The organism is Staphylococcus sp. HMSC070D05 (assembly GCF_001815595.1).
Classification (GTDB): Bacteria; Bacillota; Bacilli; order Staphylococcales; family Staphylococcaceae; genus Staphylococcus; species Staphylococcus hominis.
On the sequence record NZ_KV821149.1, the window covers coordinates 1 to 51,974 of the forward strand.

Annotated in this window: 49 protein-coding genes, 2 tRNA genes, 1 pseudogene and 1 riboswitch; of the genes and pseudogenes, 29 read left to right on the forward strand and 23 right to left on the reverse strand. The window is 31.4% G+C overall.

Annotated features, from left to right (window positions below):
- Positions 1-104: 104 nt before the first annotated feature.
- The 3 genes from HMPREF3046_RS08295 to HMPREF3046_RS08305 all read right to left on the reverse strand — a co-directional run bounded on the left by HMPREF3046_RS08295 (position 105) and on the right by HMPREF3046_RS08305 (position 1,000).
- Positions 105-193 (reverse strand) — tRNA-Ser (locus HMPREF3046_RS08295).
- A gap of 3 nt (positions 194-196) precedes the next feature.
- A tRNA-Asn gene (locus tag HMPREF3046_RS08300) sits at positions 197-271 on the reverse strand.
- 144 nt (positions 272-415) lie between these two features.
- The gene (locus HMPREF3046_RS08305) at positions 416-1,000 is read right to left on the reverse strand and encodes a competence protein ComK (RefSeq protein ID WP_070718556.1); all 585 of its coding nucleotides are present in this window, start codon (positions 998-1,000) and stop codon (positions 416-418) included.
- 207 nt (positions 1,001-1,207) lie between these two features.
- On the opposite strand from HMPREF3046_RS08305, the gene HMPREF3046_RS08310 reads away from it, so the two are divergent.
- Complete coding sequence (locus tag HMPREF3046_RS08310) at positions 1,208-1,426, forward strand: IDEAL domain-containing protein (protein ID WP_070718559.1); 219 nt, start codon at positions 1,208-1,210, stop codon at positions 1,424-1,426.
- Positions 1,427-1,493: 67 nt separating this feature from the next.
- Here HMPREF3046_RS08310 and HMPREF3046_RS11555 read toward each other — a convergent pair whose 3' ends face one another.
- Positions 1,494-1,592, reverse strand: a complete 99-nt coding sequence (locus HMPREF3046_RS11555; RefSeq protein WP_017175792.1) for an SAR1012 family small protein — start codon at positions 1,590-1,592, stop codon at positions 1,494-1,496.
- 89 nt (positions 1,593-1,681) lie between these two features.
- Complete coding sequence (locus tag HMPREF3046_RS08315; protein WP_070718562.1) at positions 1,682-1,894, reverse strand: TM2 domain-containing protein; 213 nt, start codon at positions 1,892-1,894, stop codon at positions 1,682-1,684.
- Positions 1,895-2,037: 143 nt separating this feature from the next.
- Between HMPREF3046_RS08315 and HMPREF3046_RS08320 the strand changes: the two genes are divergently transcribed.
- A complete protein-coding gene (locus HMPREF3046_RS08320) occupies positions 2,038-2,592 on the forward strand; it encodes a GNAT family N-acetyltransferase (RefSeq protein ID WP_070718565.1) in 555 nt (184 codons plus the stop codon).
- Positions 2,593-2,638: 46 nt separating this feature from the next.
- Here HMPREF3046_RS08320 and HMPREF3046_RS08325 read toward each other — a convergent pair whose 3' ends face one another.
- Positions 2,639-3,577: a 1,4-dihydroxy-2-naphthoate polyprenyltransferase gene (locus tag HMPREF3046_RS08325; protein WP_070718568.1), complete on the reverse strand. Its 939-nt coding sequence runs from the start codon at positions 3,575-3,577 to the stop codon at positions 2,639-2,641.
- A gap of 181 nt (positions 3,578-3,758) precedes the next feature.
- On the opposite strand from HMPREF3046_RS08325, the gene HMPREF3046_RS08330 reads away from it, so the two are divergent.
- From HMPREF3046_RS08330 to menB, 4 genes are read left to right on the forward strand one after another with little or no spacing between them, the layout of a single operon-like run.
- Entirely contained in the window at positions 3,759-5,126 is a 1,368-nt protein-coding gene (locus HMPREF3046_RS08330; RefSeq protein WP_070718570.1) for an isochorismate synthase, read from the forward strand.
- Entirely contained in the window at positions 5,116-6,786 is a 1,671-nt protein-coding gene (gene menD / locus HMPREF3046_RS08335; protein WP_070718573.1) for a 2-succinyl-5-enolpyruvyl-6-hydroxy-3-cyclohexene-1-carboxylic-acid synthase, read from the forward strand. The genes HMPREF3046_RS08330 and menD overlap by 11 nt, the downstream gene beginning before the upstream one ends.
- Entirely contained in the window at positions 6,773-7,576 is an 804-nt protein-coding gene (gene menH / locus HMPREF3046_RS08340) for a 2-succinyl-6-hydroxy-2,4-cyclohexadiene-1-carboxylate synthase (RefSeq protein ID WP_070718579.1), read from the forward strand. The genes menD and menH overlap by 14 nt, the downstream gene beginning before the upstream one ends.
- Positions 7,569-8,387, forward strand: coding sequence for a 1,4-dihydroxy-2-naphthoyl-CoA synthase (gene menB, locus HMPREF3046_RS08345; RefSeq protein ID WP_002448062.1), 819 nt, complete (start codon positions 7,569-7,571; stop codon positions 8,385-8,387). The genes menH and menB overlap by 8 nt, the downstream gene beginning before the upstream one ends.
- A 51-nt stretch (positions 8,388-8,438) precedes the next feature.
- Here the strand turns inward: menB and HMPREF3046_RS08350 are convergent, their stop codons facing one another.
- Positions 8,439-9,614 (reverse strand): aminotransferase class I/II-fold pyridoxal phosphate-dependent enzyme, encoded by a 1,176-nt coding sequence (locus tag HMPREF3046_RS08350; RefSeq protein WP_070718804.1) that lies wholly within the window; start codon positions 9,612-9,614, stop codon positions 8,439-8,441.
- Positions 9,615-9,882: 268 nt separating this feature from the next.
- Here HMPREF3046_RS08350 and HMPREF3046_RS08355 point away from each other — a divergent pair, with 268 nt between their 5' ends.
- The gene (locus tag HMPREF3046_RS08355; RefSeq protein ID WP_002448073.1) at positions 9,883-10,302 is read left to right on the forward strand and encodes a MarR family transcriptional regulator; all 420 of its coding nucleotides are present in this window, start codon (positions 9,883-9,885) and stop codon (positions 10,300-10,302) included.
- Positions 10,303-10,478: 176 nt separating this feature from the next.
- On the opposite strand, the gene HMPREF3046_RS08360 is transcribed toward HMPREF3046_RS08355, so the two are convergent.
- From HMPREF3046_RS08360 to HMPREF3046_RS08375, 4 genes are all read right to left on the reverse strand, one after another.
- Positions 10,479-14,510: a glucosaminidase domain-containing protein gene (locus tag HMPREF3046_RS08360; protein ID WP_070718582.1), complete on the reverse strand. Its 4,032-nt coding sequence runs from the start codon at positions 14,508-14,510 to the stop codon at positions 10,479-10,481.
- A gap of 150 nt (positions 14,511-14,660) precedes the next feature.
- Positions 14,661-15,080 (reverse strand): GNAT family N-acetyltransferase, encoded by a 420-nt coding sequence (locus HMPREF3046_RS08365; RefSeq protein WP_070718584.1) that lies wholly within the window; start codon positions 15,078-15,080, stop codon positions 14,661-14,663.
- 114 nt (positions 15,081-15,194) lie between these two features.
- On the reverse strand, positions 15,195-15,665 hold the full coding sequence (locus HMPREF3046_RS08370; protein ID WP_002448219.1) for a DUF2538 family protein: 471 nt from the start codon (positions 15,663-15,665) through the stop codon (positions 15,195-15,197).
- A 19-nt stretch (positions 15,666-15,684) separates the two neighbouring features.
- On the reverse strand, positions 15,685-16,923 hold the full coding sequence (locus HMPREF3046_RS08375; RefSeq protein WP_070718587.1) for an LCP family protein: 1,239 nt from the start codon (positions 16,921-16,923) through the stop codon (positions 15,685-15,687).
- A gap of 359 nt (positions 16,924-17,282) precedes the next feature.
- On the opposite strand from HMPREF3046_RS08375, the gene HMPREF3046_RS08380 reads away from it, so the two are divergent.
- A complete protein-coding gene (locus tag HMPREF3046_RS08380; protein WP_070718589.1) occupies positions 17,283-18,452 on the forward strand; it encodes a serine hydrolase domain-containing protein in 1,170 nt (389 codons plus the stop codon).
- A 46-nt stretch (positions 18,453-18,498) separates the two neighbouring features.
- On the opposite strand, the gene rihC is transcribed toward HMPREF3046_RS08380, so the two are convergent.
- From rihC to HMPREF3046_RS08410, 6 genes are all read right to left on the reverse strand, one after another.
- On the reverse strand, positions 18,499-19,401 hold the full coding sequence (gene rihC, locus HMPREF3046_RS08385) for a ribonucleoside hydrolase RihC (protein WP_070718594.1): 903 nt from the start codon (positions 19,399-19,401) through the stop codon (positions 18,499-18,501).
- Between the two features lie 132 nt (positions 19,402-19,533).
- The gene (gene qoxD / locus HMPREF3046_RS08390; protein WP_002448242.1) at positions 19,534-19,824 is read right to left on the reverse strand and encodes a cytochrome aa3 quinol oxidase subunit IV; all 291 of its coding nucleotides are present in this window, start codon (positions 19,822-19,824) and stop codon (positions 19,534-19,536) included.
- A complete protein-coding gene (gene qoxC, locus HMPREF3046_RS08395) occupies positions 19,821-20,426 on the reverse strand; it encodes a cytochrome aa3 quinol oxidase subunit III (RefSeq protein ID WP_070718597.1) in 606 nt (201 codons plus the stop codon). The genes qoxD and qoxC overlap by 4 nt, the downstream gene beginning before the upstream one ends.
- Positions 20,416-22,404: a cytochrome aa3 quinol oxidase subunit I gene (gene qoxB / locus HMPREF3046_RS08400; protein WP_070718599.1), complete on the reverse strand. Its 1,989-nt coding sequence runs from the start codon at positions 22,402-22,404 to the stop codon at positions 20,416-20,418. The genes qoxC and qoxB overlap by 11 nt, the downstream gene beginning before the upstream one ends.
- Positions 22,404-23,516 (reverse strand): cytochrome aa3 quinol oxidase subunit II, encoded by a 1,113-nt coding sequence (gene qoxA / locus HMPREF3046_RS08405; RefSeq protein ID WP_070718603.1) that lies wholly within the window; start codon positions 23,514-23,516, stop codon positions 22,404-22,406. Before qoxA ends, qoxB begins: the two co-directional genes overlap by 1 nt.
- A gap of 297 nt (positions 23,517-23,813) precedes the next feature.
- Positions 23,814-24,131 carry a DUF5011 domain-containing protein gene (locus tag HMPREF3046_RS08410; protein WP_070718606.1) on the reverse strand — a complete coding sequence of 106 codons (318 nt, stop codon included), beginning with the start codon at positions 24,129-24,131 and terminating at the stop codon, positions 23,814-23,816.
- A 268-nt stretch (positions 24,132-24,399) separates the two neighbouring features.
- Here HMPREF3046_RS08410 and HMPREF3046_RS08415 point away from each other — a divergent pair, with 268 nt between their 5' ends.
- Complete coding sequence (locus tag HMPREF3046_RS08415) at positions 24,400-25,545, forward strand: globin domain-containing protein (protein ID WP_070718609.1); 1,146 nt, start codon at positions 24,400-24,402, stop codon at positions 25,543-25,545.
- An 88-nt stretch (positions 25,546-25,633) separates the two neighbouring features.
- Here HMPREF3046_RS08415 and folD read toward each other — a convergent pair whose 3' ends face one another.
- Positions 25,634-26,491: a bifunctional methylenetetrahydrofolate dehydrogenase/methenyltetrahydrofolate cyclohydrolase FolD gene (gene folD / locus HMPREF3046_RS08420; RefSeq protein WP_070718613.1), complete on the reverse strand. Its 858-nt coding sequence runs from the start codon at positions 26,489-26,491 to the stop codon at positions 25,634-25,636.
- Positions 26,492-26,701: 210 nt separating this feature from the next.
- On the opposite strand from folD, the gene purE reads away from it, so the two are divergent.
- From purE to purD, 11 genes are read left to right on the forward strand one after another with little or no spacing between them, the layout of a single operon-like run.
- Positions 26,702-27,184: a 5-(carboxyamino)imidazole ribonucleotide mutase gene (purE, locus tag HMPREF3046_RS08425; RefSeq protein ID WP_070718616.1), complete on the forward strand. Its 483-nt coding sequence runs from the start codon at positions 26,702-26,704 to the stop codon at positions 27,182-27,184.
- Positions 27,171-28,295, forward strand: coding sequence for a 5-(carboxyamino)imidazole ribonucleotide synthase (gene purK, locus HMPREF3046_RS08430; protein WP_070718618.1), 1,125 nt, complete (start codon positions 27,171-27,173; stop codon positions 28,293-28,295). The genes purE and purK overlap by 14 nt, the downstream gene beginning before the upstream one ends.
- A 3-nt stretch (positions 28,296-28,298) precedes the next feature.
- Positions 28,299-29,003 carry a phosphoribosylaminoimidazolesuccinocarboxamide synthase gene (purC, locus tag HMPREF3046_RS08435; RefSeq protein WP_070718621.1) on the forward strand — a complete coding sequence of 235 codons (705 nt, stop codon included), beginning with the start codon at positions 28,299-28,301 and terminating at the stop codon, positions 29,001-29,003.
- A complete protein-coding gene (gene purS / locus HMPREF3046_RS08440) occupies positions 29,003-29,263 on the forward strand; it encodes a phosphoribosylformylglycinamidine synthase subunit PurS (protein ID WP_002448160.1) in 261 nt (86 codons plus the stop codon). The genes purC and purS overlap by 1 nt, the downstream gene beginning before the upstream one ends.
- A gap of 1 nt (position 29,264) precedes the next feature.
- On the forward strand, positions 29,265-29,936 hold the full coding sequence (gene purQ, locus HMPREF3046_RS08445) for a phosphoribosylformylglycinamidine synthase subunit PurQ (protein ID WP_070718625.1): 672 nt from the start codon (positions 29,265-29,267) through the stop codon (positions 29,934-29,936).
- Entirely contained in the window at positions 29,929-32,118 is a 2,190-nt protein-coding gene (gene purL / locus HMPREF3046_RS08450; protein WP_070718628.1) for a phosphoribosylformylglycinamidine synthase subunit PurL, read from the forward strand. Before purQ ends, purL begins: the two co-directional genes overlap by 8 nt.
- Positions 32,097-33,581 (forward strand): amidophosphoribosyltransferase, encoded by a 1,485-nt coding sequence (gene purF / locus HMPREF3046_RS08455; protein WP_070718806.1) that lies wholly within the window; start codon positions 32,097-32,099, stop codon positions 33,579-33,581. The genes purL and purF overlap by 22 nt, the downstream gene beginning before the upstream one ends.
- Complete coding sequence (gene purM / locus HMPREF3046_RS08460) at positions 33,574-34,602, forward strand: phosphoribosylformylglycinamidine cyclo-ligase (protein WP_070718634.1); 1,029 nt, start codon at positions 33,574-33,576, stop codon at positions 34,600-34,602. The genes purF and purM overlap by 8 nt, the downstream gene beginning before the upstream one ends.
- A 2-nt stretch (positions 34,603-34,604) precedes the next feature.
- Positions 34,605-35,171, forward strand: coding sequence for a phosphoribosylglycinamide formyltransferase (gene purN, locus HMPREF3046_RS08465; RefSeq protein ID WP_070718637.1), 567 nt, complete (start codon positions 34,605-34,607; stop codon positions 35,169-35,171).
- Between the two features lie 15 nt (positions 35,172-35,186).
- Positions 35,187-36,665 carry a bifunctional phosphoribosylaminoimidazolecarboxamide formyltransferase/IMP cyclohydrolase gene (gene purH, locus HMPREF3046_RS08470; RefSeq protein WP_070718642.1) on the forward strand — a complete coding sequence of 493 codons (1,479 nt, stop codon included), beginning with the start codon at positions 35,187-35,189 and terminating at the stop codon, positions 36,663-36,665.
- Between the two features lie 35 nt (positions 36,666-36,700).
- Entirely contained in the window at positions 36,701-37,939 is a 1,239-nt protein-coding gene (gene purD, locus HMPREF3046_RS08475) for a phosphoribosylamine--glycine ligase (protein WP_070718645.1), read from the forward strand.
- Positions 37,940-38,088: 149 nt separating this feature from the next.
- On the opposite strand, the gene HMPREF3046_RS08480 is transcribed toward purD, so the two are convergent.
- The 4 genes from HMPREF3046_RS08480 to graF form a co-directional block, all read right to left on the reverse strand.
- Positions 38,089-38,898, reverse strand: coding sequence for an energy-coupling factor transporter transmembrane component T family protein (locus HMPREF3046_RS08480; protein ID WP_049335398.1), 810 nt, complete (start codon positions 38,896-38,898; stop codon positions 38,089-38,091).
- A complete protein-coding gene (locus tag HMPREF3046_RS08485; RefSeq protein WP_070718648.1) occupies positions 38,891-40,294 on the reverse strand; it encodes an ABC transporter ATP-binding protein in 1,404 nt (467 codons plus the stop codon). Before HMPREF3046_RS08485 ends, HMPREF3046_RS08480 begins: the two co-directional genes overlap by 8 nt.
- A 12-nt stretch (positions 40,295-40,306) precedes the next feature.
- Positions 40,307-40,882 carry an ECF transporter S component gene (locus tag HMPREF3046_RS08490; RefSeq protein ID WP_002448226.1) on the reverse strand — a complete coding sequence of 192 codons (576 nt, stop codon included), beginning with the start codon at positions 40,880-40,882 and terminating at the stop codon, positions 40,307-40,309.
- Between the two features lie 91 nt (positions 40,883-40,973).
- Positions 40,974-41,075, reverse strand: a riboswitch (TPP riboswitch).
- Between the two features lie 265 nt (positions 41,076-41,340).
- Positions 41,341-41,460, reverse strand: a complete 120-nt coding sequence (graF, locus tag HMPREF3046_RS11425; RefSeq protein WP_141755531.1) for a glycopeptide resistance-associated protein GraF — start codon at positions 41,458-41,460, stop codon at positions 41,341-41,343.
- A 152-nt stretch (positions 41,461-41,612) separates the two neighbouring features.
- Here graF and auxA point away from each other — a divergent pair, with 152 nt between their 5' ends.
- The 5 genes from auxA to ptsP all read left to right on the forward strand — a co-directional run bounded on the left by auxA (position 41,613) and on the right by ptsP (position 47,098).
- Positions 41,613-42,908, forward strand: a complete 1,296-nt coding sequence (gene auxA, locus HMPREF3046_RS08495; RefSeq protein WP_070718650.1) for a lipoteichoic acid stability factor AuxA — start codon at positions 41,613-41,615, stop codon at positions 42,906-42,908.
- Positions 42,909-43,060: 152 nt separating this feature from the next.
- Positions 43,061-44,233 (forward strand): class I SAM-dependent rRNA methyltransferase, encoded by a 1,173-nt coding sequence (locus HMPREF3046_RS08500; RefSeq protein WP_070718652.1) that lies wholly within the window; start codon positions 43,061-43,063, stop codon positions 44,231-44,233.
- A 65-nt stretch (positions 44,234-44,298) separates the two neighbouring features.
- The gene (locus tag HMPREF3046_RS08505; protein ID WP_002448203.1) at positions 44,299-44,841 is read left to right on the forward strand and encodes a DUF697 domain-containing protein; all 543 of its coding nucleotides are present in this window, start codon (positions 44,299-44,301) and stop codon (positions 44,839-44,841) included.
- A gap of 272 nt (positions 44,842-45,113) precedes the next feature.
- Positions 45,114-45,380, forward strand: coding sequence for a phosphocarrier protein HPr (locus tag HMPREF3046_RS08510; RefSeq protein ID WP_002448249.1), 267 nt, complete (start codon positions 45,114-45,116; stop codon positions 45,378-45,380).
- Positions 45,381-45,382: 2 nt separating this feature from the next.
- Positions 45,383-47,098: a phosphoenolpyruvate--protein phosphotransferase gene (gene ptsP / locus HMPREF3046_RS08515; RefSeq protein WP_070718656.1), complete on the forward strand. Its 1,716-nt coding sequence runs from the start codon at positions 45,383-45,385 to the stop codon at positions 47,096-47,098.
- 53 nt (positions 47,099-47,151) lie between these two features.
- Here ptsP and HMPREF3046_RS08520 read toward each other — a convergent pair whose 3' ends face one another.
- Positions 47,152-47,385, reverse strand: coding sequence for a glutaredoxin family protein (locus HMPREF3046_RS08520; RefSeq protein WP_070718658.1), 234 nt, complete (start codon positions 47,383-47,385; stop codon positions 47,152-47,154).
- A gap of 194 nt (positions 47,386-47,579) precedes the next feature.
- Here HMPREF3046_RS08520 and HMPREF3046_RS08525 point away from each other — a divergent pair, with 194 nt between their 5' ends.
- The 4 genes and pseudogenes from HMPREF3046_RS08525 to HMPREF3046_RS11060 all read left to right on the forward strand — a co-directional run.
- Complete coding sequence (locus HMPREF3046_RS08525; protein WP_070718662.1) at positions 47,580-48,926, forward strand: cytochrome ubiquinol oxidase subunit I; 1,347 nt, start codon at positions 47,580-47,582, stop codon at positions 48,924-48,926.
- Positions 48,926-49,942, forward strand: a complete 1,017-nt coding sequence (locus tag HMPREF3046_RS08530) for a cytochrome d ubiquinol oxidase subunit II (protein ID WP_070718665.1) — start codon at positions 48,926-48,928, stop codon at positions 49,940-49,942. The genes HMPREF3046_RS08525 and HMPREF3046_RS08530 overlap by 1 nt, the downstream gene beginning before the upstream one ends.
- A 123-nt stretch (positions 49,943-50,065) precedes the next feature.
- Positions 50,066-50,725, forward strand: a complete 660-nt coding sequence (locus tag HMPREF3046_RS08535) for a potassium channel family protein (protein ID WP_002448135.1) — start codon at positions 50,066-50,068, stop codon at positions 50,723-50,725.
- Positions 50,726-50,982: 257 nt separating this feature from the next.
- Positions 50,983-51,974 (forward strand): annotated as a pseudogene (locus HMPREF3046_RS11060) (transposase); the annotation flags it as partial.

The window sequence follows — 51,974 nt, forward strand, 5'->3', positions numbered from 1 at the left end:
ATATCATTCCCACTAATTGGGGTCAGTCCATTGTAGAAACATTGGCTCTTTTTTTTTAAGTCAAATAAAAAAACTCTTTACTTAAAAAGTAAAGAGTCAAATGACGGAAACGGAGGGATTCGAACCCTCGCGCCGCTCTCGCGACCTACACCCTTAGCAGGGGCGCCTCTTCAGCCAACTTGAGTACGTTTCCATATGGCTCCGCAGGTAGGATTCGAACCTACGACCGATCGGTTAACAGCCGATAGCTCTACCACTGAGCTACTGCGGAATAATATAACGTGTTCTTTAATCAACACAAATATAATTATATCAATAATCTTAAAATTTGCAAGGGATAGTCTTTAAAAAATATACGGAACATTTACACTAAATTAATATAATCGTTCCGTATATTTTAAAAATAAACATACAGCTATTTATCTTCTAATAAAGAATAGTGTGAAAGTGCCTCAAAGATATTTAAAGATGTTTTTTCATAATCGATTGGCATATCTGGATTATTAGACTTCATTCTTGCTTGTTTATCAATCATATAGTAATAGAAAATAGAATTAGAATATTGATGCCATAAACTATGAAAAGATACATTTAATGTTAGTGATTCTTGATTAGCAAAGACAATTTTACTCTTTCTGTTTTTTAATGGCTTAATATCAGAAATATAATGCATATTAATCCATATATTTTCTTCTAAACGGTCTGAATGTGTTGGGAAAAAGTAAGTTGGAAACAATGGTGTGAGAAGGATGGGAGGTTTACTAGTTATTCCAGCAATGCGTTGAGTTTCAGCTTTCTTGCTTAAGTAGTTATTGTCATAAAATCTACAAGATCGTTCAATAATTTTTTGAGTTTTAAAAGGGCTTATTTCTCGTGAGGTATCGAATTTGAGGATTTCTGAGCCGTTCGGTTGTTGATGATCATCAAAGGTAGGTCTAATCACCATATCACCTTTACGTATGACATAAATCGTATTAGGAGATTTATTGAACTGAGTCATAAGATCAGCTCCTTATTTAATTATTTATTATTAAGCACGAAGAGTGATTAATAATATAAAGTTATTATATAAAAAAAGTATATATTGTCAAGTTATCATATAAAAATAAAATTACACTAATCTGTTTAGAAAAGTCTGAATATTCATTGATTTCAAAATAAAAAGCTTGTATACTATTTTTAAATTAATAGAAAGGTAGTGAATCTTATGTATTACAATACAAATGTTAAACATACCACACTAGAAGAATTTGTAACGACGGTGAATGATTTAGGTGTAGAACTTGTGATTGACGAAGCGTTACGTTTAGAAAGAAAGAAACAACTTATAACATTGATTGATGAAGCCTTGGTTAATAGAAATGAAGATGATTTTAATCAATATACTACTGAATTAAAACATTTGGAGGCATTTCTCAATGAGTAAATCCGGTTCCAATGAGTCATTATAAAAAGGTCTATTCTCTAAAATAAAGTGAATAGACCTTTTTAAATTATTTTCTTTTTGAATTTCCTTCTATTTTATTTTTAATCCATTTCAATACATAACCTGTAATAATTGTTCTCACAATACGTTTAATAAAGTTTTTCATAGTCACATTCTCCTTTTTAAAACTATTATTAATTTATACCCTATTTTCTTTAATTTAAAGAAGAAAGTTTAAATACTTTTGTTTGTTTTTTATCTAGGTATAAAAATATATCCATTATTATCAGCTTTAGTAGTAAAGATAATGATAATGCCATGAATGATCGAAATAATTGTTGGAATAAGTGTCCAAAAAAAGACCAAATGTAATACGCCTTGGCCAACTTTATCCGCATAGAACTTGTGAATCCCAACGCCACCTAAGAACAATGCACATAATACATATAATGCTTTGTTTACTCTCATATTATGGATGCCTCCTTATTTTCATATTGTAAGTAATTTATGATTAAAATCAAGAATGTCACTTATAAAAGAATTAGTTTATACTTACTATAATATTTAATTTCTTGTAAGAATATGAGTATGATGTAGATGGGGGTGATAATATGATTAGAAAAGCGACACCGAGTGATAATAAGCAAATCGCAAAACTTTATTATTTAATATGGAAAGATATGGAACTTGACATTGTAAAGGAAATTTCTGAAAAGCGTATAATCAATTTACTCGAACTTAGTATAGTCAATGTACATTATCGTACCTATTATAAAAATATATGGGTATATGAAAAAAATAATGAAGTAGCCGGTTGTATTATCGCTTATGATGGATCGAAAGAAATGGAGTTTGAAGAACAATGGAACCAACTGCCTCTTGAAGAAGATATCAGATTAGTTGGAACACCTTTACCTATAAAAGAAGCTAAACATGATGAGTGGTATATTGAAGCAGTGGTCACATCGCCTGATTATAGAGGACAAGGTATTGCAACACAATTATTTGAATACTTGATTACCACAGGTTCTAATAAAAAATGGAGTTTAAATTGTGACTACAATAATGAGAAAGCACTTAAACTTTATAAACAACTAGGTTTCAAATGGGTCGAAGATATTAATTTATATGGTCATGATTATCTACATATGATATATATATCATAATAAAAAACCAGCATTGTTAAAAAAGAACAATGCTGGTTAAAACAAATTAGATACCACCTAAAAGTGCGCTGATATAAATACCTAAAGCGTACAAAATACCAAAGATTGTATTCGTTTTACCAGTCGCTGCCATCGCTGGCATCATGCTTGGTGGTGTATCGTTTTTATTAAAACGGCGAATTGCTTTGATTGGCATTGGGAATGAGAATAATACTAACAAGTAGAATAATGAGCCACCTGATTTGAATAAAGCAGTAAATATTACGATTAAGTATGCTAAGATATACATCGCTGCCATAAACGTAATAGAAGCTTTTTTACCTAATAAAATAGGTAAGGTTTTACGACCACTTGCTCTATCTTTAACACGGTCACGAATGTTATTAGCCATATTAATTAACCCGATTGTAATGACAATAGGTAAGCTAAGCCAAACAACGAAACCATTGACATTACCTGTTTGAATAAAGAAGGTAAGTAAAATGATAATCATACCCATAAATAATCCGGAGAATAATTCACCAAATGGCGTCCATGAAATAGGAATAGGTCCACCAGTATATAAATAACCAATTGCCATACATACAATACCAACTGGAATAATCCAAAATGAACTATTAGCAGCTAGATATATACCAAGTAAAGCGGCAATAATATAAAAAGCAATTGCTAGATTCATGACAAGTTTTGGACTCATACCATTTCGAACAATCGCGCCACCGATACCTACAGATGTATGATCGTCTAATCCTTTTTTAAAATCATAATATTCATTAAACATATTAGTCGCTGCTTGAATTAAAAGACATGCGATTAACATTGCTAAAAATAGGCTGAATTTAATATGATCTTGACTGCCCAGTAAGAAAAGTTTAGCTGTCGCTGTTCCTACTAATACAGGGACAATAGACGCGGTTAAAGTATGAGGTCTCATTAAATGCCAATATTTTCTAACAGTTGAATATTGTTGATATTGATCTGCCATAATATAATCTACCTCTTATAATATAAAGTTTTAACATATGTATTTTAAAGGAATAGGTAAGAAAGGTCAATCAACGTGAAATATTTCTCTAAATTGATTAAGCAATTATAATACGATGAATAACGAAAAATGTTACAATATTTTAATGAGTAAAAAAAAGATAATGAAAGAAGTGAAATGAATGGCTGCTAACCTAATGGAAGACAAAATTTTGGAATCTATATATGAAAGCAATAAAAACTGGGTTTCTGTTGAAGTCGTGTTAAATAAATCTTTAACACCAAGTGAATTATTTAATTTAACTGAAAAACAAGCTGGAGATCGATTTTATTTGCGATTAAACGATAATATGTCTTCATTTTTCGGCTATCATGCAATTCAAAGATTTAAGAATAACTTTGAAAATAAACAATCTATCTTTCGGGAATGGGAAAAATTTAAAAATGATGTAGAACTAATTCATGTTAATACGCAAAAGCATCACCTTAAAATAGTAGGGGGATTCCAATTTTCAAATCATAAATCTGATGATGAGTGGCGTGAATTTGGGATTAATCATTTTGTGGTACCTGAAGTACTTATTTCTTCAGTTAACAATCAAACCATTTTGACATATACAGTTGAAAAAGCTCAATTTGAAATGGAAAAATTAAATCAAATGATTAATTATTTCGAAAATGCTCAAGTCGATACGACAGAACGAGAGACAGCTTTAGGCAATGTAACACGCATGGAAGACATTTATGTTGATGAATGGAAAGATCTTGTAAGTCAAACGATTGAACAACTTGATAAAGATAAAAAAGTAGTACTTGCGAGACGTCGCTTAATTAAGTTTGATAAGCCAATTAGTATTCCTTATGTACTTAATCGTGCGTTAAACAATGAGAAAAATAGTTACTTATTTATCCTAGAGTCTAACCAATCTGTATTCTTTTCTCAAACACCAGAACAATTATTAAAAGTTGAGAACGGTGTATTATCTACGAAGGCTGTAGCAGGAACCATTCCTCGAACACAAGATGCTGAAAAAGATGAAAAAAATGTTCAAGCATTTCTACAAGACAGTAAAAATCTAGGTGAACATCAATTTGTCGTTAGAAGCATTTTAAATGATATTAAGCCTTATGTAGAAAATGTAGAGTACAATCAAAAACCTAATATTTTAAAAAATGATCATATGTACCATTTGTATACTGAAATAAAAGGAACATTATTGAATCATTCGTATATTAGTTTAATTGATGAGTTACATCCTACACCTGCCTTAGGGGGTTATCCTAAGAAAGAAGCAGTTGATTATATTGAAAAAAATGAATTTGGTACACGAGGATTATATGGATCTCCAGTTGGATATATCGATGTAGATGATGATTGTGAATTTATTGTGGCTATTCGTTCAATGTTAATTAAACAAAATCAAACTACTTTATTTGCAGGTTGTGGCATCGTAAAAGATTCTAATGCTGAAAGTGAAGTTGAAGAAACATCGGTGAAATTTTCACCAATGATGAATGCTTTAGGAGTAGTGAATAAGAATGAATCATAAAGAAGCTTTAACTAAACAAGTTTATACATTTGCATCAGAGTTATATGCCTATGGTGTGCGAGAAGTCGTTATTAGTCCGGGCTCACGTTCGACGCCTTTAGCTATTGCATTTGAAGCGCATCCCAATATTAAAACTTGGATACATCCTGATGAACGTAGCGCAGCTTTTTTTGCTTTAGGATTAATTAAAGGAAGTGAACGCCCAGTTGCGATTTTATGTACTTCTGGAACAGCGGCTGCTAATTACACGCCAGCTATAGCTGAAAGTCAAATCAGTCGTATACCGCTTATAGTATTAACTAGCGATCGCCCACATGAACTTAGAAGTGTAGGCGCACCACAAGCGATTAACCAAGTCAATATGTTTGCAAATTATATTAACTTCCAATTTGATATGCCTGTAGCTGATGGCAGTCAAGAAATGCTCAATACTATCAATTATCAAATGCAAATTGCAAGTCAATATTTATATGGTCCACACCGTGGTCCAATACATTTTAATTTGCCATTTAGAGAACCGTTAACACCAGATCTTGAAATGACTGAGAATTTAAAATCTGAACATAAAATATTGCCTCATTATCAAAAAAATATAGATATACAAGATATAAAAAATGTATTAAAAGATAAGAAAGGCCTGATCATTGTAGGGGATATGCAACATCAAGCAGTCGATCAAATTTTAACTTATGCTACAATTCATGACTTACCAATTCTTGCAGATCCACTTAGTCAATTACGTAAGTTTAACCATCCTAATGTCATTACAACATATGATTTATTATACCGTTCTCATTTAAATATTGATGTTGATTTTATTATACGTGTAGGTAAACCAGTTATTTCTAAAAAATTAAATCAATGGCTTACACGCACAAATGCATTTCAAATATTAGTTCAAAATAATGATAAAATTGATGTATTTCCAACACCGCCACACATCTCATATGAAATATCAGCAAATGATTTCTTCAGAAGTTTAGTGAATGAACCAACAGTAAACCGTAAGGATTGGATTGAACGTTGGCAATCTATAGAAGCACAATCTCGTAAAGCAATCACTCAACATATGTCTCAAGCGACAGATGAATCAGCATTTGTAAGTACACTGATTCAAAAACTCACTAAAGATGATGCGTTATTTGTAAGTAATAGTATGCCTATTCGTGATGTAGATAATTTATTATTTGATAGTGAAGTAGAAGTGTATGCTAATCGAGGTGCAAATGGTATTGATGGTGTTATTTCTACTGCTTTAGGTATGGCAGTACATAAAAGAGTGACATTACTGATTGGAGATTTAGCTTTTTATCATGATATGAATGGATTATTAATGGCTAAATTAAACGATATTCATATTAATATTGTTATACTTAACAACGATGGTGGCGGTATATTTTCTTATTTGCCACAAAAAACAGCAGCAGAGCAATACTTTGAACGTCTATTTGGTACACCAACTGGACTAAATTTTGAGTACACTGCCATGTTATATGACTTTTCATTTAAACGTTTAAATAATATTACCGATTTTTCTCAAGTATCATTTTCAAATATGAATTCATATATATATGAAATTCTTACAAATCGTGAAGATAACTTAGAACAACATCAACTTTTATATAAAAAATTGAGTGAGATCTTAAATGTTACATTATAATTTTTATAAATCTGAGCATCCAAGCAATCAATTATTGATTTTACTTCATGGTTTTATTAGTGATAGTCAAACTTATATGAATCATATAGAGGCGTATCTTACTCAATGTAATGTTTTAACTATTGATTTACCTGGACATGGCAAAGATGACTCACCTACAGATCAAATATGGGACTTTCCGTATATAACGGAACAAATAAATCGAGTTTTATCTCAATTTGAGAAATATAAATTCAGTTTATTAGGTTATTCAATGGGTGGACGCGTAGCACTCTACTATGCAATACATGGTCAATATGAAATCAAACAATTAATATTAGAAAGTACATCACCAGGCATTGCTGACGAATCCTTACGTAAAGAAAGACAGGCTATTGATCAAGCACGTGGACGTGTATTAGAAATAGCTGGAATTGAAGTATTTGTAAATGATTGGGAAAAACTCCCTTTATTTCAAACACAATATCTATTAGATGATAATAAAAAACAGGCAATGCGTCGTATGCGACTTGCGCAAAATCCTTATAAGTTAGCGAAAGCTTTAAGAGATTATGGAACCGGACATATGCCTAATTTATGGGGAGATATTAAGCGTATAAAAAGTGATTGTCTTATTCTAGCAGGAGAATTAGATGAAAAATTCGTTAATACTGCTAAAAAAATGGCACAAGAAATTAAAAACTATCAAATCCATATTTTTAAAAATGTAGGTCACACAATTCATGTGGAAGATGAAGCGGAATTTGATACAATAGTATTAGGTTTTTTAAAGGAGGAGCAAAATGACTAGACAGTGGGAAACACTAAAAGAATATGATGAAATTAAATATGAATTCTTCGAAGGAATTGCAAAAGTAACAATTAACCGTCCAGAAGTACGTAATGCATTTACACCTAAAACAGTAGCTGAAATGATTGATGCATTTACTAGAGCACGTGATGATCAAAATGTTTCTGTTATTATCTTAACAGGTGAAGGCGATAAAGCGTTTTGTTCAGGCGGAGATCAAAAGAAACGTGGACATGGTGGTTATGTTGGTGAAGACCAAATTCCTCGTTTAAATGTATTGGATTTACAACGTTTAATTCGTGTTATTCCTAAACCAGTTATTGCAATGGTTAGAGGTTATGCAATTGGTGGAGGTAACGTATTAAATGTAGTATGTGACTTAACAATTGCTGCAGATAATGCAATCTTTGGTCAAACTGGACCTAAAGTAGGGTCATTTGATGCTGGTTATGGTTCAGGATACTTAGCTCGTATCGTAGGCCACAAAAAAGCACGTGAAATTTGGTACTTATGTCGTCAATACAATGCTCAAGAGGCATTAGAAATGGGCTTAGTTAATACTGTAGTACCTTTAGATAAAGTAGAAGATGAAACAGTTGCTTGGTGTAAAGATATTATGAAACATTCACCAACAGCATTACGTTTCTTAAAAGCTGCAATGAATGCAGATACAGATGGTTTAGCTGGTTTACAACAAATGGCTGGAGATGCTACATTACTGTATTACACTACTGATGAAGCAAAAGAAGGTCGTGACGCATTTAAAGAAAAACGCGATCCTGATTTTGATCAATTCCCTAAATTCCCATAAACAATAGTAATAAAAAAACGCAAAATTGACTTAGTCAATCTTGCGTTTTTTTTAATTATCTAACACATTAGGATAGTGTTCTTTTAAATATAATTCTAAACGGCGCATACCTTCTTTTAAGACGCTCATTTCATAAGCATAAGAAATACGAATATAGCCTTTTCCTATATCTGTAAAAGAAGATCCTGGCACCATCGCAACATGTGCCTCTTCCAGTACATTGACACAAAAGTCAAAATCATTATTAGTGAATCGTTTAATACTTGGGAAAATATAAAATGCACCTTCAGGTTGAGCTTCAAGTTCGAATCCTAGCGATAACAATTTAGCTTTTAAATAATCACGTCGTTCAATATAAGCTTCGTTCATATATTTTGGTGCTTCTAAGCCCTCATTTAATGCAGCGATACAAGCAATTTGAGCAGGAACATTAGCACAAATACAGTTATATGCATGCATGAAAGTTAATTTTTCAATTAAATATTCAGGACCGATTAAAAAACCGATACGGATGCCTGTAGCTGAATGTGATTTACTTAAGCCACCAATGAGTAATAGTTGATCACGTATCTCTTTATATTCTGCAAAAGAAGTATGTGTTCCTGTAAACGTATTTTCAGCGTAGATTTCATCACTGATAATAAATATTTCTTTAGTTTTTAAATAATGTACAAGGGCTTCAACTTCTGAGCGCTCTAATATAACACCAGTTGGATTAGTAGGATAATTTAATAAAATTGCTTTAGTTTGATTAGTAAAGTAAGCTTCAATTAGCTCAGGTGTTACCTTAAAGTCAGAATGTGTGGTATCAATATAAACAGGTTTACCACCTAAAGTTTCAACTAATGGGATATATCCAGCATAAATAGGGCCAGGGATTAAAATTTCATCTCCAGGTTCGATTATACTTCTTAGCGATGTATCTAACGCTTCACTTGCACCGTTTGTAACAATAATTTCTTCTTCACTATAAAAAAATCCATATCTATGCTTAAAATATTGACTAATCGCTTGACGTGTTTCAGTAAGACCTTTGTTATGTGAATAACTTGTTTTATCTTCGCTTATTGCATTAATATATGCTTGCTTAACCACATCAGGCATTGGAAAATCAGGTTGGCCAATAGTTAAATTAACGCAGTCGTCAATATTTTTTATTCGACTTGAAAACTGTCGGATACTTGGCGCTCTTAAAAACCTAGAATTTGAATTTAAAGTTAATTTCATATTTACACCTCTAAATGTAATCATTCAAAGTATTATGACCTCTTTACTTTGAAATAGAATATAATTATCATATCATATTTTTATTTATAATATTTAATTAATAAAATCTCACTTTCTCTCAATTTAAATAGAAAAATGAGAAATCGTGTATAATGAATGGATCATATCATATTATTAAAATGAATTTAGTCAATTTATTGAATAGTATTGTCTAATTATAAAATTAACTTTATAATATAAACAATTACTAGAGTGGAGTAGAACAGCTATGTATAATCAACTAGAAAAACTTATTACCCTAACAAATAATGATCTTAATTTAGTAAATAGACGCTTTGGCCAACGGACTGATATAACAAATGACCAACTGGAATTATTAAGAATTCTTTATAACTATGATCGATTATCACAATATGATTTAACAATGAAGATTAGTAGAGAACAATCTATTGTATCTCGTTGGATAAAGAAATTAGTTCATAAAGGTTATATTACAAGTCAACAGTCACATGAAGATTTACGTTGTAAGGATTTATGTTTAACAACTGAAGCTAGAGATTTAATTAAACAAATCAATATAGCAAGATGTGAATTAATCGAAGCTAGATGTCAATGTTTAACAGAAGAGGAAATCAATAATTTGAATCATCTTTTAAATAAGCTTAATAGTCGTCATCTTTATATCTAACATAGCACCCATTTTATTGTTCTTTATAACATAGCACAATAAGATGGGTGTTTGTATTAAATATAAAATTTAGAGCAGAAAAAAATCTGAGACAGAAATAAGTGTCTCAGATTCTTTTACGTATGGGTAGACGATAACTGAATTGAAACTGAATTCAGTCTCACTCCCAAGTATTATTATTGATTAAATACTGGTATTTCAAAATATTTACCAACTGAATTAATTTGATCGTATAAGTATTTTAAACTTTTAGCATTCAAATTTGCCCAATTAATATCAGTAGCATATTGATGTGTACCAGGTTGATCAGGATTCCAACGCATTTTATAAAGTGTATTTTGACCAGATTTAATATAATCTTGAGCAATAAATTTAGCTCCATCAATAATAGCTTTAGAAATACTATTCCAGCCAGATTGTTTTGCGTAATTAATTCCATTTACAAGTGGTGCATAGTCATAAGCTCCAATACCATATACATTATAGTATTTAATAGGGGAATTAGAAACGACTTGATTATTAACCAAATTTGCACCTTTAGCAAGTTTAGATTGGCCATTACCCGTTTCAAGTAAGGCATGAGCAATTAAGTAAATTTCATTAACACCTGTCAATTTTGCAGCATTAGCAAATGCTTGACCTTGGTTTTCTAACATTCCCTTACCTTTAAGTAGTCGATTTAAACGATCTACAGATAATGATTGTGGACGATCTAAACGTAAAAATTGATATTTTAAAGCTGAATTTTTTGCAAGTGTTTTCGCGTTCATAGCATTTTTAATTTCATTATACGTTGCATTTGACCAACCGCTATTATTACGTTGAACTTGTGGTGGCGCACCGTAAACATTTTGTTGAATTTTAGTGATATCATCAAGTGTTCTATAGTTTTTAGATAGTTTAACTAATTGTTGTTGTAAATCGCTTTTCTTAATCCATACTGATTTACCATTACTTAATTTACCATAATACCAAGTGATACCATTTACTACTTTTCGTTTTGTAACTTGAAAAATTTGTTCATTAAATGGCTTAAGTGAGTACGCTTTAGCTGAAGTAGGGTCGTCATAGTAAAAACTATTACCATTAGTTATAACTAAATCATCGTTATAGTCTTCTGCTGTATCGAAAGATGAAGCGTCTGTTAAATCTTTTAATGCAATCCAACCTGTTTGATTATTAACTGTACCGTATAAATACGTTTTACCATCAACAATTGTCGATTTAGAAGCTTTGAAATTTTGATTAGCAATGTTGTTTTTATCTAATCGTTGTTGATTAGTGCCCCAAGCAATCGTATACAAGCCATTATTATTTTGGTTGACAGTATAAGTACCTTTCACTTTTTGTTCTTCATCTAAATTTTTAATATTTAAGTCTTTAACATTATACCAACCTAATGGGGTATTTCCAGAAGTACTAGATAATAAAACATATGTATTATCATCTAATTTTTTTTCTTTAGTTACAACATATGTTTTGTTAGCATATTGCTTTGCGTGCTTACCACTTGCATCGTAAATACTTGAACGTATACCATCATTGGTTGAATTTACTTGAGCAATTTTTGAAACAGTTTGAACACTACTTGTTTTTTGACTCGCTTTTACAGTTTGAACATCGTCTGATAAAATCCAGCCCCAAACTTTATTGATAACACCGTGAAGATACGTATTTGAGCCTACTTTTAAAGCGTCTATCGATTTTAGAACATCACCTTTTGAAGGAACTATTGCTTTAATTTGAGACGAACCGCCCCAAGGTGTTTCATATATATTACTATTTCCTTTGATATTGTAATTTTTAATACCATCATTTATAGGTGTTGTAGTTTGAATATTAATTTCAGATGAAGGAATCCAACCGTGTGATTGATTACCATTAAAGTCAGAAATCAAATAAAAGTTTTTGTTATTTAATGTCGCTTTTTTAGTTACACGATAAGTATTACCGTTAATAGAAGGATTTATTTTTCCAGATGAGTCATATACTGTCGTGTAAGCACCATTATTTCTTTTAGCTACTTGTCCTAAAGTGTTATTTAATTGAGAAATATTAAGTACATTAGCTGTATCCGCTTTGTTTTGAATATTATTTAAATAATATTTACTTACCCAACCAGTTAAACCATTTACTGAACCATATACATATGTTGATTTACCTACTTGTTGTGATGCACTCGCTTTAAATGGAGATTGATTTGATTTAGACACTGTTCCAGCAATTTGATTATAATTACCCCATGGAACAGTGTATAGTGTCGTTCCAGGTTTAATAGTATAAGATTTATTTACTTTCGTTTTAGAAGTAGTAGTATTATAAATCGTTTCATTTTGTTTAACCCATCCATATAATTTTCCACTATTATAATCGGATACTAGGTAATATTTGTCTTTACCAAGCTGTGCAGATTTTGTAACTGCTAAAGTATTATGAACTTGATTCGTCGTTTTTCCCTTAGAATCATATACAGTAGTATAAAGACCGCTATTATCTGATTTAATTTGAGCTAAGCCATTATTAGATGTTACTGTTAATTTTTTATTATTTATACTTGGTTTAGTAGTAGGAGTTGAATTATTTGTAGATGTTGTACCCCATGGTGCAACTTTACCCATTTTAATTAAATATTTTTCGTTAATTAAATCATATAATTCATCATAACTATAATTATGATTACTCAAGTAGGCATGTGGATCAGCGTGATCTGTACCTCCAAGATAACGACTAATAGCATAATGAGTCCATACTGTTCCTTTAGCATCATATTCAGCACTATCTGGTTTTAACCCATAATATTGTAATTGTGTAGCAGCGTAATCTGCATAGTTATTCATTGAACGTGCAAATGAAGCATAATCATGTGTATGAACAATTTCAACATTAATAAAACGATTATTTCCATATGGTCCAGCTCCCCAAGATAAATAATCAGTAGGGGCAGTCTCAATAATACGATTTCCATCTACAAATGCATGTACAAACGCATTTGTATAATTATTTCTCATATAATTAATTTCGCCTTCAATCGTTGAATTGTCATTTGCAGTATCATGCACGACAATGCCTTCAGGTTTTCCAACTCCATTTCGATATCCATATTTTGGGAAGTAAGATGTATAATGTTCTTCAATCGAAGGCGCTTTCAAATTATTTGAGCGAATATAATTATTAATTGAAGATTTAACTTGTGGTACATATTTTGGTAGTGAAGAAGTAGTTGAATATGTACTTACTGTAGCTGGACCACCTTTTCCACCAACACCTTTATGAACCGATGATGTAGAGTCAGAGACAGATGCATCATTTGATTGAGTTGAAGTTGTAGCTTTATTATTAACATGAGTGTTATTTAAAGTTGCACTGTATGCGCGTACTTTTAAAGTATTATCCATTGGTGAAGTTTGAGCATTATTATTTTTAAGAGTAGTATCTTCATTGTTAACTGTAGTGTGATCTGATGTATTTGATAAATTTTTAGACGTACTGTCACTTTCTGTAGTAGAAAATGATGATACTTTATTATTGTCATTAGTTGTCGTTGTAGCATTATTATCTACTTTTTGTTGCTTATTATTAACGAAATTAGTGCTTGATTGAGCTTTTGATATGCTTTTGTTTTGACTATCTACGTTATTTAATGTTGTTTTAGGCTCATCTGTATTTAACTTTTGTGTATTTGAAACTTGAGCACTTTCATTATGAGTTGGTTGTGTTTCAGTAGTTACACGATTTGAACTTAATTTATTATTAGAATTTGATGATGTAACTAATTGAGTTGAATCAGTTGAAGTAGTAGAGGTAGTAGCTACTTCATTATTATTATGTTTTGTATTATCAGATTGATCATTTGATATTGTATCACTGTTTTTAACTGTATCATTAGTATTAGAACGTGAGTTATTTTGAGATGACGCTGATTGATTTAAGTTATCTAATTTTGCATCATATGTGTATGTATTATTAGTCGTATTTGATTTTACTAATGTAGGGTCTTGGTAAGTTTGCACCCCAGAAATATTTTGAGCTGCATTACTGACTTGATGTTTAGCTACATTGGCATTTTCAATATTTTGTTGATCATCGATTACATTATTAGCAGCCTCTTGTTTGTTTTCAGAGGCTTCAGCATGATGTGTAGTAAATGCTGCACCAAATAAAGTAAGGGCGATCATTGATGGGAATTTAAAGCTAAATTTTTTCGACATAACAGTTGCTCCTTTTTTAATTTACTTTTTTATTATAACGTCAAGAAAAGTAAGAGTAATTACTTTTAACTAATTTGTAAACTAAATTTAATTTTGTTTTTATAAATATCTAGTTGTTGAGATTGAAATTCAAGTATTGAAAAATATAATTTAAATTATTTTATACATTTTAATATGAACAATATTTTCTTCTTGAAAAGGAAAACCAATACTAACATAACCTAGTTTTTCATAGAATGGTTCAGCTTGTAGTTGTGCGTTTAAAATAAGTTTATGATGATGTTTTCGTTTTGCAATACTTTCAATCGTGTTCATTAATGTTTTGCCGAATCCTTTATTGCGATAAGGTTTTAAAATTGCTACACGTTCTATTTTTATACCATCTTCATATGGACGAAATCGTGCACAAGCAAATGGATGATCATCGTGATACCCAATAATATGAGTCGAAGTATTTTCAAATGCATCTAATTCGTTTTCTAATGGAACCCTTTGTTCTTCTACAAAAACTGACTTTCTAATTTCAAAACAATCAGAAAGCATAGATTGATTAATTACTTCTTTAAACATGTGATATTTACCTACTCTCTTAAATTAAATAAACTCAATCATTGTATAGAATCATTTTATATTATTTAGATATAGAAAAACTCCCTTTACTAAAAAGTAAAAAGGAGTAGTAAATTATAATGCTTCTTGGCGAACAATTGCGCAATATTGCCAAAAAATTCTTAATTGTGCGATGTTCCAGTTATTCATACCCATAGTGAAACCTGAAGGTCTAAAAAGATTAACATCTGTAACCTCTAAAGCAGCTGCAATTAAATATTGCAATGGAATACTAATGCTTTGCATTGTTTCCGTAATTCCATTTTCATCATATACCCAAGAAAAGGGTAAATCAGATTCAAATACATCTACTTTATTAAAAATTTCAGGTAAAGCAACAATGTAACAAGCTCCATTTACAATTGGATTCACTGAATTCTCACCATAGTATACTAATAATGCCTCATAGTTTTCACGATGTTCATGATTAACATAAAAGAATTCACTTCTGAATAAAGCCATGTCTTGACTATGAATAATTTGTTGTTCTAATACGTTAAACATGCCGTTAATATTAGCAATTTTTTCATATGTTTTGCGTGACATTCTACGTACTCCTCTCAAATTAATATAATTGATTTATTTCATTTTGATTGTTGAAGTCGTTTGAGTTGTCTGGATTGTTGCTATTGACTTGATTACTCATTTGATCTTGCTGATTCATAGCACTATCAGATGGATTTTGTTCTGATTGTGATTGCGTAGAAGGGTTAGTAATATTACTTTGAATAGAGTTTTCATCTGTTGAGGTATCTTTTTGATTATTTTCTAAAAGAAACGAATCAATAGGTGTTAACGGTACTAGATTGCCATAATGTTTAATGACTCTTTCATCCAGTAAATCATTCTTATCTGTTATTTTAGATAGTCCTAAATCAGAACGCAATAAATTTGAATATTTTAATATGTTCTTAATGCTAGGGTTATAATAGTAAATACCATTTAAATAATCATTGTCACCTTTAAGTTGAGACTTTTTAAAGTCTATATTATCAGATAAATAAATTGAAGCTATAGATTTAATTTCTTCCGTTGTTAGATTATGTTTAGCATTTTTACCTACTATTTGAACGAGTTCATCTAGTTTGTCATATGAATCTAAATTTTTTGCTTTCTGAAATAAAATTTTGATTAAATCCATTTGTCTCTCGCCACGTTTTAAATCTGAATCGTGATGACGTGTGCGTGCTACAGCCAAAGCTTCATCACCATTTAATTTGTGATATCCTTTTTTAACTTTGATTCTTCCAGTATCATCTGTATTAGGCTCATCTAAATCATAAGGTACATCGTAATAAATACCATCTAATTTATCTACCGCTTGAACAAAGGCATCCATATTAATTCGAACATAATAGTCGACAGGAACATTAAGTGTGGCTTCAACAGTATCCATAGCAGCAATAGGACCTCCATAGGCATGTGCGTGTGTAATTTTATCGTAATAACCTACTTTAGGAATATAACTGATTGTATCACGAGGAATACTTAATAAACGGATTTGCTGCTTATTGGGATTAAGTGTTGCTAAAATCATTGAATCAGTTCTTGAATGTTCAGTCGTCTGACCATTTTTACGTCTACCTTCATTATCGTCTATCCCAAGAAACAATAGTGAGATAGCGTCTTTAGAAGGATTCATTTTGCTATTTCTTAAAGTAGAATGACGTTTTGCATCAGATTTATTATATGAAGATTGCAAAGCATTCTCAGAATGATGATATAAATTGACAATAAAAATGACAGGAACAACAATAAGTAATAATGTTAATAGCATCATAAAATATTTAAAAAAACGATTCATAATTATGTGCTCCTATACGTATTTATTAAAAAATTAAGTTAATAATTTAATCATACCATTTTAATATAAAAGAATAATAATTATTACTCCCATAGCCATAAATTGTATTACTAATTGGCTAAAATTACAACTTAATTTTAATATAAAAAAGTAATGATTAAAAACTTTTATTTACGGTGAAACAGGTCAGAAAAACTTACTTTATCGGGCTAAAGAATGATAAAAAAATAGTCGGAGTAAGATATATTAAAGATGATACTTCAGTAAAAATAATATATAATATAATTTATCGAAAGAATAATAATTTAATAAAATAGCGTGGAGTTAATAGTTTTTATTAAATTGTAATGAGGCAGCAAATGAAAAAAAGAATAGAAATAATAATATTAACCATAGTTTTAATCATCTTAGTAACATTATTCGTCATATTCTTAATGAAAGTATATAAAACACATCATACAGATACAGAATATAACAAATTTAATGATAATAAAACGTATTTACAAAAAAGAGATTATCATGTATCAAAATTGCCACATTTAAAGACAATCGAAGTTGAAGAATCACATATCAAAAATATTGATGAATATTTAAAAGCAATTCATTTTAATGGGGCAGTTACAGTTCTTGAACGTGGTAAATTAAAGTTGAATAAAGGATACGGTTATCAAAATTTTCATCATAAAACTAAAAACTCACCAAATACAATGTATTTAATTGGTTCCGCACAGAAATTTACAACTGGATTAATTCTAAAAAAATTAGAAAATGAAAATAAAGTGAATATAAATGATTCTGTCACTAATTATTTACCTTGGTTTAAAACGACAAAAAATATAACGTTAAAAGATCTAATGTTACATAGAAGTGGATTATATAAATTTGAAGCTTCTCCTAAAACTAAAAGCCTTGATGGTGCAGTACATGCAATACAAGCAAGGGGAATTAATGAAAAATTTTATCATAAACACTTATATAATGATGCTAATTACTTAGTGCTTGCTCAAGTAATAGAAGTAGTCACACATAAATCCTATGCTGAAAATTATTATAATGATTTAGCACAACCATTTAGTTTACAACATAGTGCTTTCTTTAATGAAAAACTATATAAAAAACATATGGCTACAGGATATAAAATGATTGACGGTAAATTAACTGCTATGAAACCAAATATATTAGATCAATATTATGGAGCGGGTAATTTATATATGACAACATATGATATGGCTCATTTAGTAAATAATTTTAAAAATAATAATATTTTTAGTGAATCAGTGTCAATACCACTGACTCAGCAATTAGGAACAACAGTATATCCTGAATCTTATCGATATGGATTTTATGTTACACCGCAATATAACAGAATTAATGGTGTGTTCTATGGACAAATATTTACTGTCTATTTCAATCAACATTATGTCATCGTACTTGCTTCAAATATAGGTGATAATTCTAAAGTAACAAATGAAAAGCGAATCTCATATATTTATCATAAAATACTAAATCAACATTCTTATTATCAATAAGAGTAAAAATAAATATTAAAAGGTCGGAACATTAATGTTTCGACCTTTAATTTTTTAAAGTATTTAAAAATATTGTTTTATAATGTTCATTTATACTTGATACGACTACAGAACAATTAGGATAGGAAGATTCAAAATCAACCACAGTAGCACCACGAGTCAGTGAGCCTTGTAATTCAATTTGCACATCTGCGTCTTTAATTTCGTAACTCTCAGGATCAAGTAAATAAAGAATCGTAAACGCATCATATAATTTTATTCCTTCTTTAAAATCTTCACCACGATAGTGTTGGAAAATATGATACAACATTTGTGTCGTTTTGTTTTCATCTTTAAGAGTCTCTAAATAAGAATGAGTAAATAATGATTGACGCGCTAAATCTAATCCAATCATCGTTAAAGGCAAACCAGCATTAAAAACGATGTGAGCTGCTTCAGGATCACAATAAATATTAAACTCAGCAAGGGGAGTAACATTACCTCTTCCAGTACTACCACCCATCATAATAATTTCTTTAACATAGTTTTTGCATTCAGGATACGTATTAAAAAGTAGTGCTATATTTGTTAAAGGACCTAAAGTTACAAGAGTAATAGGTTCATTAGAATGACTTAATATCTCATTCATAGCTTCTACAGCATGAGAAGATGCTAAATCTGAAGTAGAAATTGTAGGGAATTGATACCCATCCATACCACTTTCTCCATGGATATGACTAGCATCTTGTATTTCACTTATGAATGGTTGAGAAGCTCCTCTATGTATAGGGACTTCACTATTGAAAAAAGCTTTTAACTTTAAAGCATTCGCTGTGGTTTTCTCAACACCTACATTTCCATTTACAGTAGAAATCATTTTGACATCAAATTTTGTATGAGATAATGCAAGAGCGATTGCTGCTGCATCATCTATACCTGGATCAGTATCAATAATAATAGGTAATGACATGAATACCCCTCCAAAGATTTTTACTTTTTCTTATATCTATCATACACAAAGAAGTAATTAATATAAACAAAACAAAAAGTCTGTACAAGTTAAAAAACTCGTACAGGCTTTTTAAGTAAGGTAGAAATTGAATTATAAGTGACTAGAATGGCCACCTTGCATAACCCAATAAGTACCAATAACTGTGATTAAAGTAATAATAATCGCAAAGATAACTTTGGCAGATTGTAAACGTCCATCTTTACCTTCAGTTAAGTGCATGAACATTAATAATTGTAATGCAGCTTGGATGAAAGCAAAACCAAAGATAATTGTTGTTTTAGCATGGAATGTCATGTTTGTGTATAGAGTTACAAAAACTGCTAATAACGTTAAAACGATTGAAGCAATAAAGCCAACTGTATGTTTTACGATTGTATTCATCCGCTATACACCATCCCTATCATATATACGGCAGTAAAGATGAAGATCCATACAACATCTAAGAAGTGCCAGTATAAACTTACTATAAATAATTTTGGAGCATTAAATTTATTTAATCCACGTGTTGCAACTTGGATTAATAAACAAATAATCCAAACGATACCTAACGAAACATGGGCACCATGTGTACCTAATAAGATGAAGAAACTTGACCAGTAAGAGCCAACTTTAGGTGTTACACCTTCAGAAGCATAATGTGCGAATTCATAAATCTCGAATCCGACAAATACTAAGCCAAGGATTACTGTTAAAATCATCCAAAACATCATTTTGCCTTTTTCTTCTTTACGTAAGTAGTAAATTGCAATACCACAAGTATAAGAACTGATTAATAAGGCAAATGTCATGATTAGGACAAGTGGTAATTCAAACAATTCAGTTGTCATTTTACCACCGTAACTGCCCCCATGTTGCAACGTTAATAACGTTGCAAATAGGGTACCGAATAATGCAAATTCGGCTGTAAGGAAAATCCAGAAGCCAAGCTTATTCAATTGACCTTCATGCGTACGTGAATCAATAGTGTTTGTATCATGACTCATGACCTACAGCCTCCCTTTCTTTAATACGTGCTTCTCTTAAACGTGCTTCGTTTTCAGCAACTTCAGAAGCTGGAATATGATAACCGTGATCTTGTACAAAACTTTGATAAATCATAGTTCCGAAGATACCAGCTACACAAATTAAGAATGGAATGATAGATTGGAAGATTAAGAAGAAACCACCAACTAACATGAATATACCCATAAATACACCAGTATGCGTGTTGTTAGGCATATGAATATCTTTGTAGTTATGGTTGTCTAAGAAATGACGACCATGTTCTTTCATATCAACAAATGTATCATAGTCATTCCAATCTGGAGTGATTGCGAAGTTGTATTTAGGTGGAATAGCAGAAGCTGTTGACCACTCTAAAGTACGACCTAAACCATCCCAGTTATCTCCAGTTGCTTCACGTGGAGATTTAATGTGGCTGTAGATAATGCTTACTACTAAGAATAGGAAGCCGACTGCCATCATTAATGCACCGATAGTTGAAATGAAGTTTAATAACCACCAACCATCAGATGGCATATAAGTGTATAAACGACGTGGCATACCGTCTAATCCAAGAATGAATTGTGGTAAGAAACATACGTTAAATCCAATCATGAATAACCAGAATGCCCATTTATTTAATTTTTCATTTAATTTGTAACCCATCATCTTAGGATACCAGAAGATTAAACCAGCTAAGCAGGCAAATACTACACCGGTAACCAATGTATAGTGGAAATGAGCTATTAAGAAATAAGTGTTGTGATATTGATAATCAGCTGATGCCATTGCTAACATTACACCAGTAACTCCACCTAATAGGAAGTTAGGGATAAAGGCTAATGAGAATAACATTGGTGATTCAAAAGTAATACGTCCTTTATATAATGTTAATAACCAGTTAAATAATTTAACTCCGGTAGGTACACCGATTAACATTGTTGAAATTGAGAAGAATGAGTTAATTAAAGCACCATTACCCATTGTGAAGAAATGGTGAACCCAAACTAAGAAACTTAAGAACGCGATACCAGCAGTTGCCCACACCATACTTTGGTGACCGAATAAACGTTTACGAGCAAATGTTGGAATAATTTCTGAATAAATACCAAATGCAGGCAAGATAACAATATAAACTTCAGGGTGCCCCCATACCCAGAAGAAGTTTGCCCATAACATTGGCATACCGCCATCTGCTACTGTGAAGAAATGAGTTCCGAATACTCTATCAGCTGTCATTAAAGCAAGAACAACTGTGAATACTGGGAATGCTAAAATTACGATTAATGTCGTAATAAAAGTAGTTACAGTAAACATAGGCATTTGCATAAATTTCATAGTAGGCGTTTTACATCTAAGTATTGTTACAAAGAAGTTAATACCTGTCATTAAAGTACCGATACCTGAAATTTGAATTGCTACTAAGTAGTAGTTAACTCCTGGTCCAGGACTAAATTCTCCTGCTAGTGGAGCATAGTTTGTCCAACCAGCTGCTGGTGATCCACCTACGATAAATGATAGGTTAAATAAAATCATACCAACAAAGAATAACCAGAAACTGATGTTGTTCATTACAGGGAATGCCACATCACGAGCCCCAATTTGTAATGGAACAACAACATTCCATAATCCAAAAATGAATGGCATAGCCATAAAGATAATCATAATAACGCCGTGCGTACTAAAAATTTCATTATAGTGATTTGATTCCAAGAAAGTATTATCAGGAATAGCTAATTGAGTACGAAGTAATAACGCATCAATACCACCACGAACGAACATTAATACTGCACTAATTAAGTACATTAACCCGATTTTTTTATGGTCTACGGATGTGAACCATTCTTTGTATAGATATTTCCATAACTTGAAATAAGTAATTACCGCAATCAAACCAATAACTAGGAATGGCGCACCGATTTGTGCCATTGTAATCATCCAGTTACCTTTAACGAGTAATTGATCCCATGGAAAATTCATTAATGTTCACCTCCATGATCATTATCTGCTTTAGACGCATTCTCGTCTTTAGCTCCTTTATTGATTTTTTCCATTTCCTTAGCATTGTGAGTTTCTTCATCTTTAAACTCACTATCGTAAGGGTCATTGTTGCCTAAAATCATTGGCTTCATACCATGACGAGGATAGTTGACATTAGTAACTGTTACCTTACGAGCTGGTTTTTGAGGTTTATCTGTTACATCTTTATAAAGATCTTTTTCAGCAACGAAGTTAGGATCTTTTTGAGTATAGTTGTAACGTTTATATGCATAGAAGATATACTCTGGATCAGCTGCAGGATCAACGAATGCCATGTGAGTACCATTAAATGTTAATTCTTTATTTGGAGTACTTGGTAAGAGTTGTTTATCAAACTCATCTTGGCTAATAGTTCTTTTACTTTTAGCATCTTTAACCCAAGCATCGAAATCTTTTTGGTCTACAGAGTGAACTTTAAATGTTTGGCGAGAGAAACCTTCACCATTAAAGTTAGAGTTACGTCCTCTGAATGTACCAGTTTGATCGGCTTTTAAAGTCCAATTCATTGTCATGCCAGTCATGGCATATTTTTGACCACCTAATTGAGGAATCCAGAAACTAGTCATTGTATCCATAGATTGTAATTTAAATACAACTGGACGGTTTTTAGGAATAGTTAATGTATTCACTGTTTCAACCTTTTGTTCTGGATAAGCAAAGAACCATTTATATCCGGCACTAACTGCATAGACAACTAATGGGTCTTCTTTACTTTCAGGTGGTTTCTCGTAATCGTATAATGTTTTAACTGTTGGAATAGCTAAAGCAATTACGATTAAGATTGGTACCACAAACCAAATTGTTTCAATTAAAGAATTGTGGTGCATCTTACCAGATTCGTCATTTTTATTGTAACTATACTTGAAAATAAAAACAGCGAACATAGTAAGTACAACAGCAACAATAACAAGCATGAAGATGATTGAGTAAATAATCAAGAACTTCTGACTACTTGCTACTGGCCCTTTTGCATTAAACACTTCTATGTTTGAACAACCACTAAGTAAAATTAGTGTGCCAAACATAAGAAGCAACGACTTAAATTTTGACACTTTTTTGACCTCCTAATACTACAAATGTAGGGCTTACCATTAATTTTAGTTTATTACGCGATATTTACAAGACCTTATTAGAAAAAAATTACAATAATAAATAGGAAAAAACTAGTAACAATAGGAATGACGGGGAATGTAAGGTTTGTTAAAATTATGTGTCTATTCTGTGAAGAATGTCAAAAATAGAAAATCACTCGTTATATTTGAGAAACATTATCAATTCTAGCGTTTACAATAGAAATTAAATAAAAAAGACAAGATAGCTATCTTGTCTTTTTCAGAAAATTGACACATTTATTCAACTTTTATGTAACGCGTTGATGATTCTTCGGCTCCCTCTGAGTCGATGACATTATATCTTACTTTATATGTACCTACTTTTGACGTATCTACGTGACCGTCAACTGTAATTTTATGTGTTAAATCGCCATCTTCTTTATCGTAGGCGCTAATTCCATTTAATACATTATAATCTTGATCTTTTTCAATAACAATATCATTTACTCCTCTAAGCTGTGGAGTGTGATTTGAAGTAGCTTCTGCACTTAAATTTGGGGTCACAAGAGTAGCGGAGACACCAAGAGCTGAAAGAGATTGTATGAGTTTATTCATTACGTTAACCTCCGAATGTAATAAGTCATTTGAATAATTTAACTATACTTTAATTTCTGATTTTTGACATCATACTATAGTCTTAATATAGCTTATTCAAGATTAAATTTAAATGAACTTAAGATAAATAAATATTAAATTTATGTAAAATGAAAGTTCTGTGAATTTAAAAAGATTTATATTACATTATAATAAGTATCGTACTAAAATATATTTGTAGTAAATAAATATATTTTACACATATTATTTTAAGTAGGAGTGGATTTGAATGTTAACAGAACAAGAAAAAGGAATTGTAAAGGAAACTGTTCCAGTATTACAAGAAAGAGGAACAGAGATTACTTCTTATTTTTACAATAGAATGTTCCAACAACATCCAGAGTTAAAAAATATGTTTAACCAAACTAATCAACAAAAGGGATTCCAATCTACTGCTTTAGCTCAAAGTGTATTAGCCGCTGCAGTTAATATTGAGCATTTAGAAAATATTTTGCCAGTTGTTAAAGAAATTGCATATAAACACTGTGCGTTACAAGTACCACCAGCTGGATACGATATCGTAGGAGAAAATTTAATTGAAGCAATTAAAGCTGTTTTAGGATTAGAAGATAGTCATCCTATTATTCAAACTTGGAAAAAAGCATATCAAGAAATTGCTGATGTATTTATTCAAGTTGAAAAAGATATTTATAGTAAAATGCTATGGGAAGGTTTCCAACCATTTAAAATTGAAAAAATTGAACAACTTTCATCTGATATTAAAGCCTTTACTGTAGTATCAGATCAATATGATTTAAGTCAATTTACACCAGGAGAATATATTACAGTTGATGTAAGCAGTGAAAAAATGCCTTATCGTGCAAAACGTCACTATTCAATTGTGAGTGGCGACAACAATCATTTAACTTTTGCTGTCAAACGTGATGTATCTACAGACCATGAAGGTGAAGTTTCAACTATTTTACATGATGAATTAAAAGAAGGAAATGATATTAACTTATCAGCTCCAGTCGGTCCATTTGGCGTGGTTAATCAAGAGCAACCACAAGTATTTATTGGTGCGAGTATTGGTGTCACACCACTTGTTTCAATGTTTGATAAAGTGGCTGAAGATGGAAGTCATGCACAGTTTATACAAGTAACTGGAGACGTTAATGATACACCATTCACTTCTCATTTAAAAGATATTTCAAAACGCTACGACAAAGCGAAATATGAGTTATATGATAGACAAGCTAAAGGTTATTTAACTAAAGAAACTCTTGAAAATTATGTGAATAATGATAGTGAAGTATATGTTTGTGGAAGTGCTAAATTTATTCAATCAGTGATTGAAGTATTAAAAGAAATAGGCATAAACCAAGAACATATTCATTATGAAACATTTGTTCCAAAACTAAGTGTTTCAGTATAAATGTAATATATTATTAAAAGAAGAGAGAGACATAATTAATGTGAAATTATGTCTCTCTCTTTTTTAGTAATAAACACTTGAGTTTAAATTATTCAATGCCTCTACGCATTTTTTCAGCTAATAATGTATTATTTAAAACCATAGTAATGGTTAAAGGACCTACACCGCCTGGTACTGGAGTAATAGCACCCGCAATTTCTTTTACATCTTCAAATTCAACGTCACCTTTTAATTTGCCATTTTCATCAGGAGTATTACCTACATCCACAATCACTGCGCCTTCTTTTACATCGTCTTTAGTAACTAATCCAGGTTTGCCTACTGCACTGACGATAATATCTGCATTTTTTAAATGACTATGCATATCTTTAGTACGTGAATGTAAGATAGTTACTGTCGCATTTGCTTGTAATAATAATTTAGATACGGGTTGACCTACAATGTGACTTCGGCCAATTACGACAGCATTTTTACCTTCTAAGTTAATATCTGAATGTTTTAAAATTTCCATAATTCCTAATGGCGTACAAGGGACAAATGTCTGTTCATCAATGTATAATTTACCAATGTTTGATGGATGGAAACCATCAACATCTTTTTCTGGATTAATTGCCTCTAAAATTTTTTGTTCGCTAACCTGTTTAGGAAGAGGTACTTGGACTAAAATGCCACTTACCGAATCATCATTATTTAAACGATCTAGTTCTTTTAATACGTCTTCTTCAGAAGTATCTTCAGCTAAATGAACAATTTCAGATATCATCCCTATTTTTTCAGCAGCTTTCTTTTTAGAATTAACATAGCTTTGACTTGCACCGTCATTCCCAACTAAAATAACGGATAATTTTGGTGTATACCCCTTTTCTTTTAAAGTTTCAACTTGTTCTTGCAACCCTTGTCTATAATCTTTTGCAATATGTTTCCCATCTAAAATTTTTGCAACCACAAAAAATGCCTCCTTGTTTATTAAATATCTGTCTATAGATTAACTTTAAAGGTATAGAAACGTCAAATTTTAGCTAAAATACGTAAATTAAGTTAAAAAAAATATATAAAGTTCGATTTTTGATTGAAATCACTTCTTATACTTGGTATGCTATACGTGTAATATACAACTAATAAGATTTATATTTTAAACTTTGAAAGGGTGTACAAAGTGAAAGTAGCAGTCATTATGGGTAGTTCCTCAGACTGGAAAATTATGCAAGAAAGTTGTGCAATGTTAGAACAATTTGAAATACCATATGAAAAGAAAGTCGTGTCAGCACATCGTACGCCAAAGTTAATGTTTGAATTTGCAAGTGAAGCACGTACAAATGGTTATGACGTTATTATTGCTGGCGCTGGTGGTGCAGCGCATTTACCTGGAATGGTTGCTTCAATGACAACGTTACCTGTTATCGGTGTACCTATTGAATCTAAAAGTTTAAAAGGACTAGATTCACTATTATCTATTGTTCAAATGCCTGGTGGAATTCCTGTTGCTACAACAACAATCGGTAAATCCGGGGCTAAAAATGCTGGTATTTTAGCAGCAAGAATTTTAAGTATTGGAAATGACTCAGTTCGTAAACATCTTGAACAATATGAACAATCTTTAGTAGATAAGGTAGGCGAAATGCAAGATGAACTTCAATAGATTAAAGTTCGGAGCAACGATTGGTATTATTGGAGGAGGACAATTAGGTAAGATGATGGCTCAATCTGCCCAAAAAATGGGCTTTAATGTAGCGTGTTTAGATCCTAATCCAGATAGTCCATGTAAATCAGTAGCAGATATTTTTATCACGGCAGAGTATGACGATGAAGAAGCCTTAAACAAATTGGGTCAACAATCAGATGTGATTACTTATGAATTTGAAAATATATCTGCTCCACAACTTAAGCAACTAACTCAACAATTTAATATTCCTCAAAGTTATCAAGCAATTGAATTATTACAAGATCGTTTAACTGAAAAACAAACATTAGAATCTGCAGGTGCACAAATTGTTCCTTATGTATCTTTAAAAGATGAAAAAGATGTGAATCAAGTAATTGAAACATTGAGTTATCCATTTATCGTAAAAACACGTTTTGGTGGATATGATGGTAAAGGGCAAATTTTAGTGAAAAATGATTCCGATATTGAAGAGGCTAAAGTACTTGTTTCAAAATATGAATGTGTGGCAGAAAAATTTTTAGATCTCGATCGAGAAGTATCTTTAACTGTAACGATTGGTAATAAAAATCAAATTGCTTATTTCCCACTACAAGAAAACGAACATCGTAATCAAATACTATTTAAAACTATTATTCCAGCTAGATGCGATAAAGAACAAGAAGCGAGGAAAGAAGTAAATAAAATAATTGAAAAAGTTCACTTTGTTGGCACTTTTACCGTGGAGTTCTTTATTGATAAATCAAATCACTTATATGTAAATGAAATTGCACCGAGACCACATAACTCTGGACATTATACGATTGAAGCATGTGATTATTCTCAATTTGACACACATATTTTAGCAGTAACTGGTCAAGATTTACCTCAAGAGATAGAAATTTTAAAACCAGCAGTGATGATGAATTTATTAGGACGCGATTTAGACTTATTAGAAGATAAATTTGGAGATCATCCTGAATGGCATGTCCACATCTATGGAAAAACAGAACGAAAACCAGATAGAAAAATGGGACATATGACCATTCTTACAAATAATGTTAATGAAACTGAAAATGAAATGTTGAAACAATTTAAAGGGAGAGAATAATCAATGTCATTACGTTATGAAGGTAAAGCGAAAAGAGTATTTTCAACAGAAACAGTACATCAGTTGAGAGTTGAATACAAAGATGAAGTCACAGCAGGTAACGGCGCTAAAAAGGATAAGATGCAAGGTAAGGGACGTTTAAATAATCGAATTACTTCAATTATTTTTGAATATTTAAATAAACATGATATTGAAAGTCATTTTATTAAACAGCTTTCTGAAACTGAGCAATTAGTTAAAGAAGTAAAGATTATACCATTAGAAGTAGTTGTAAGAAATATCGCAACAGGTTCTATTACGAAACGTTTAGGTTTTGAAAAAGGCCACGTATTTGATGAACCACTTGTAGAGTTCTTTTATAAAAATGACGATTTAAATGATCCTTTGATTACTGATGATCATGTCAAATTACTTCATATTGCTAATGATGAGGAAATTAAGATATTAAAAGATATGGCTAAAAATATTAATAAAGTATTAATTCAATTAATGAATGAAATGGATTTAAGATTAGTAGATTTTAAAGTTGAATTTGGAAAAACAGAAAATGGTGATATTTTATTAGCGGATGAAATTTCACCAGATACTTGTCGTATTTGGGATAAATATTCAGATACGAATTTCGATAAAGATGTATATAGAAACGATACTGGTTCTTTAATAGATACGTATCAAACATTTTTGGATAAATTGGAGGAACTAAAATAATGAAAACAATTGAACTTCATATTACATTACAACCACAGGTATTGGATACACAAGGTCAAGCGTTAAATCGCGCTGTGCATGACTTAGGTTATAAACAAGTTAATGACATTAGAGTAGGTAAAGTATTATATATGACTGTTGATGAAGCTACAGATGAAGCAGTAAATAATATTATTACGACATTAAGTGAAAAGTTATTTGCTAATACGGTTATTGAAGAATATAGTTATAAAATTGTTGATGAAAAGGAGAATGCATAATATGAAATTTGCAGTTCTCGTTTTTCCAGGATCTAACTGTGATAGAGATATGTATAATGCAGCTATTAAAACAGGTGCAGAAGCTGAATATGTAGATTATCGTGAAACATCTTTAAAAGGTTTTGACGGGGTATTAATTCCAGGTGGTTTTTCATTTGGTGACTATTTACGTTCAGGGGCTATGGCAAGTGTCGCTCCAATTATTAGCGAAGTGAAACGTTTTGCCAATGAAGGTAAACCCGTTTTAGGTGTATGTAATGGATTCCAAATTTTAACTGAGATAGGACTATTACCCGGCGCCTTATTACATAATGATTCACATCTATTTATTAGCAGAAATGAAAAACTGAAAATTGTTAATAATCAAACTCCTTTTACTAATTTATATGGAGAAAATGAAATTGTTGTTTATCCTGTAGCACATGGAGAAGGGCATTATTATTGTACAGATGATATGTACAATGAATTAGTTGAAAATAATCAAATTATTTTAACATATGAGGATAACCCGAATGGGTCTCATGAACATATTGCAGGTATTGTAAATAAAGCAGGCAATGTATGTGGAATGATGCCTCATCCTGAAAGAGCACTTGAAACACTTCTTGGTACAGACAGTGGTGTTAAATTATTCGAAGCAATGGTAAATAGTTGGAGGGAACAAAATGTCTAAGTTTATCGAACCTAGTATTGAAGAAATTAAGCTTGAAAAACTATATCAAGACATGGGTTTAAGTGATGAAGAATATAATAAGGTATGTGAAATTTTAGAAAGAGAGCCTAACTTTACAGAAGTAGGTATTTTCTCAGTCATGTGGAGTGAACATTGCTCTTATAAACATTCTAAACCTTTCTTAAAGCAATTCCCGACAACTGGCGAGCATGTCCTTATGGGACCAGGTGAAGGTGCTGGAGTTGTAGATATTGGTGATAATCAAGCGGTAGTTTTCAAAGTAGAATCTCACAATCATCCTTCAGCAATCGAACCTTATCAAGGTGCAGCTACGGGTGTAGGAGGTATCATCAGAGATATCGTATCGATTGGAGCAAGACCCATTAACCTACTAAATAGTTTACGATTCGGTGAGTTATCAGTAAAACAAAATCAACGTTTATTAAAAGGCGTTGTCCGTGGTATTGGTGGTTACGGTAATTGCATTGGTATACCAACTACAGCAGGAGAAATCGAATTCGACGAACGTTACGATGGAAATCCACTTGTCAATGCAATGTGTGTAGGTGTTATCAATCACGATATGGTACAAAAAGGTACGGCTAAAGGTGAAGGAAATTCAGTCATTTATGTAGGCCTTAAAACTGGACGTGATGGTATTCATGGTGCCACATTTGCATCTGAAGAATTAACTGAAGAAAGTGAAAGTAAACGACCGTCAGTACAAATTGGGGACCCTTTTGTAGGTAAAAAATTAATGGAAGCCACACTTGAAGCAATCACTTTTGATGAACTTGTAGGTATCCAAGATATGGGAGCAGCAGGTCTTACCTCTTCTTCATCAGAAATGGCTGCTAAAGGCGGTAGTGGATTAGTACTGTACCTAGATCAAGTCCCAACACGTGAACCAGGAATCTCACCATATGAAATGATGTTATCTGAAACACAAGAAAGAATGTTACTTATTGTTGAAAAGGGAACAGAACAAAAATTCTTGGACTTATTTAATAAACATGAACTTGATAGTGCAGTAATTGGTGAAGTAACGAATACTGACCGCTTCGTTCTTAAATACGAAGATGAAGTATATGCAGATATTCCTGTTGATGCACTAGCTGATGAAGCACCTGTCTATATTTTAGAAGGCGAAGAAAAAGAATATAATACCTCAAAAAATGATTATAGTGAGATCAATGTACAAGACGTATTTAAGAAATTATTAAAGCATCCAACAATTGCTTCGAAACATTATTTATATGAACAATACGATCAACAAGTAGGTGCTAATACTATTATTAAACCAGGACTACAATCATCTGTAGTAAGAGTTGAAGGAACAAATAAAGCCATTGCTTCAACCATTGACGGTGAAGCTCGATATGTATTTAATCAACCTTACGAAGGTGGAAAAATGGTTGTGGCAGAAGCTTATAGAAATTTAATTGCTGTAGGTGCAACACCATTAGCTATGACAGACTGTTTAAATTATGGCTCTCCAGAAAAGAAAGAAATTTACCAACAATTGATTGATTCTACAAAAGGAATGGCAGAAGCTTGTGAAGTATTAAAAACACCAGTAGTATCAGGAAACGTTTCTTTATATAACGAAACTAGAGGAACTTCTATTTTTCCTACACCAGTAGTAGGAATGGTAGGACTTATTGAAGATATTCAATATTTAAATGATTTCTATCCAGAAACAGGGCATACATTATATCTTGTAGGGGAAACAAGAAATGATTTTGGTGGAAGTCAAATTGAAAAACTTTTATATAGTAAAGTCAACCATGAGTATGAAGAAATTGATTTAGGTGATGAAGTGGCAAAAGGCGAAGCAATAAAAACATCTATTAGAAATGGAATTGCTTCTCATGTACAAACTGTAGGTAAAGGCGGTTTACTTATTACGCTTGCTAAAATAAGTGCTTATTATAATTTAGGATTAGAAGCAAAAGTAGAACTCTCTGATGCACAATTATTTAGTGAAACACAAGGACGTTATGTCGTTGCAGTCAAAGAAGGACAAACTCTTGATATTGATGGTGCTATTAAAATTGGTCAATTAACAGATGTTGATGAATTTAAAGTATCTAATACTACCTCTACAATTACAGAAAAAGTCTCAGATATTAAAGCAATTTGGGAAGGAGCTATTTCAGAATGTTTAACTACAGTGGATTAAACGAAGAATGCGGTGTCTTTGGCATTTGGAATCATTCAGAAGCAGCTCAGTTAACTTATATGGGATTGCATAGTTTACAACATAGAGGGCAAGAAGGCGCAGGGATTGTAGTTTCTGATGAAGATACCCTAAGTGGTGAACGTGGTTTAGGTTTACTTACTGAAGCCATTAAAGAACCACAACTTAATAAACTAAAAGAGGGCAACCATGCTATTGGGCATGTTCGTTACGCGACATCAGGCAATAAAGGTATCGAAAACATCCAACCCTTTTTATATCATTTCTACGATATGAGTGTCGCAATTTGTCATAATGGTAATTTAATTAATGCACAAACTTTAAGACAATACCTTGAAAAACATGGTGCCATTTTTCACTCATCTTCTGATACTGAAGTGATTATGCATTTAATTCGTCGTAGTAAAGCTCCTACATTTGAAGAGGCGCTAAAAGAAAGTTTACGACAAATTAAAGGCGGATTTACTTTCGCAATATTGACTAAAGACGCTTTGTATGGTGCTGTTGATCCAAATGCGATTCGTCCTCTAGTAGTTGGTAAGATGCAAGATGGAACATACATTTTAGCTAGTGAAACATGTGCCATAGATGTGCTAGGAGCAGAATATGTTCAAGATATTCATGCTGGAGAGTATGTTGTCATTAATCATAATGGTATTGAAGTAAAATCATATACAAGTCACACTAACACCGCTATTTCAGCAATGGAATATATTTACTTTGCGCGCCCAGATTCAACCATTGCTGGAAAAAATGTCCATGCAGTTCGTAAAGTTTCTGGTAAAAAATTAGCTCAAGAAAGTCCAGCTCAAGCAGATATGGTTATCGGTGTTCCAAACTCATCATTATCTGCAGCTAGTGGCTATGCTGAAGAGATTCAATTACCTTATGAAATGGGGCTTGTAAAAAACCAATATGTCGCACGAACTTTTATTCAACCTACACAAGAATTACGTGAACAAGGGGTACGCGTTAAGCTATCGGCAGTGAAAGATATTGTAGAAGGTAAAGACATTATTTTAGTTGATGACTCTATTGTAAGAGGAACAACAAGTAAACGTATTGTCAGAATGCTTAAAGATGCTGGAGCAAATAAAATACATATACGTATAGCTTCTCCAGAATTTATGTTCCCCAGCTTTTATGGAATTGATGTGTCTACTACTGCTGAATTGATTTCTGCTAATAAATCTCCAGAAGAAATTTGTGAGTATATTGGAGCAGATTCTCTTGCATATTTAAGTGTTGAGGGTCTTATAGAATCAGTTGGATTAGATTTTGATGCACCCTATAGTGGATTATGTGTAGAAAGTTTTACAGGAGATTATCCAGCAGGTCTATTTGACTATGAAGAAAACTATTTAAATAATTTAAGTACACGTCAAAAAGAATATATTGATAATCATAAACATTATTTTGATAGAGAGGGAAATATACATGTCTAAAGCTTATGAACAATCAGGTGTTGATATTCATGCAGGTTATGAAGCGGTAGAAAGAATGTCTAGTCATGTTCAACGTACAATGCGTAAAGAAGTACTTGGTGGATTAGGTGGATTTGGTGCGACTTTTGATTTATCCCAGCTTAATATGAAAGCACCAGTATTAGTCTCTGGTACAGATGGCGTAGGAACAAAATTAAAGCTTGCCATTGATAATAATAAACATGACACGATTGGTATTGATGCAGTTGCCATGTGTGTAAATGATATTCTTACAACGGGCGCAGAGCCACTATATTTTTTAGATTATATAGCAACAAATAAAGTTGTTCCAGAAGTGATAGAGCAAATTGTAAAAGGTGTGAGTGATGGTTGTGAAGCTACTCATACTGCTCTTATTGGTGGGGAAACAGCCGAGATGGGTGAAATGTATCACGAAGGAGAATATGACTTAGCAGGTTTTGCTGTGGGAGCAGTAGAAAAAGATGAATATATTGATGGATCTGAAGTAGAAGAGGGACAAATTATCATTGGTTTAGCTTCTAATGGTATTCATTCTAATGGATATAGTTTAGTGAGAAAGTTAATTAAAGAATCTAGAATTAATTTGAATGATTCATTTGATGGAAGTACTTATCTTGATACATTTTTAGCTCCGACTCAATTGTATGTGAAGCCTATTTTAACTTTAAAAGAAAAAGTCCAAATCAAAGGCATGAATCATATTACTGGTGGTGGATTTTATGAGAATATACCTAGAGGCTTACCTAAAGGGTTAGCAGCTAAAATTGATACACAATCCTTCCCAACACCAAAAGTATTTGAATGGTTACAACAACAAGCTGACATTGAAACGAATGAAATGTATAACGTTTTTAATATGGGTATAGGCTATACTGTCATTGTAAATAAAGAAGATGTATCTAAAACACTTGATATCTTAAAAGAACAAGGTATTGCTGCATATCAAATAGGGGAAATTGTTAAAAGTAATGATGCACCAATTTATCTTGAGGGGGTATAGATATGACTAAGGTGGCTATATTTGCCTCTGGATCAGGAAGTAACTTCGAAAATATTGTATCTAAGGTTGATAAGGGGCTGCTTAATAATATAGAAATTACTTCTTTGTATACAGATCATCACGATGCTTATTGCATTGAACGTGCAAAACAGTTGAAAGTGATGGTTCATATTAATGAACCTAAAGACTTTGAAAACAAAGCAGAATATGAACAAAAATTAATTCAACTTCTTCATAGTGAAGAAGTGGAGTGGATAATCTTAGCAGGTTATATGAGATTAGTGGGGCCAGACTTATTAAACGCATATGAAGATAAAATATTGAATATTCATCCTTCATTATTACCAAAGTACAAGGGGAAAGATGCAATTGGTCAAGCATTTAATAGTGGCGATAAGGAAACAGGTTCAACAGTTCACTATGTAGATAGTGGAATGGATACGGGAGAAATAATTGAACAACGAAAATGTGATATAAAACCGGACGATACAAAAGAAGCGTTAGAAGAACGTGTGAAACAATTAGAATATGAACTTTATCCAAGTGTAATAGCTAAAGTTATTAAATAAGGAGCATAGTTAATCATGAAAAAGGCAATTATTAGTGTTTCAAATAAAAGTGGAGTTGTGGAATTTGCTAAATCATTAACGCAATTAGATTATGAATTGTATTCAACAGGCGGTACAAAACGTGTTTTAGAAGAAGCAAATGTAACTGTTAAATCTGTATCAGAGTTGACGCAATTCCCTGAAATTATGGATGGTCGCGTAAAAACGTTACATCCAGCAGTACACGGTGGTATTTTAGCAGATCGTAATAAACCTGAACATTTAGAACAATTATCAGAACAACACATTGATTTAATTGATATGGTTGTGGTCAACTTATATCCTTTCCAACAAACTGTAGCTAATCCAGATGTAACTGAAGATGATGCAATTGAAAATATCGATATTGGTGGTCCAACCATGTTACGTGCTGCAGCCAAAAATTTTAAACATGTAACAACTATTGTCCATCCATCTGATTATAATGAAGTCATTCAACGAATTAAGGAAAATCGACTCGATGAATCATACCGTAAATCATTAATGATTAAAGTATTTGAACATACAAATGAATATGATCATGCAATTGTAAGTTTCTTCAAAGGAGATAGTGAAGAATTAAGATATGGTGAGAATCCTCAACAATCAGCACGTTTTGTTCGTACTTCTAATAGTAAACATACTATTGCTGGTGCCAAACAATTGCATGGTAAGGCATTGAGTTTTAATAATATTAAAGATGCAGATTCAGCATTAGCATTAGTGAAAAAATTTAAAGAACCAGCTGCCGTTGCAGTTAAACATATGAATCCATGTGGTGTAGGTATTGGCACTGATGTTGAAACTGCATTTAAAAATGCGTATGATGCAGATAATCAGTCTATCTTTGGGGGGATTATTGCACTAAATAGAACAGTTACCAAAGATTTAGCTGAAACGTTACATTCTATTTTCTTAGAAGTTGTCATTTCACCAAAATTTGATAAAGAAGCTTTAGATATTTTAACTCAAAAGAAAAATATTCGCTTATTAGAAATTGATATGACAATTGATAATCGTGAAGAAGAATTTGTTTCAGTCTCAGGTGGATATTTGATTCAAGATAAAGATAATTATGAAGTGTCTAAAGAGGAAATGAAGGTTGTTACAGACGTTGAACCTACCGATGCTCAGTGGGAGGCAATGCTTCTAGGATGGAAAGTTATTCCATCAGTGAAAAGTAATGCGATCATTTTAAGTAATAATAAACAGACAGTTGGAATTGGTGCAGGACAAATGAATAGAGTAGGTGCAGCTAAGATTGCTTTAGAGCGCGCAATTGAAATAAATGACAATGTAGTAATGATTTCTGATGGATTCTTCCCAATGGATGATACTGTTGAACTTGCTTCAAAACATGGTATTAAAGCTATTATTCAACCAGGTGGTTCAATTAAAGACCAAGATTCGATTGATATGGCTAACAAACATGGTATTGCTATGGTTACTACTGGTATGCGTCATTTTAAACACTAATTTAAAATAATTGAGAGAATAGAGGGAGAAAAGAAATGAATGTTTTAGTTATAGGTGCAGGCGGTCGTGAACATGCATTAGTATCAAAATTACATCAATCGCCACTTATTGAAAAACTTTATGCTATTCCTGGAAATGATGCAATGACTCATTTAGCTGAAATACACACTGAAATTGCTGAAACTGATCATGAGGCTATTTTACAATTTGTCCATCAACATCACATAGAATGGGTGATTATTGGTCCAGAACAACCATTGATAGATGGTTTATCTAATAAATTGAGAGACAATCATGTTAAAGTTTTTGGTCCTAACAAAGAAGCAGCCCAAATTGAAGGTTCTAAATCTTTTGCTAAAAAGTTAATGGAAAAATATGATATTCCAACTGCTGATTATAAAGAAATAGACAATAAAACTGAGGCACTTAATTATGTAAATGAATGCGAATTACCTATTGTAGTCAAAAAGGATGGGTTAGCTGCTGGTAAAGGCGTAATTATTGCTAATACACGAGATGAAGCAATTGAAGCAGTAGAAGTGCTATATCCACAAGAAGATGGGAAAGTTGTCTTTGAACAATTTCTTGAAGGAGAAGAATTTTCATTAATGACATTCATTAATGGGGATTATGCAGTTCCTTTTGACTGTATTGCTCAAGATCATAAACGTGCCTATGATAATGACGAAGGTCCTAATACTGGTGGGATGGGCGCTTATTGTCCTGTTCCTCATATTTCAAATGACGTTTTAGAGCGTACAAATAAAGAGATTGCTCAACCAATTGCTAGAGCATTAAAAGAAGAGGGTTATGACTATTTTGGTTTACTTTATATAGGCGCAATTTTAACTAAGGAAGGTCCTAAAGTTATTGAATTTAATGCACGATTTGGTGATCCAGAAGCGCAAGTATTGTTAAGTCGTCTAGAAAGTGACTTGATGTCACAAATCGTTGCTCTAGACCGTAAAGAACCTATTCGTTTTCAATGGATTGACGATTATGTGGTAGGAGTAATGCTTGCTTCGAAAGGCTATCCTGGGTCATATGAGAAAGGTGCAGAGGTTTCAGGCTTTGAATTAAATAACCATTATTTCGTTAGTGGTTTGAAAAAAGAAAATGATACATTTCTTACATCTGGCGGACGAGTTGTATTAGCCATTGGAAAAGGAAAAACTATTCAACAAGCACAAAAAGATGCTTATGGAAATGTAGAAAAAATTAAGAGCGATCAACTATTTTATCGTAAAGATATTGGAAATAAAGCGCTCAAATAAATTAAAAATAATAGCCCATAGATGATAATCATCTATGGGTATTTTATAATGTTAGGACTTAATATACTAGCAAGATTAATTTACTGTGTTTTTGAAACTATTTTTATCTTTGAACTCAATCTTTACTTTAGTTTGTCTTGTGTTATATATTACTCTAACATTTCTGAAACACGAGCATCTTTGATACCAGTAATTGGAAAATATTGAGATAAATAAAAAGCAATAATAAGTAAAGCTATTGTCATACCAACAAAAAGAATATCTTTGTATGAGAAAGGTGCTTTATAATAATAGGTACGTGGGCCATCTTTAAATCCTTTTGATTCCATAGCTACTGATAATTGATGTGCACGACGTATGTTTTGGCTTAAGACTGGAATAAGTAAGTGTTTTATACGTTTAAATCCACGATAATTGGAAGCATCAATCATTTGGTAACGCATTTTTAAAGAACGTCTTAATTGGATAAATGATGTGAAAATAAGTGGTACCATACGAATAGCAGCCATAAATGCATAAGCGATTTTAGGTTTTACTTTTAAATGTTGCATTAAACTATAGAAAATCATTACAATTTGTGATGTTAATGCAATTAACACACCAAACATTGAAACTGTAATTGTTCTTAAAGATAAGTGAAGACCTCTTACAATGCTCTCAGTACTAATATGAATAATTCCCCATTCAAATAACATATGTGTACCATCACCATATAAAATCATGAATAATGATGATAGCAAGGCAAAGAGAATGGTTGCTGATAAAAATGCAGCAATGACTTTAAAAGCTGTACCATTAAAAGATAATAAAAATATAAACATCAATAAAGTAATATAAATCATATAATCAAAATTATGCACAAAAATGATAAAAATAAATAATAAAACTCCAAGAATTAATTTCGTAATAATGTTTACATCATCTACAAGTGTATGACGCTTTTTCCAACGTTCAAACATTTGATTCACCTGCCATTTCTAAAAGCTTATGATTGTCTACGACAAGTCGACGTGTTGGATAACGATGAATAATTTCAGGGTCATGCGTCACCATTACGATAGTTTGTCCTTGTTTTACACGTTCCTCAAATAGCTTAATCAATTGAAAAGTATTATGACTATCAAGTCCAAATGTTGGCTCATCTAATAAAACAATTTCAGCTTTTGAACTTAAAGCAGTTGCTACGCTTAATCGACGTTTTTGACCAGTAGATATTTCAAAAGGATGATGATGTTTAACTTTTTCTAAATGTAAAAGTTTCAAAAGATGTTCAGTTTCTTCTTTCGATTTCGCTTTATCAAGATGATTATAATGAATATTAATTTCGTCATAAACTGAATTAGTAATAAACTGAAGTTCAGGATTTTGGTATACAAGATACATATTTTGAGCAGCATCTTTAATTTTCTTTAGTAATCGCTTCTCATAAAACATTGTACCGTTGTATTTCACTAATTGCATCATAGATTCGAGTAAGGTAGTTTTACCAGCCCCATTTTTTCCAGTAATTGTAATCCATTCTCCAGGATGAATATTTAGTTCTGAAACTTCAAATAGTGTATTTTTACTGCGAAAAATTTGTCCGTTTTGAAATTTAAAAAGTGTATTGGAATATTGGGGAGTTAAATCTGTTCGAATAGGTGCATAATCCCATGCATGAGGATGCCATACGCCAAATTCGGTGAGTAACGATTCACAGTGTTTGAGTATGTAGTCAGGTGTATTATCGGCTATAATTTCTCCATCATAGTTCATTAATATGACTCGATCTACATGATGCCAAATATGTTCCACTTTATGTTCTACAATTAATACCGTTTGATCAGTCCATAATTGAATGAGTCGTTGCCATAAATCAGCAGTTGCTTGTACATCTAACATAGCTGTAGGTTCATCTAAAAAGAGTGTATCAGCTTTCTGTAAAATCGTTTCAACGATAGCAAGCTTTTGTTTCATGCCACCACTTAAATTATTTACGAAAGTTGAATTATCTACATCTAAATCTACTGACGCAAGTGCTTTTTTAATTTGTTCATCCATGTCTTCTCTTGGCACTTGTTGATTTTCTAAGACGAAAGCTAATTCTTCGTAAACTTTTGGCATACAAAATTGTGTATCTGGGTCTTGAAAAATAACCCCTGAATTAGGGTCAATGTGTAGTTCATCATATTTCATCGGTAATTCTATAAGATTAGGAACAATACCACTCAGTACATTAAGTAATGTGCTTTTACCAGATCCTGAAGGACCTAGTAAAAGCACTTTTTCTTTATCTTTAATTTCTATATTTAGATTATCGAAAATTTTTCGATCACCATTTGGATATTTTAGACGTAAATTTTTGACTTTTAACACAATCATTTCCCCTTATAAGTTGTCGTAATCTTTTTGAGAGGCAGGACGGAATAATTTAGTTACTCCAGTTTGATCTAAGGCTTTTACAATTAAATAAGAGAGTATACCAGACAGTACAATACCACTAATAGCACGGAAAATGATGAAAAGTAGTAAGTTCCAACCTGCAACTTCGTTTAGATAGCCGTAAAAATAATCTACAGGGAAAGATACTAATGCTGTTACTAAACCAGCTAACATTGCTACCATTAAAGAACGTGATTTGTATTTAAAGATAGCAAACACAACTTCACATGCTAGACCTTGTAAAATTGCATATACTATAGTAGGAATATCAAATTTCCCCATAACAATAGTTTCACCTGCACCGGCAGCAAATTCAGCAATTAATGCAATGCCTGGTTTAGGAATAATTAAGTAAGCTACAATAGCAGCCATAAACCAAATACCGTATGTAAGTTGTTCTAGATGTATACCAGCTACTTGAGCTAAATTATATGGCAACCACCATAAGTTATAAATGATTGCAAAAATAACAGCAATCAGCACAGTAACTAGAATTTCTGAAAGCTTTAAACCTTTAGACATAAAATAGTTCCTCCTAAAAAACGCACAACCCTTCGTAGAAAAGTTGTGCGTAAATTTAAATAAAAATGCTATTAATTATAAAAAACATGATTTATTTAAGTTAACACTTTCCTACGCTAGTATTTAACTAGATCAGGTTCAAAGGGTTTGAGGTTAAGCCTCATCTCAGTGCTATACACCCCTAGTGCATTTATATTTTATTTATTTTAAATGTATGACTTTTAATAGTAGATGTCAAGATGCTTTTAATCTATATTTAATTAAAAATAAATTATAATTAAACAGTTTACATATTTAATAAGTAAAATGTAATTAGTTCTAAAAATAATTGAATAAAAGTAGGACAGATTTATTTCCAACTCAGCCATCGATAGCCAATATATTAAAAATACCTGAGACAACTTGTATGTCTCAGGCTTATTCATTAATTACTATTAATGATGACATAAATAAGAAAATTAGTCTAATGTATCTTGAACGTCTTGTTTAGTTTGTTCAATATCATCAGTTTTTTCTTCTTTTTGTTCTTTTAATTTTTCTTCATATTCTTTTGCTTTTTTTGCATCTTCATGTGTCATAGGACAACTCTCCTTTTTCATAAATTACTTTACAAAATTAATATACCCAATTAATAAAAGGATAAACTTAATCTCAGTCTAGAGAAGTATTTTATTTTTTATTAAAGACAAGAATAGAAAGTTCATATATAATTAATTTTGAGGTGAACTGTATGTCTTTTCTTAAGAAACACGCCGAGATTATCTATAGTTACTTGATCGGTATCGTTTCACTCTTCACAGGTCTCATTATCTTGATCAATTTGCCTTTAATTCATAAACTAAAAAATAAAGATAAAATTGACTTAAAAATACATAATATATGGGACTTTCTTAATGCATTTTTTAGTGAAATAATTAGAGTGATGAGTAGATTCATAGGCAACTTTCCAGTTGTAAGTGCAGTCATAATTATTCTATTTGGTATTCTAGTCATATTGATTGGATATACGTTATTTAGAACAACCAAATACGATTACGACATCTCAATTTTCTTTTTAGTCATTGGTATTTTATACTTCCTCATTACAATTACATTGATGACTCAAGTATATGGTTTTTGGGCAATTATATTCATTATTCCATTTGTGATTCATACAGGATATATCGTTTATAAAGATGAATTGTATCAAGAAAATAGAAAAGTTCATTATTTATGGATTATTATTTCATATGGAATAAGTTACTTGATTACTCAAATGTCATTGTATGGCAAAATCGATGCAAATGAGATTGAGCCTATTGATATTTTAAGTGTAAATACATTCTTCATCATTATGTGGTTATTAGCTCAAGCGGCAATTTGGAATTTCTTATTCTTACGCCGTGCGTTACCTTTAACAAAAGAAGAATTAGGGGAAGAAGAGCCTGAATTATCAAGAACTCAAAAAGGAAACGTTTCGACTCAATCAAAAGTTCATTTTAAACAACTTCAAGATAAAACATCAGAATATGCACATAAGACAAGAAGAAGTGTAGATTTAGATAAAATTAGATCTAAACGCGATAAATTTAAAAGTAAATTTAAAAATATTGTAGATATAGAAGAAGATGATATTCCTAAGTGGATGAGACGCCCTAAATGGATTAAACCAGCATATGTGGAAATTTTCTGTGGGTTTATCTTATTCTTATTTACATTTATAGAATTTAATAACAGAAATGCTCTATTTGTATCTGGAGAATGGGAATTATCACAAACTCAATACGTGATTGAATGGATTACATTGTTAATATTACTCTTTATTATTATCATTTACATTGCTACGACATTTACTCATTTTTTAAGAGGCAAATTTTACTATTTACAATTGTTTATGATTAGTATTCTATTTTTTAAATTGCTTACTGAATTCATTAATATAATGATTCATGGTCTATTACTTTCAATATTTATCACACCTACATTAATTATTATGTTAATACCTGTAATTATAGCATTTTCGTTGCAATTAAAAGAAAAACCATAATCTGAGTAAGGGAGTGGAACAGAATTCATTTTTGAATTCATTGTTCCGCTTCTTTTTTTAATTTAATATTTAGGTGAAGATTTTTAAATTTGTTAAAATAGTAGAGTAAATCGTAACAGATTCGTTAAAAAATTAAAACAGGAGAAATTAAAATGAAAATAGCAACTTTAAATAAAGGCAAAGAAACTAAATATTTAAATCAATATCCTTTAGTTGAAGAAGAAGATATTTTTCAACATGATCATTTAAAAGAAGGTGACTTGTTTAATATAGTTACTGAAAATAATCAATATATAGCAACAGCTTATGTAGGACGTCAACATAAAGGTTTAGGATGGGTAATCACATATAGCCAAGAAGAAGATATCAATATTACTTTCTTTGAAAATTTATTTGAAAAAGCGCTAGAAGAAAGAGCGTATTATTACAATATAGAAGGAACTAATGCTTTTAGACTATTTAATGCTGAGGGAGATGGCGTTGGAGGCTTAACTATTGATAATTATAATGGACATCTACTTATTCAATGGTATTCAAAAGGAATTTACAAGTTTCGTTATATAATTATTGAAGCAATAAAAAAAGTATTTAAATTTGAATCTGTTTTTGAAAAAATGCGCTTTAAAGATACGGAGTATACAGGAGGACATGTACTTGGAAAAACTCCAGAATTTCCCATAGTTATTGAAGAAAACTTTATATTTTACAATGTTGATTTAAATGATGGATTGATGACAGGAATATTTTTAGATCAAAAAGAAGTTCGTAAAAAATTACGTGATTATTTTGCCGAAAATAGAAGTATTTTAAATCTATTTAGTTATACGGGCGCGTTTTCAGTGATAGCATCTAAAAATGCTAAAGTTACAACAAGTGTAGATTTAGCTAATCGTTCTCGTACATTAACTGAAGAAAATTTTGGGTTAAATGGTGTAGATCCCAAAAGTCAATATATATATGTCATGGATACATTTGATTTTTATAATTATGCAGCACGTCATGGAAACCAATATGACACAATAGTCATTGATCCGCCTAGTTTTGCGCGTAATAAAAAGAAAACTTTTTCAGTACAAAAAAATTATGATGATTTAATTAATGGTGCTTTAGATGTTTTAGCACCAAATGGTACATTGTTGCTATGTACAAATTCAAGTGCTTTTTCTTTAAAAGCATTTAAAAATGTAATCAAGAAAACATTGGAACAAGCTAACGTAGAATATGAAATAGAAGAAGTTATGGGATTACCAAAAGACTTTAAAACACATCCACATTATAAACCTTCTAAATATTTAAAAGCTGTATTCATAAATATTAAGCATTAAAGTACTGAAATAGGGTATCGAATGTATGTTGAAAATATTATGAAAAACGAAAGGTGAGTCAGTAAATGGGTATTATTCATAAAATTACAAATGGAGTTACTGATAAAGTAGGTAAAAAAGTCTTAGATATAGAAGAAATTAACGAAAAAGATATCTTACCTAAAAACGAAGAAGAAATTGCACAACGTAGAGAAAAAGCTAAAGCAGTCGTTAAGAAAAAATCTTTATTATCTTCAGGGATGAGTGTTGTGCCAATTCCAGGATTAGACTTTGGTGTAGATATCAAATTGATGAAAGATATTATTGAAGATATTAATAAAATTTACGGCCTTGATCAAAAACAAGTCAATTCTCTTGGTGAAGATGTTAAAGAACGTATTTTATCAGCAGCAGCAATTCAAGGTAGTTCAATGATTGGTGAAAAAGTGACTAGTGGTGCTTTGAAATTAATCATTAGAGATGTTGCTAAGCGTACTGCAGCGAAACAAACAAAATGGTTCCCAGTAGTGGGACAAGCTGTTTCAGCTTCAATTAGTTACTACTTTATGAATAAATTAGGTCAAGATCATATAGAAAAATGTGAAAAAGTTTTACGTGATATTATTTAATTTTTTAAAAATGTAGTATAATAAAAGCGAAGAAATTTATATATAATATTAGAAAATTGACTAACATAAATCTATACCTATTATAAGTAATCAAACTTTGTTTGATTACTTATATAATGACTGTTACTTTATTAACATAAGTGTATTTTTCTATAATAATTCAATTATATAATAATTGAATTTAGTTATATATTTTGGTAGTGTTAGGGTATAAATTTTTATGTTAGATAATAAGAAAACTAATTTTCTAACTTATGGAGGAGAAATAGATTATGGAACAAAAATCATATGTAATCGTTGATGAAACTGGAATTCATGCACGTCCAGCTACAATGTTAGTGCAAACAGCATCTAAATTTGATTCAGATATTCAATTAGAATATAACGGTAAAAAAGTAAATTTAAAATCAATTATGGGCGTTATGAGTTTAGGTGTAGGTAAAGATGCTGAAATCACTATCTATGCTGATGGAAGCGATGAACAAGACGCAATTCAAGCGATCAGTGAAGTGTTATCAAAAGAAGGTTTAACAGAGTAATTATGTCTAAATTAATTAAAGGTATTGCAGCTTCTGATGGAGTTGCAATTGCCAAAGCATATTTACTGGTAGAACCTGATTTATCATTTACGAATGAGAAAATTACTGATACTGATGCTGAAATTAAAAAGTTCAGAAATGCTTTAGAAGCTTCCAAAATTGAATTAACAAAAATTAGAAATAATGCTGAAAAATCATTAGGTGCAGATAAAGCTGCTATTTTTGATGCACATTTACTTGTACTTGATGACCCAGAATTAATTCAGCCAATTGAAGATAAAATTGAGAATGAGAAAGTAAATGCTCCAGAAGCATTAAATGAAGTTACGACTCAATTTATTACTATTTTTGAATCTATGGATAATGAATATATGAGAGAACGTGCATCAGATATTCGTGACGTTTCTAAGCGTGTACTTGCTCATCTTTTAGGTGTGGAGTTACCAAATCCTAGTATGATTGATGAAAGTGTAGTTATTATAGGAAACGATTTAACACCATCTGATACTGCACAATTAAACAAAGAGTTTGTTCAAGGTTTTGTTACAAATATTGGTGGCCGTACAAGTCATTCTGCAATTATGAGCCGTTCATTAGAAATTGCAGCCGTGGTGGGTACTAAATCGATTACTCATGAAGTAAAACAAGGAGATATGGTTATTGTTGACGGTATTACTGGTGACGTTATCATAGATCCAACTGAAGATGAACTCATTGCTTATCAAAATAAACGTGAGCGTTTCTTTGAAGATAAAAAAGAATTACAAAAACTTCGTGATGCTGAAACTGTAACTGTTGACGGTGAACATGCAGAATTAGCTGCTAATATTGGTACACCTGATGATTTATATGGTGTTATGGAAAATGGCGCTGAAGGAATTGGTCTTTATAGAACAGAATTTTTATATATGGGTAGAGATCAAATGCCAACTGAAGACGAACAATTTGAAGCGTATAAAAAAGTTTTAGAAACTATGAAAGATAAACGCGTTGTTGTACGTACTTTAGATATTGGTGGAGATAAAGAATTACCATATTTAAATTTACCTAAAGAAATGAATCCATTCTTAGGTTATCGTGCAATTCGTTTGTGCTTAGATCAACAAGACATCTTCAGAACACAATTACGTGCGTTATTACGCGCATCTGCTTATGGTAAATTAAATATTATGTTCCCAATGGTAGCCACTATTAAAGAGTTTAGAGATGCTAAAGCGATTCTTTTAGAAGAAAAAGATAAATTAACTAGCGAAGGACAAGAAGTTGCTGATGATATCGAAGTAGGTATCATGGTAGAGATTCCTTCTACTGCTGCGTTAGCTGATATCTTTGCTAAAGAAGTAGATTTCTTTAGTATAGGAACTAATGACTTAATTCAATATACTATGGCAGCTGATCGTATGTCTGAACGTGTTTCATATTTATATCAACCATATAATCCAGCAATTTTACGTTTAGTTAAACAGGTCATTGAAGCTTCTCATAAAGAAGGTAAATGGACTGGTATGTGTGGTGAAATGGCTGGCGATGAAACAGCAATACCATTATTATTAGGTTTAGGATTAGATGAGTTCTCTATGAGTGCAACCTCTATTCTTAAAGCTAGAAGACAAATTAATGGTTTAAGTAAAAACGAGATGGCGGAATTAGCAAACCGTGCTATTAATTGTGCAACACAAGATGAAGTTAAAGAACTTGTTCATCACATTTCTAAGTAATATTAAAAATACCTGAGACAATTTATGATGTCTCAGGTTCTTTTTTTATGTAACTACAGTTGGATATCAAATATTTTGTTAATTTTTTCTAAATCCACATGATATATAGGCTCCTCATTTAATAAAATAAATGGTGTAGAGAATGCATCATATTCTAACATTTCATTACGATAAGAAGGATGCTTAATATTTTTTTCAATAAAATTAATATGATGTTCCGTTAAATAGTTTTTTATAAAATTACAAGGGGGACAATCGTCTTGTGTATAAATAATTATTTTAGACATAAATCATATTCTCCTTTTAATTATACTTTTTTTACTATATATAAGGTAATTAAAAAATGCAAACTGTGAATTTTATGTGAATTCCATTTAAATTCTCCATTAAAAATAAACAAAAAAATTTTAGTTACTAATGTTTAGGTATATAATTTAAATTTACAGGCTTTAATTTTAAATTATAGAAAAGGTGGTTAAATATGAATTCTGTCGAAATTAGTCGTTTTTTGACAGGGATGACATTAGGCGTTCATATTATTTTTGCTACTATAGGGGTAGGAATGCCATTAATGTTTGCAATTGCAGAGTTTTTAGGGATCAAAAAGAAAGATCCTAAATATATAGCATTAGCAAAACGTTGGTCAAAAGGGTATACGATTACAGTTGCAGTTGGGGTTGTAACTGGAACAATTATTGGATTACAACTTTCGCTTGTATGGCCTACGTTTATGAAAATGGGTGGCCATGTTATTGCACTTCCTCTTTTCATGGAAACATTTGCTTTCTTCTTTGAAGCAATCTTTTTAAGTATTTATCTGTATACATGGAATCGTTTTAAAAATCAATGGATACATTTTTTAATTAGTTTACCTGTTATTATAGGTGGTTCATTCTCAGCGTTCTTTATTACTTCAGTGAACTCATTTATGAATACGCCAGCAGGTTTTGAAATGAAAAAAGGCAAAATGGTTAATGTTCAACCATTTGAAGCAATGTTCAATTCTTCATTTTTAGTTAGGGCATTTCATGTTGTTGCAACAGCTGGTATGACGATGGCGTTTATTTTGGCAGCAATCGCTGCATTTAAATTATTAAAAAATAAATATAGTGAAGATGCGCCATATCATAAAAAAGCGTTAAAAATGACTATGATTCTTGGATTTATTCAAACATTATTATCAATGTTAGCTGGCGATTTGTCTGCTAAGTTTCTTCATAAAGTACAACCAGAAAAATTAGCCGCATATGAGTGGCATTTTGATACACATTCTAAAGCAGATTTAGTATTTTTTGGTATTTTAAATGAAAAAACTCAAGAAGTTTCAGGAGCTATAAAAATTCCTGGATTACTGAGCTTTTTAGCTGATAATAATATTAATACTAAAGTAAAAGGTTTAAATGAATTTCCTAAAAATGATTTACCTCCATTAATCGTTCATTATTTCTTTGATCTAATGGTATCTATGGGAATCTTTTGTTTTATCGTATCAGGCATTTTCATATTAGCATTATTGATAAAAAAACTACGTCCTATTATAACTAAAAAAGTAATGCTTTATGCAGTACTTTTAACAGGACCTGCTTCAATGCTTGCTATAGAATTTGGTTGGTTCTTAACTGAAATGGGACGTCAGCCATGGATTGTTAGAGGATATATGCGTGTTAGCCAAGCTGCTACACAGGCAGGAGGAATTACGTTAGTAACAATTCTATTCGGTTTACTTTATTTTGTACTTCTCTTTACATCTGCTTATGTATTATTGAGAATGTTTAGAAATAAACCAGCTCGCGAGGATATTGATAAAGTGATTGGAGGTCAAGAATAATGGATTATACTGGCATAGGTATTATAGTATTATGGACTTTCCTATTTTGTTATATTATCGTAGCGTCTATTGATTTTGGTGCTGGATTTTTAACTTTGCATACAAAATTAACGGGAGAAGAAAAAAAGATTAATCATCTTATAGAAAGATATTTAAATCCTGTATGGGAAGTAACAAATGTATTTTTCGTATTTTTCTTTGTAGGTTTTGTAGGATTTTTCCCGGATTCAGCTCTTTATTTAGGGACAGTGTTATTAATTCCTGGTTCAATCGCTTTAATTCTTATTTCTATTAGAAGTAGTTTTTATGCTTTTGAACATTATGGACAAGATAATAAACTGCCTTGGATATTTTTATATGGTATTACTGGACTTTTAATACCCGCAGCACTCGCAACTGTATTGACTATCTCAGAAGGTGGATACATTAATGAACAAGGCAATCATTTTGATTTGGATTGGGTACAGTTACTATTAAGTCCTTTTGCATGGTCAGTTGTATTTTTAGCAATTGTAAGTGTATTATATATATCATCAGGGTTTTTAACATATTATGCTTCTAAAGCAAAAGATAAAGTAGCTTATAAATTTATGCGTCAATGGTTTATGTTCTGGGGTCCACCGATGATTATCATTTCATTATTTGTATTCTTATCATTAAGAATACAAAACTCTAATCACTTTTATAATGCAATTACGCATTATTGGTGGATGTTTGCAATTAGTTTTATTTTCTTCTTAATTGCAGGAGTTTTAAATATAATTAAAAAGTATCACGGTTTAGCATTTATTATGGTAATTTTACAAATGGCTTTCGCTTTTTACGGATACGGTATGAGTAAGTTACCTTATATTCTTTATCCATATATTAAAATTTCAGATTCAGGTGTAAACTCATCAATGGGCTTAGCATTAACAATTGTCTTTATTTTAGGTTTACTTTTATTACTTCCATCGTTAATATTGTTATTGAGATTATTCGTTTTTGATAAACAATATGTAGAAGGTAAAAAGTAATTTAAATTAAGAGAGGAGCTGAAATGAGAGTGATTTATATTTATAGAACTTTGAATAAGGTTCTAGTATATAAATGAACTTATCATTTTAGCTCTTATTTTTTAGTTAGGAGTTCCAAAATTCATGGAGAAAGAGTATGTAGTAATAGGATTAGGTCGTTTTGGAGGAAGTATTGTAAGAGAGTTAAACGCTTTAGATATGGATGTTATGGCTATTGATAGAGATGAAGCTCGAGTAAATGAATATAGTGAAATTGCGACACATGCTGTTGTAGCTGACACTACAGATGAAGCCGTAATGAAAAGTTTAGGTATACGAAATTTTGATCATGTCATTGTGGCAATAGGTGAGAATATTCAATCTAGTACATTAACAACTTTAATATTGAAAGAATTAGGTGTAAAAAAAGTTACGGCCAAAGCACAAAACGATTATCATGCAAAGATTTTGAATAAAATTGGTGCTGACACTGTGGTACATCCAGAAAGAGATATGGGCCGTCGTATTGCACATAATGTAGCAAGTGCAAGTGTACTAGACTACCTTGAACTCGCAGATGAACATTCATTAGTAGAGTTAAAAGTAAGTGAAAAATTGACTGGTCAAACAATCAGAGATTTAGATATTCGAGCACAATTTGGTATTAATATTATTGCAATAAAAAGAGGACGAGAAATCATTGTGTCACCAGATCCAAACATGAATATTGAAATTGGAGATATTATGATAATGATTGGACACGACAATGATTTAAATCGTTTTGAGAAAAAAATAGTAAGATAGTAAAACGAAGCTGGGACATCATTCCTAGCAAAATAGCCAGTAAATGAGTTTATTATATATTCGTTTACTGGCTTCTTTATTTACAATACTTCATATTGTTGGCTCGCTTTCTTAGAGGACGGCTCCAGCTTGTCCTGTTCCCTTAAGAGTTTCGGCAAAATGCATTATATGTCATTTTACATTGAAATACTTTAATACAATAAGGTCCTTTCGTATAAGTTAATAAACATCACTAAACTAAATTAACGAGGTGCCTTATGTGTAAAGAATATAACATGACTCAACTTACTCTAACAATGAAAACTTCAGTACTTATCCCCATAAATGATACGTCATGACAAGTAAATGATATTATAGAAACAATGCTTAAGATTGAATTCGATGAATTCAGACATCAATGTGGTGCAACATCAAACCATCCAAAAATGATGTTAAAAGTCATTCTATATGCCTACACACAATCTGTGTTTTCAGAACGTAAGATAGAAAAATAACTTAATGATAGCATTCGAATAATGTGCCTACCATAAAATCAAAAGCCTTCTTATAAAACGATGAATCGATTTAGAATCAATCCAAACGTAGATGCATTATTAAAATCACCATTTATTCAATGTCATAGTCAGTGTTTGAAACAACATCTTATAGATGATCGGGTCATTTTTATTAATAGTACGAAAGTTGAGGCGAATACTAATTGATATACATTTGTATGGAAAAAGCGTATTCAAAACTATGAGTCAAGGATGAATGTAGATTCTAAAGCACTCTGTCATGAATGGATGACAAATAAAATTATACCTGAGATTAAAAAAGATCACGATAATGACTTAACAAAAGAACTAAAATTAAACAATACAAAAAGCAAATTAATGATTACTCTGGGCGAAAGCATAAATACGACGTCTAAAAATCTATTTTAAAGGGTAGACATAGTTATTCTAAAATAGACCATAATGCCATATTTATGAGAATGAAAGAAGATTATATGAAAAATAGACAACTCAAACCAGGGTATCATTTACAAATAGCGACAAATTCTCAATTTGTTTTATCTTATCTTGTGTATCAAAATCTGACTGATACAAGAACGATGATACCATTTTTAAATTCAATTCAAGAGACCTACGTTCATTTACTTGAATATATTGTAGGTGACGCAAGTTATGGTAGCGAACCCAATGATATAGCAATAATAAATCATTTTAATCGAATACCGCTTATAACCTACGGTATGTTTATAAAAGAT

Coding starts and splice junctions, on each gene's coding strand:
- HMPREF3046_RS08305 (WP_070718556.1), bottom strand. CDS start 1,000: ATGACTCAGTTCAATAAATCTCCTAATACGATTTATGTCATACGTAAA.
- HMPREF3046_RS08310 (WP_070718559.1), top strand. CDS start 1,208: ATGTATTACAATACAAATGTTAAACATACCACACTAGAAGAATTTGTA.
- HMPREF3046_RS11555 (WP_017175792.1), bottom strand. CDS start 1,592: ATGAAAAACTTTATTAAACGTATTGTGAGAACAATTATTACAGGTTAT.
- HMPREF3046_RS08315 (WP_070718562.1), bottom strand. CDS start 1,894: ATGAGAGTAAACAAAGCATTATATGTATTATGTGCATTGTTCTTAGGT.
- HMPREF3046_RS08320 (WP_070718565.1), top strand. CDS start 2,038: ATGATTAGAAAAGCGACACCGAGTGATAATAAGCAAATCGCAAAACTT.
- HMPREF3046_RS08325 (WP_070718568.1), bottom strand. CDS start 3,577: ATGGCAGATCAATATCAACAATATTCAACTGTTAGAAAATATTGGCAT.
- HMPREF3046_RS08330 (WP_070718570.1), top strand. CDS start 3,759: ATGGCTGCTAACCTAATGGAAGACAAAATTTTGGAATCTATATATGAA.
- menD (WP_070718573.1), top strand. CDS start 5,116: ATGAATCATAAAGAAGCTTTAACTAAACAAGTTTATACATTTGCATCA.
- menH (WP_070718579.1), top strand. CDS start 6,773: ATGTTACATTATAATTTTTATAAATCTGAGCATCCAAGCAATCAATTA.
- menB (WP_002448062.1), top strand. CDS start 7,569: ATGACTAGACAGTGGGAAACACTAAAAGAATATGATGAAATTAAATAT.
- HMPREF3046_RS08350 (WP_070718804.1), bottom strand. CDS start 9,614: ATGAAATTAACTTTAAATTCAAATTCTAGGTTTTTAAGAGCGCCAAGT.
- HMPREF3046_RS08355 (WP_002448073.1), top strand. CDS start 9,883: ATGTATAATCAACTAGAAAAACTTATTACCCTAACAAATAATGATCTT.
- HMPREF3046_RS08360 (WP_070718582.1), bottom strand. CDS start 14,510: ATGTCGAAAAAATTTAGCTTTAAATTCCCATCAATGATCGCCCTTACT.
- HMPREF3046_RS08365 (WP_070718584.1), bottom strand. CDS start 15,080: ATGTTTAAAGAAGTAATTAATCAATCTATGCTTTCTGATTGTTTTGAA.
- HMPREF3046_RS08370 (WP_002448219.1), bottom strand. CDS start 15,665: ATGTCACGCAAAACATATGAAAAAATTGCTAATATTAACGGCATGTTT.
- HMPREF3046_RS08375 (WP_070718587.1), bottom strand. CDS start 16,923: ATGAATCGTTTTTTTAAATATTTTATGATGCTATTAACATTATTACTT.
- HMPREF3046_RS08380 (WP_070718589.1), top strand. CDS start 17,283: ATGAAAAAAAGAATAGAAATAATAATATTAACCATAGTTTTAATCATC.
- rihC (WP_070718594.1), bottom strand. CDS start 19,401: ATGTCATTACCTATTATTATTGATACTGATCCAGGTATAGATGATGCA.
- qoxD (WP_002448242.1), bottom strand. CDS start 19,824: ATGAATACAATCGTAAAACATACAGTTGGCTTTATTGCTTCAATCGTT.
- qoxC (WP_070718597.1), bottom strand. CDS start 20,426: ATGAGTCATGATACAAACACTATTGATTCACGTACGCATGAAGGTCAA.
- qoxB (WP_070718599.1), bottom strand. CDS start 22,404: ATGAATTTTCCATGGGATCAATTACTCGTTAAAGGTAACTGGATGATT.
- HMPREF3046_RS08410 (WP_070718606.1), bottom strand. CDS start 24,131: ATGAATAAACTCATACAATCTCTTTCAGCTCTTGGTGTCTCCGCTACT.
- HMPREF3046_RS08415 (WP_070718609.1), top strand. CDS start 24,400: ATGTTAACAGAACAAGAAAAAGGAATTGTAAAGGAAACTGTTCCAGTA.
- purK (WP_070718618.1), top strand. CDS start 27,171: ATGAACTTCAATAGATTAAAGTTCGGAGCAACGATTGGTATTATTGGA.
- purC (WP_070718621.1), top strand. CDS start 28,299: ATGTCATTACGTTATGAAGGTAAAGCGAAAAGAGTATTTTCAACAGAA.
- purS (WP_002448160.1), top strand. CDS start 29,003: ATGAAAACAATTGAACTTCATATTACATTACAACCACAGGTATTGGAT.
- purQ (WP_070718625.1), top strand. CDS start 29,265: ATGAAATTTGCAGTTCTCGTTTTTCCAGGATCTAACTGTGATAGAGAT.
- purL (WP_070718628.1), top strand. CDS start 29,929: ATGTCTAAGTTTATCGAACCTAGTATTGAAGAAATTAAGCTTGAAAAA.
- purF (WP_070718806.1), top strand. CDS start 32,097: ATGTTTAACTACAGTGGATTAAACGAAGAATGCGGTGTCTTTGGCATT.
- purM (WP_070718634.1), top strand. CDS start 33,574: ATGTCTAAAGCTTATGAACAATCAGGTGTTGATATTCATGCAGGTTAT.
- purN (WP_070718637.1), top strand. CDS start 34,605: ATGACTAAGGTGGCTATATTTGCCTCTGGATCAGGAAGTAACTTCGAA.
- purH (WP_070718642.1), top strand. CDS start 35,187: ATGAAAAAGGCAATTATTAGTGTTTCAAATAAAAGTGGAGTTGTGGAA.
- purD (WP_070718645.1), top strand. CDS start 36,701: ATGAATGTTTTAGTTATAGGTGCAGGCGGTCGTGAACATGCATTAGTA.
- HMPREF3046_RS08480 (WP_049335398.1), bottom strand. CDS start 38,898: ATGTTTGAACGTTGGAAAAAGCGTCATACACTTGTAGATGATGTAAAC.
- HMPREF3046_RS08490 (WP_002448226.1), bottom strand. CDS start 40,882: ATGTCTAAAGGTTTAAAGCTTTCAGAAATTCTAGTTACTGTGCTGATT.
- graF (WP_141755531.1), bottom strand. CDS start 41,460: ATGACACATGAAGATGCAAAAAAAGCAAAAGAATATGAAGAAAAATTA.
- auxA (WP_070718650.1), top strand. CDS start 41,613: ATGTCTTTTCTTAAGAAACACGCCGAGATTATCTATAGTTACTTGATC.
- HMPREF3046_RS08500 (WP_070718652.1), top strand. CDS start 43,061: ATGAAAATAGCAACTTTAAATAAAGGCAAAGAAACTAAATATTTAAAT.
- HMPREF3046_RS08505 (WP_002448203.1), top strand. CDS start 44,299: ATGGGTATTATTCATAAAATTACAAATGGAGTTACTGATAAAGTAGGT.
- HMPREF3046_RS08510 (WP_002448249.1), top strand. CDS start 45,114: ATGGAACAAAAATCATATGTAATCGTTGATGAAACTGGAATTCATGCA.
- ptsP (WP_070718656.1), top strand. CDS start 45,383: ATGTCTAAATTAATTAAAGGTATTGCAGCTTCTGATGGAGTTGCAATT.
- HMPREF3046_RS08520 (WP_070718658.1), bottom strand. CDS start 47,385: ATGTCTAAAATAATTATTTATACACAAGACGATTGTCCCCCTTGTAAT.
- HMPREF3046_RS08525 (WP_070718662.1), top strand. CDS start 47,580: ATGAATTCTGTCGAAATTAGTCGTTTTTTGACAGGGATGACATTAGGC.
- HMPREF3046_RS08530 (WP_070718665.1), top strand. CDS start 48,926: ATGGATTATACTGGCATAGGTATTATAGTATTATGGACTTTCCTATTT.
- HMPREF3046_RS08535 (WP_002448135.1), top strand. CDS start 50,066: ATGGAGAAAGAGTATGTAGTAATAGGATTAGGTCGTTTTGGAGGAAGT.